The sequence below is a fragment of the Pseudomonas sp. BGI-2 genome (assembly GCF_004310295.1).
Lineage (GTDB): Bacteria > Pseudomonadota > Gammaproteobacteria > Pseudomonadales > Pseudomonadaceae > Aquipseudomonas.
Window position 1 is genome coordinate 1 of the sequence record NZ_SISB01000028.1, and the last position, 55,882, is coordinate 55,882.

The following is a 55,882-nucleotide window of genomic DNA, read 5'->3' on the forward strand; positions in this document are numbered from 1 at the left end:
AGATCGGATTGAGTTTGGTAACTTCTTGAAGGGCGTTTTGTAGGGACATGAAGCGGGCTCATAAAAACATAAGCCCGTTTCTATTACTGCTGGGCGGGCAAGTCAATTTCTTAACTGACTGGCATTAGGGCAAGCCTCGCTCCTACACGGTAAAGGCAAACAGACGGGCGGTGTCGTTTGTGGCTTGTACTTTGATGCATCAAGGCATATGCCTGTAAGTACCTTGGCTCGACACCGTATGAGGTGCCTTTCATGAACTTCGTTGAGTTGCGTGCTTATGCCATCGCCGGGAAAATCGATGAGCTGAACCTGATCTCCATGGAAGGCGGGATCTATCTGCTGGAGGCACGCATGCATGGCGCGGCGTATCCCTTGAGTGATGCCCGCGGGGAAATGTTTCACCTGCGCTCGGTCGAGCATGCGCGTGAAGTGCTTCACGATTTCCCCTCCTTGTCTTTTAACCTTGTACACACTTCTGTTCATGATGAGATGTGCGGGCTGGTTTCCGGTGTAGAAGAAAGTCTGAAGGTGCCGATTGCCTTCCGTTCTGCCTGGCACCACTGACACCTCTCATCAGCGCAACGACATCTGTGCTAGTCTGCTGGCCCTTTTGGTTCCGGGCGCTCCGGAACGCGCTGTGCACGCACGGCAAGTTCCAGGGCCGTCCGCACAGCGGAGCAGTGTCATGTCCGAAGTAAATCTGTCCACCGACGAAACCCGCGTCAGCTACGGTATTGGCCGTCAGCTGGGCGACCAACTGCGCGACAACCCGCCACCGGGCGTTAACCTGGACGCGATCCTGGCGGGTCTGACCGACGCATTCGCCGGCAAGGAAAGCCGTGTGGGTCAGGAAGAAATGTCCGCAAGCTTCAAGGTGATCCGCGAAATCATGCAAGCTGAAGCAGCAGCCAAAGCTGAAGCAGCTGCTGGCGAAGGCCTGGCATTCCTGGCTGAAAACGCCAAGCGTGACGGCATCACCACCTTGGCTTCCGGCCTGCAATTCGAAGTGCTGACCTCCGGTGAAGGCGCCAAGCCAACCCGTGAAGATCAAGTGCGTACTCACTACCACGGCACCCTGATCGACGGCACTGTATTCGATAGCTCCTACGATCGTGGTCAGCCTGCAGAATTCCCGGTCGGCGGCGTGATCGCTGGCTGGACCGAAGCCCTGCAACTGATGAACGCCGGTAGCAAATGGCGTCTGTACGTGCCGAGCGAACTGGCTTACGGCGCTCAAGGCGTTGGCAGCATTCCACCGCACAGCGTACTGGTATTCGACGTCGAGCTGCTCGACGTTCTGTAAGACCTTGATCTTGTAGGAGCGAACGGTGCGGCGATCCGACTTGCTCGCGAAGGCGGTGTGTCAGTCAACGATGATGTTGAATGTTATGGCCTCTTCGCGGGCAAGCCTCGCTCCTACAGGGTTTTGCGTCATCTTCATATTTCGATCTTGTGGTTCAGATCGCTTGTCGGGCGCAACGCCCGGGCATAGCAAAACAGAAACAGATTGCGCACCAGTTCCTTGAGCACTACCGGCTCGCTGGAACTCAAGCCGTTGACGTCCAGATCACCCTGATCCTGCAGCTCGTTCAAGGCTTCTTCTTCAAGCACCGCACAGACTTCCCCGGTTTCCCGATGCAGGATTCTGAGGTACGGGTGTGGGCGGTCCAGCCAGGCATCGATCAAATAAGTCATGGGTCTCATCTCCATTGATGGGTTTCAATGAGAATAATTCTTATTCATCAAATAGCAAGGGCCTATTGGCAGTTTGTGATTTTTTCGGGGTAAAGATTGCGTAAGGTCAAAACGACTGGCGTTTAGCTACTGCGAGGGATGGCTGGGCGACGCGGGGGAGGGTGAAGCACCATCCCACGCGCGGCGCGGGATGGAAGACAACCGATTCAAACTTTTCTGACGAACTCGGATTTGAGCTTCATGGGGCCGATGCCGTCGATCTTGCAGTCGATGTCGTGATCGCCATCGCACAGGCGGATGTTCTTGACCTTGGTGCCGACCTTGACCACCAGCGACGTGCCTTTGACCTTCAGGTCCTTGATCACGGTGATGGTGTCGCCGTCCTGCAGGACGTTGCCGACCGAATCCTTTTTCACGGTGTCATCGGAAGCCGCTTCGGCTTCGCCACTGGCGGACCACTCGTGGGCGCACTCAGGGCAGATCAGCTGCGCGCCGTCTTCATAGGTGTATTCGGAATTGCATTTTGGGCAGGGTGGCAACGTGCTCACTAAAGCTCCTTGGATTCAGGATCGCTAAAAGTCGCACATTGTATAGGGTTTATACGGGGCAGGGGCGGCACATGATTTTGTAGGAGCGAGGCTTGCCCGCGAATGCGGTGTGTCAGTCCACATCGATATCGCCTGACACGCCGCTTTCGCGAGCAAGCTTCGCTCCTACAGGGCCGCGGGTTAATGCGTGCGGGCGACCGCGAATTCACTCAATTCAACCAATGCATCGCGATACTCACTGGCTGGCAGCGCATCGAGGCATTTGATCGCGCGGGCCACGTAATCACGGGCCAGTTGCGCGGTGTAATCCAGCGAACCGGACGCTTCCACTGCTTCGCGGATGCTTTCCAGGTCTTCGATCCCGCCTTTCTGGATCGCCTTGCGCACCAGTGCAGCCTGCTCCGGTGTACCTTCGCGCATGGTGTAGATCAGGGGCAGGGTCGGCTTGCCTTCGGCCAGGTCGTCACCGACGTTCTTGCCCAGGGTTTCCGCGTCGCCACGGTAGTCCAGCAGGTCGTCGACCAGTTGGAAGGCTACACCGAGGTGATCGCCAAACGTACGCAGGGCTTCGGCCTGTTGCGGCGTCGCTTCGCACAGGGCCGCCGCACTGTGGGTCGAGGCTTCGAAGAGCATCGCGGTTTTACCGCGGATGACTTCCATGTAGGTTTCTTCGGTGGTGCTGGCGTCACGAACCTTCGACAGCTGCAACACTTCGCCTTCGGCGATGATGCGAGTGGCTTGCGAAAGAATTTTCATCACTGGCATGGAGCCCAGTTCGACCATCATCTCGAAGGAGCGTGAATACAGGAAGTCGCCCACCAGCACGCTCGGAGCGTTGCCCCACATGGCGTTGGCAGTCGAGCGGCCACGGCGCATGCCGGACATGTCGACCACGTCGTCGTGCAGCAGGGTGGCGGTGTGCAGGAACTCGATGGTTGCGGCCAGCAGACGCAGGTCATCGCCTTCGCGACCCAGGGCCTTGCCACACAGCAACACTAGTAGAGGACGCAGGCGTTTACCGCCAGCCGAGGTAATGTAATCGCCGATTTTCGATACCAGCGGCACTCGGGAAGTCAGCTGCTTCTTGATGATGCCGTCGACGGCGCTAAAATCGTCCGCCACCGCGCGGTAGAAAGCTTGGGGTTGCATCAGCGACAGTTGCTCCAGAAGGGTTGCGCGGCATGCTAGGACCCACGTCGGCGGGTGTCAAGGCACGATGGACGGCCTCTTGCATCGCCCCGGCAGCTTGCGTACAATCGCGCACCCTGAACTTCCTGGGCAGCACCTGCCTTACGCAATTGCAAACAGGCCTTCCAGCCTTATGCAGCCATGCCAGCCAATACCTCTTCTTATAAAGAGCTGGGTGAGCAGGATTATCGGAGAAATACCATGTCGTACGCAGTAATTGTTACTGGTGGCAAGCAATACAAGGTCGCCCCAGGTGAATACCTGAAGATCGAAAAACTGGAAATCGCTACCGGCGAATCCGTTACTTTTGATCGCGTTCTGTTGGTCGCCAATGGCGATGACGTGAACATCGGCGCTCCAGTTGTTGCCGGCGCTACCGTTGTGGCTGAAGTGATCTCCCAAGGTCGTCACGATAAAGTCCGCATCATCAAGTTCCGTCGTCGTAAGCACCACATGAAGCGTATGGGCCACCGCCAGTGGTACACCGAGATCAAAATCACCGGTATTCAGGCTTAATTTCAGCCTAATTCCTCACTAGGAGAATTGACTCATGGCACACAAAAAAGCTGGTGGTAGTACCCGTAACGGTCGCGACTCAGAAGCCAAACGCCTTGGCGTGAAGATGTATGGCGGCCAGGTTATCATTCCGGGCAACATCATCGTGCGTCAGCGCGGCACCCAATTCCACGCCGGTTACGGTGTTGGCATGGGTAAAGATCACACTCTGTTCGCTAAAATCGACGGCGTGATCAAGTTCGAAGTAAAAGGCGCTTTCAACCGCCGTTACGTGAGCATTGTCCCGAAGACTGAAGTCGTCGCGGCATAATTACGTAGTTGCTGGAAAAGCCCTGTCTCGCGACGGGGCTTTTTCGTTTGTGGGGTGAGTCTCTTGCAAAGCTGTTTGTGATGGGCTCCAGCGCTGGATTTTCGGTCGTTGATTGAGGTCGCTGCGCTCATTTTTGCAAGAGTCTTATGTCTGGATTTTTTCGGCTCGTCCGTATGACGAGAGGCGTTTTGTTATGAAGTTTGTTGATGAAGTATCGATTCGAGTAAAGGCCGGCGACGGCGGCAACGGTTGCATGAGCTTCCGTCGCGAGAAATTCATTGAAAACGGCGGCCCGAACGGCGGTGATGGTGGTGATGGCGGCTCGGTCTACATGATCGCCGACGAAAACCTCAACACCCTGGTCGACTACCGTTACACCCGGCACTTCGATGCCGAGCGCGGTTCCAACGGCGGCAGCACCGACTGCACCGGCAAGAAAGGTGAAGAGCTGGTGCTGCGTGTTCCGGTGGGCACCACTGTCATCGATTCTGCCACTCAGGAAATCATCGGCGACCTGACCAAGGCCGGTCAGAAGCTGTTGGTTGCACATGGCGGCTGGCACGGTCTGGGTAATACCCGTTTCAAATCCAGTACCAACCGTGCTCCGCGTCAGACCACTCCGGGTAAGCCGGGTGAGGCGCGTGACCTGAAACTGGAAATGAAAGTGTTGGCTGATGTCGGCCTGCTGGGCTTGCCGAACGCCGGTAAAAGTACCTTCATTCGCTCGGTATCGGCCGCCAAGCCGAAAGTCGCCGACTACCCGTTCACCACGCTGGTGCCGAACCTGGGCGTGGTCAGCGTCGATCGTTGGAAGAGCTTCGTGGTCGCGGACATTCCGGGTCTGATCGAAGGCGCTTCCGATGGCGCGGGCCTGGGGATTCGCTTCCTCAAGCACTTGTCGCGTACCCGTTTGCTGCTACACCTCGTCGACATGGCGCCGTTGGATGACGCCAGCGCCCCGGATGCCGCTGAAGTGATCGTCAGCGAGCTGACCAAGTTCAGCCCGTCCCTGGCTGAGCGTGATCGCTGGTTGGTGCTGAACAAGTGCGACCAGATCCTTGAAGAAGAGCATGACGCTCGCGTCAAGGAGATCGTTGATCGCCTGGAATGGACCGGTCCGGTTTACGTGATCTCGGCCATTTCCAAGCTCGGTACCGAGCGTCTGTGTCACGACATCATGCGTTACATGGAGGATCGTGCTGACCGTCTGGCTAACGATCCGGCCTACAAAGAAGAGTTGGCCGAGCTCGATCAGCGCATCGAAGACGAAGCTCGTGCCCAGTTGCAGGCCTTGGATGACCAGCGTGCCCTGCGTCGCAGCGGCGTGAAGTCGGTCCATGACATCGGCGACGATGATTGGGAGGAAGAAGATGTGGATGACGAAGACGGTCCGGAAATCATTTACGTGCGTGACTGATCCGTTGCGATAAACTTGAACGCCGCTCAATCGAGCGGCGTTTTAGTATCTGGAAATCGATCGTTGGTCAGTAATAGCCACGATTAACGTCACGGGCAGTGCCAGGTCGCGCTGTCCTCAAGCTAAGGTTGAAGATGATGCGGAGCAAGGTGACAGGTGCGCAGCGTTGGGTCGTGAAGATCGGCAGCGCTTTGCTGACGGCGGACGGCAAGGGCCTGGATCGCGCGGCAATGGGTGTCTGGGTCGAGCAGATGGTGGCTTTGCATGAAGCTGGCGTCGAACTGGTGCTGGTGTCCTCCGGGGCGGTGGCGGCGGGGATGAGCCGTTTGGGCTGGACCGTACGACCCAGTGCGATGCACGAGCTGCAGGCTGCTGCCGCCATCGGTCAAATGGGTTTGGTGCAGGCCTGGGAGTCGAGCTTTGCCGAGCATGGCCGGCATACCGCGCAGATTCTCCTGACTCACGACGACTTGTCTGATCGCAAGCGCTACCTGAACGCCCGTAGCACCTTGCGTGCGCTGGTCGAGCTGAAAGTGATCCCGGTGATCAACGAAAACGACACCGTGGTCACCGACGAGATCCGTTTCGGCGACAACGACACCCTGGCGGCGCTGGTGGCCAACCTGGTCGAGGCGGATTTGCTGGTGATCCTCACCGATCGCGACGGCATGTTCGACGCTGATCCGCGCAACAACCCCAACGCAAACCTGATTTACGAAGCGCGCGCGGATGATCCGGCGCTGGATGCTGTTGCTGGCGGTACCGGTGGCGCATTGGGTCGTGGCGGTATGCAGACCAAATTGCGTGCTGCGCGCCTGGCGGCGCGCTCCGGTGCGCATACCATCATCGTCGGCGGGCGCATTGAGCGCGTGCTGGATCGTCTGAAGGCCGGTGAGCGCATCGGCACCCTGTTGTCGCCTGAGCGCGGCATGCTGGCGGCGCGCAAGCAATGGCTCGCCGGTCACCTGCAAACCCGTGGCACGCTGGTGTTGGACGCGGGCGCAGTGACGGCGCTGTCCCAGGGCAACAAAAGTTTGTTGCCGGTTGGCGTCAAGCTGGTCCAGGGCAGCTTCCGTCGCGGCGAAATGGTGGTGTGCGTGGCGCCGGACGGTCGTGAGATCGCCCGGGGCCTGGCCAACTACAGCGCGCTGGAAGCACAAAAAATCATCGGTCAGTCGTCTGAGGCGATTGTCGGTCTGTTGGGTTACATGGCGGAGCCGGAACTGGTTCACCGCGATAACCTGATTCTGGTCTGAAGGAATATTTGAATGCGTGTGGCAAAAGGATTGTTGGGCCTGCTGTTGGCAATGCCGCTGCTGGCCTCGGCCGAAGAGATTGGCCAGGTGTCGACGGTGTTTAAATTCGTCGGCCCGAACGACCGAATCGTCGTCGAGGCGTTTGATGACCCGAAGGTCGAGGGTGTGACTTGTTACCTGTCGCGAGCCAAGACGGGCGGTGTGAAAGGGGGGTTGGGATTGGCGGAAGATCGCGCAGAAGCGTCTATCGCATGCCGCCAGGTTGGTCCGATCAGCTTCAAGGGCGAGCTGAAGGATGGTGACGAGGTGTTCAAGGAGCGCACGTCGCTGGTGTTCAAGACCATGCAGGTGGTGCGCTTCCTCGACAAGAAGCGCAATACGCTGGTGTACCTGGTCTATAGCGATCGCTTGATCGAAGGCAGCCCGCAGAATGCGGTAACGGCGATTCCGATTTTGCCGTGGACACACGCTCAATAAGTTAACAAAGATCAAAACTGTGGGAGTGAGCCTGCTCGCGATAGCGGTATAACAGTCGACATTAGTGTTGAATGTTAAACAGCTATCGCGAGCAGGCTCACTCCCACATTTTTTTGTGTGTGTCTGCCAAATCACAGGCAATAAAAAACCGACCCTGGGGTCGGTTTTTTAACAAGCTTATCGCTTATGCGGCAACAGCAAGGTTCAGAGCCTTGACGTGACCGTTCAGGCGGCTCTTATGACGAGCTGCCTTGTTCTTGTGGATGATGCCTTTATCGGCCATACGGTCGATAACTGGCACAGCCAGAACGTAAGCTGCTTGAGCTTTTTCAGCGTCTTTTGCGTCGATGGCCTTAACTACATTCTTGATGTAGGTACGAACCATGGAACGCAGGCTGGCGTTGTGGCTGCGACGCTTCTCAGCCTGTTTTGCACGTTTTTTGGCGGAAGGTGTGTTGGCCACCGTCGAGCTCCTCGAAAGACTTTTTAGGAAATAGCAAACAAAATAGGCCGCGAATCATGCCGATGAGTTGATGTCTTGTCAAGGGCGGTTGAGACGTTCCGCTAAGTGGTAGGTATAAAGAGGCGGGATATTTATTTCCGGCGCTTGACCTGTAAACTCGCGAGCTTTGGCTCTGTGCTGCTGCGGCGCGGAGTATCGCATAAGTAGGCGCTTTGTTCGCCTGCTGTTTATCGACAGGCACAAACTCTTTCAATGAATCTGCTCAAATCGTTGGCCGCCGTCAGCTCTATCACGATGCTTTCCCGGGTTCTGGGGTTCGTTCGTGACACCCTTATCGCGCGCACATTTGGCGCCGGGATGGCGACTGACGCCTTCTTCATCGCCTTCAAACTGCCCAATCTGTTGCGACGAATCTTCGCCGAAGGGGCTTTTTCCCAGGCGTTCGTGCCGATTCTTGCCGAATATAAAAGCCAAAAGGGCGAAGAGGCGACGCGAACCTTCATTGCTTACGTTTCCGGCCTGCTGACGCTGGTGCTGGCCCTGGTCACCGCGCTGGGCATGCTCGCCGCGCCGTGGGTCATCTGGGCGACAGCGCCGGGTTTCACCGATACCCCGGAAAAATTTGAGCTGACCTCGAACCTGTTGCGGGTGACCTTCCCCTATATATTGCTGATCTCCCTGTCTTCGTTGGCCGGTGCGATCCTCAATACGTACAACCGCTTTTCGGTGCCGGCCTTCGTGCCGACCTTGCTCAACGTCAGCATGATCATCTTTTCGGTGTTCCTGACACCGTACTTCGATCCTCCCGTCATGGCCTTGGGCTGGGCGGTGCTGGTGGGTGGTCTGGCGCAATTGCTCTATCAGCTGCCGCACCTGAAAAAGATCGGCATGCTGGTGCTGCCACGACTTAACCTGCGTGACAGCGGCGTCTGGCGGGTCCTGAAGCAGATGTTGCCAGCGATTCTCGGCGTGTCCGTAAGCCAGATTTCCCTGATCATCAACACCATTTTCGCCTCGTTCCTGGTCGCCGGCTCTGTGTCGTGGATGTATTACGCCGACCGCCTGATGGAGTTGCCATCCGGGGTGCTGGGCGTGGCATTGGGCACGATTCTGCTGCCAACCTTGGCCAAGACCTACGCCAGCAAGGATCGCCAAGAGTACTCGCGCATCCTCGATTGGGGCCTGCGCCTGTGCTTCGTGCTGGTGTTGCCGTGTTCGCTGGCGTTGGGGATTCTCGCCGAGCCGTTGACCGTTTCACTGTTTCAGTACGGCCAGTTCAGCGCGTTTGACGCCTCCATGACTCAACGGGCGCTAATCGCTTATTCGGTCGGTTTGCTCGGGATTATCGTGATCAAAGTGCTGGCGCCGGGCTTTTATGCGCAACAAAACATCCGCACGCCGGTAAAAATCGCGATTTTCACCCTGATCGTTACCCAATTGTTCAACCTGGTGCTGATCGGCCCGCTGGCCCACGCCGGTCTGGCCTTGGCCATCAGTGTCGGTGCCTGCATCAACGCCGGGCTATTGTTCTATCAACTGCGCAAGCAGCAGATGTATCAGCCGCAACCGGGTTGGGCGAAATTCGGCCTGAAGCTTGTGATTGCGGTGTTGGTGATGTCTGCTGTACTGCTGGCCGGCATGCATTTCATGCCGGCCTGGGATCAGGGGCATATGCTGGAGCGATTCCTGCGTCTGGGCGCATTGGTCGCTGCCGGTGTGGTCACTTATTTCGGCATGCTGCTGTTGATGGGCTTCCGTTTGCGCGACTTCAATCGCAAGGCGTTGAGCTGAGGCTTTGGCTTCGATAAACATGGGCGAACCGGCGGTTTTGTCGGCTCGATTACTTTGGGTTACGGTGTTGCCTGTCGTCGGCCGCCGGGTGTGGTTATAATCGACCACTTTATGAGCAAGAAGCGCGTTATGCAGCTGGTTCGAGGCCTCCACAACCTGCGCCCCCAGCATCGGGGCTGTGTCGCCACTATTGGCAACTTTGACGGTGTTCACCGTGGTCACCAGGCTATCCTGGCGAGGCTGCGTGAGCGCGCTATCGAGTTGGGCGTGCCCAGCTGCGTGGTGATTTTCGAGCCGCAGCCGCGAGAATTCTTCGCCCCGGACACGGCCCCGGCCCGTCTGGCCCGGCTGCGGGACAAACTGCAGCTGCTGGCCGACGAAGGTGTCGATCGGGTCTTGTGCCTGGCCTTCAACCAGCGTCTGAGCAAGCTCAGCGCCAGTGAGTTCGTCGATACCATCCTGGTCGACGGCCTCGGCGTCCAGCACCTGGAGGTTGGTGATGACTTCCGGTTCGGCTGTGACCGGGTAGGGGATTTCGATTTCCTGCAACAGGCCGGCATCGTTCAGGGCTTTACCGTTGAAGCGGCGCAAACCGTCGAGCTGGATGGCATTCGTGTCAGCAGCACCCAGGTCCGCAACGCCTTGGCCGCTGCCGATTTTGCCTTGGCCGAGCGGCTGCTCGGGCGTCCGTTCCAGATCACCGGGCGGGTCCTGCATGGCCAGAAGCTGGCGCGCCAACTGGGTACGCCAACCGCCAACATTCAACTCAAGCGTCGTCGCGTGCCACTGACCGGGGTTTACCTGGTCGACGTCGACATCGACGGCAAGACCTGGCCGGGCGTCGCCAACATTGGCGTGCGGCCCACGGTACAAGGTGATGGCAAAGCCCACCTCGAAGTACACCTTTTAGATTTTGCCGGCGATCTGTATGACCGGCGTTTGACGGTGGTTTTCCACCACAAGCTGCGTGAAGAGCAGCGTTTCGCCTCTCTGGAGGCGCTTAAGACGGCGATCAATGCGGATGTTGCCTCCGCCCGTGCCCTGTCGCACCTAGCGCCAATCGCTAATGAAGAGCCTTAAATGACCGACTATAAAGCCACGCTAAACCTTCCGGACACCGCCTTCCCAATGAAGGCCGGCCTGCCTCAGCGCGAACCGCAGATTCTGCAGCGCTGGGACAGCATTGGCCTGTACGGTAAGTTGCGCGAGATTGGCAAGGATCGTCCGAAGTTCGTACTTCACGACGGTCCTCCGTACGCCAACGGCACGATTCACATCGGTCATGCGCTGAACAAGATTCTCAAGGACATGATCATCCGATCGAAAACCCTGTCGGGTTTCGACGCGCCTTATGTTCCGGGCTGGGACTGCCACGGTCTGCCGATCGAGCACAAAGTCGAAGTGACCCACGGCAAAAACCTGGGCGCGGACAAAACCCGCGAACTGTGCCGTGCCTACGCCACCGAGCAGATCGAAGGCCAGAAATCCGAATTCATCCGTCTGGGCGTGTTGGGCGACTTCGCCAACCCTTACAAGACCATGGACTTCAAAAACGAGGCCGGTGAAATCCGTGCTCTCGCCGAAATCGTCAAGAGCGGTTTCGTGTTCAAGGGCCTCAAGCCTGTGAACTGGTGCTTTGACTGCGGTTCGGCCCTGGCTGAAGCGGAAGTCGAGTACGAGAACAAAAAGTCCTCGACCATCGACGTGGCCTTCCCGATTGCCGACGAAGCCAAACTGGCTGCCGCTTTCGGTCTGCCGTCGCTGGGCAAGCCGGCTTCGATCGTGATCTGGACCACCACCCCGTGGACCATCCCGGCCAACCAGGCGCTGAACGTTCACCCGGAATTCAACTACGCCCTGGTCGACGTCGGCGACAAACTGCTGGTGCTGGCTGAAGAGCTGGTCGAGTCGTGCCTGGCCCGTTACAGCCTGCAAGGTTCGGTCATCGCGACCACCACCGGTAAAGAGCTGGAGCTGATCAACTTCCGTCACCCGTTCTACGATCGCCTGTCGCCGGTTTACCTGGCCGATTACGTTGAACTGGGCGCTGGCACCGGCGTGGTTCACTCCGCTCCGGCCTACGGCGTGGACGACTTCGTGACCTGCAAGAAATACGGCATGGTCAACGACGACATTCTTAACCCGGTACAGAGCAACGGCGTTTACGTGACGTCGCTGGAGTTCTTCGGCGGCCAGTTCATCTGGAAAGCCAACCCGGCCATCGTCGACAAGCTGACCGAAGTTGGCGCACTGCTGCACACCACCATCATCGAACACAGCTACATGCACTGCTGGCGCCACAAGACCCCGCTGATCTACCGCGCCACCGCGCAGTGGTTCATCGGCATGGACAAAGAGCCTGTCAGCGGCGACACCCTGCGCAAGCGCGCGCTCAAAGCCATCGAAGAAACTCAGTTCGTCCCGGCCTGGGGCCAGGCGCGCCTGCACTCGATGATCGCCAACCGTCCGGACTGGTGCATCTCCCGTCAGCGCAACTGGGGCGTGCCGATCCCGTTCTTCCTGAACAAGGAAAGCGGCGAGCTGCACCCGCGTACCGCCGAACTGATGGAAGAAGTCGCCAAGCGCGTCGAAGTCGAAGGTATCGAAGCCTGGTTCAAGATGGACGCCGCCGAGCTGCTCGGTGACGAAGCGCCGCTGTACGACAAGATCAGCGACACCCTGGACGTCTGGTTCGATTCGGGGACCACGCACTGGCATGTCCTGCGCGGTTCGCACGCGATGGGCCACGAGACCGGCCCGCGTGCCGACCTGTACCTGGAAGGCTCGGACCAACACCGTGGCTGGTTCCACTCGTCGCTGCTGACCGGTTGCGCCATCGACAACCACGCGCCGTACCGCGAGCTGCTGACCCACGGCTTCACCGTCGACGAGTCCGGTCGCAAGATGTCCAAGTCCTTGGGCAACGTGATCGCGCCACAAAAGGTCAATGACACCCTGGGCGCCGATATCATGCGTCTGTGGGTCGCTTCCACCGATTACTCCGGTGAAATGGCTGTTTCCGAGCAGATCCTGCAACGCAGTGCGGACGCCTACCGGCGTATCCGTAACACCGCGCGCTTCCTGCTCTCCAACCTGACCGGTTTCAACCCGGCAACCGACATCCTCCCAGCCGAAGAAATGCTCGCGCTGGACCGTTGGGCTGTGGACCGCACCCTGCTGCTGCAACGCGAGTTGCAAGAGCACTACGGTGAATACCGGTTCTGGAACGTCTACTCCAAGATCCACAACTTCTGCGTGCAGGAGCTGGGCGGTTTCTACCTCGACATCATCAAGGACCGTCAGTACACCACTGGCGCCAACAGCAAGGCCCGCCGTTCGGCGCAAACCGCGCTGTACCACATCTCCGAGGCGCTGGTGCGCTGGATCGCGCCGATCCTCGCGTTCACCGCCGACGAACTGTGGGAATACCTGCCGGGTGAGCGTAACGAATCGGTGATGCTCAACACCTGGTACGAAGGCCTGACCGAACTGCCGGAAAACGTCGAACTGGGCCGCGCCTACTGGGAGCGGATCATGGCGGTGAAGGTCGCTGTGAACAAGGAAATGGAAATCCAGCGCGCGGCCAAGGCCGTCGGTGGCAACCTACAAGCCGAAGTGACGCTGTTCGCCGAAGACGCGCTGAGCGCCGACCTGGCCAAGCTGAGCAACGAGTTGCGCTTCGTTCTGATCACCTCGACTGCCAGCGTTGCGCCTTTTGTTCAGGCACCAGCGGACGCGGTAGTGACCGAAGTCAGCGGCCTGAAGCTGAAAATCGTCAAGTCGGCCTTCGCCAAGTGCGCCCGTTGCTGGCACTGCCGTGAAGACGTCGGTGTGAACCCGGAGCATCCGGAAATCTGCGGTCGTTGCGTCGACAACATCAGCGGCGCGGGCGAGGTTCGTCATTATGCCTAATGCTGCTGGCCGTTTCGGACGGCTGAGCTGGCTCTGGTTGAGCTTGCTGGTCCTGGTCATCGACCAGGCCAGCAAGTTTTACTTCGAAGGCTCGCTGAAGATGTACCAGCAAATCGTGGTGATCCCCGATTACTTCAGCTGGACCCTGGCCTACAACACCGGCGCGGCGTTCAGCTTCCTGGCCGACAGCTCCGGCTGGCAGCGCTGGTTGTTTGCCCTGATCGCTGTGGTGGTCAGTGCCGTGCTGGTGGTCTGGCTCAAGCGCCTGGGGCGCAATGAAACCTGGCTGGCCGTTGCGCTGGCCCTGGTGCTCGGCGGCGCGCTAGGCAATCTGTATGACCGCATTGCCTATGGCCATGTGATCGATTTCATCCTGGTGCATTGGCAGAACCGCTGGTATTTCCCGGCGTTCAACTTTGCTGACAGCGCAATTACTGTCGGTGCCGTGATGCTTGCGCTGGATATGTTCAAAAGTAAAAAAACCGGAGAAGCCGTTCATGACTGAACAGGTATTGGCTGAGCAACGCATCCGCCAGAACACGGAAGTCACCTTGCACTTTGCATTGCGCCTGGAGAACGGCGACACCGTCGACAGCACCTTCGACAAAGCCCCGGCGACCTTCAAGGTCGGTGACGGCAACCTATTGCCAGGTTTCGAAGCGGCGCTGTTCGGCTTCAAGGCGGGCGACAAGCGCACGCTGACGATTCAACCGGAAAACGCGTTCGGTCAGCCGAACCCGCAGAACGTACAGATCATCCCGCGCTCGCAGTTCAAGGACATGGACCTGTCGCCTGGCTTGCTGGTGATCTTTAACGATGCGGCCAATACTGAGCTGCCTGGCGTGGTGAAGGAATTCGATGACGAGCAAGTGACCATCGACTTCAACCACCCGCTGGCCGGCAAGACATTGACCTTTGACGTCGAGATCATCAGCGTCGTGGGTCTTTAACTTGTAGGAGCGAAGCTTGCTCGCGAAGGCGTCATCACATTCAACGTTGATGTCGAATGAGATACCGCCTTCGCGAGCAAGCTTCGCTCCTACAGGGATGTAATGTTCTAACTTCTTGCGCGCAAGACACGAGGCACAGCATGCAAATCAAACTCGCCAACCCCCGTGGCTTCTGCGCCGGTGTGGACCGGGCGATCGAAATCGTCAACCGCGCCCTGGAAGTCTTCGGGCCGCCGATCTATGTGCGCCACGAAGTGGTTCACAACAAATTCGTCGTCGAAGACCTGCGTGCTCGCGGGGCGATCTTCGTCGAAGAACTGGATCAGGTGCCGGACGACGTCATCGTGATCTTCAGTGCCCACGGCGTTTCCCAGGCTGTGCGTACCGAAGCCGCTGGCCGTGGCCTGAAAGTGTTCGACGCGACCTGCCCGCTGGTGACCAAGGTGCACATCGAAGTCGCGCGCTACAGCCGCGACGGTCGTGAATGCATCCTCATTGGCCACGCCGGTCACCCGGAAGTCGAAGGCACCATGGGCCAGTACGACGGCAGCAATGGTGGCGCGATCTATCTGGTTGAAGACGAGAAAGACGTTGCCTCGTTGCAGGTGGTCAATCCAGACAAACTGGCGTTCGTGACCCAGACCACCCTGTCCATGGACGACACCAGCCGCGTGATCGACGCCCTGCGTGCACGTTTCCCGGCGATCGGTGGTCCGCGCAAGGACGACATCTGCTACGCCACGCAAAACCGTCAGGACGCCGTGAAGCAACTGGCCGACGAATGCGACGTGGTACTGGTGGTCGGCAGCCCGAACAGCTCCAACTCCAACCGCTTACGTGAACTCGCCGAACGCATGGCCACCCCGGCTTACCTGATCGACGGCGCCGAAGACCTGCAAAAGAGCTGGTTCGACGGTGTCGAGCGTATCGGTATCACCGCTGGCGCCTCTGCTCCGGAAGTGTTGGTGCGGGGTGTGATCCAGCAGTTGCAGGCCTGGGGTGCTACCGGAGCCGATGAATTGGCCGGTCGCGAGGAGAACATCACATTCTCCATGCCTAAAGAGTTGCGCGTGCGCTCCCTGCTTTAACTTTTTTCCCTCCCGGGCACAGCGCCTGCTCAGCCTTCTCGCTGCGCAGGCTGACGCGACCGGTCGCGGCCAGCACCACCTGGAGCTGGCTGACCGGTTCGTGGGCTGCGCAAATGTGCAGCGTCCCCGCTTGAAAGGCCCGGCCAGGCATCTGTGGTTCGCCGATACGGCTGAAACGAACGTATTGCCTGACCGGCCAATTGCCGACAACGGGCACCCCGGCGCTACTCGCGTGTTCAACAAGCAGCGGATTGCTGCTGTCCTCCGGCCCTTTGCCGCTGATATCCAGAATGATTCGCCAGCCCTGACCCCAGTCGTCGTTGATGCCATGAATGACGACGGTCTGATTACGCGCGAGTGCCTCGCTTCTGGCACTGCGAATACCACTGGCAAGCGACTTCGCCGCCTCCTCGCGATGATTCGATTCTGTCAGTGATGCGAACGCCGGACTGACCAACAGCAGAACAATCCCCGCAATTGTCAGTCCCATGAGCAGTTCGATCAGGCTGAAACCTCGCTGATGCATGTCATCTCCCTCCATGGAGTGGTGCGGCCCGCGCAATCCGTGCGCGAGTAATGGCAAATCAACCGTACGCCGCTCGGTCGAATGTTCTAGCGTGTAGAAGCAGGTATAGCCGACGGCAACGGAGGGCAACGATGGATCATCGTACAAAAGGTTTCACGCTGATCGAGCTGCTGGTCTCGCTCGCGGTATTTTTGATCCTGATCACCCTGGCCGTGCCTGCGTTTACCCGGTCGGTGCAAGGCACCAAGGCCGACACCGAAATCGGCGACCTGCAACGTGGGCTCAATTTCGCACGACTTGAGGCCATCGACCGGGGCGTCGCCACTCGGGTTCGTCCGACGGCGGGTGGCAGCGTCTGGACCGGTGAATTGGCGGTTTATGACGGTACTGGCAATCTGGCCAATGTATTGCGGGTTGTTCCAGCGATGAGCAGCGGTGCGACTCTGACGCTAACCTCAGGAGTGACCGCCATCGATTTCAACAATCTCGGCGGTTTATCGGCGCCGTCCACACCCGTGGTGATCAGCTACGTGCTGGGGGCGCGAAGCAGGACGCTGAATGTGTGTTTGAACGGACGAATTCTATTGGGTGGAAGTTGCGGATGAGGGAACGGAGTAAACATGCACAGGAGGGCATGACGCTGATCGAAGTCCTGGTCGCGTTGGTGATTCTGACCGTAGGGCTGTTGGGGGCGGCGGCGATTCAGCTCAATGCGCTGAAGTACACGGACAGCTCGCGGATGACCAGCCAGGCGAGTTTTATCGCCTACGACATGATGGACCGCATCCGCGCCAACTCCGGCGCTGACTACACCGTGACGCCACCGACGTCCGGCAATCTGAACGTCGCTCGCGATCAGGACCTCTACGATTTCACCACCAACATCGTCAATTTCGGCGGCGCGACGGCCACCGGCACCGTTACGCTGAGCCAGCGGGTTTACACCATCACCATCACCTGGGATGACTCGCGCGCCGCCAATACCGCCAATTCACGCCGCAGCTTTGTCATGACCAGCCGTGCCGCCGTCGACCCGGTGGCAACGCCATGAGGCGGTCCAACAGCGGTTTCGGGCTGATCGAATTGTTGATCGCCCTCGCGTTGAGCCTGGTTGTCGTGCTGGGCGTGGCGCAGATTTTCATCGCCGCCAAGAACACCTACGTCAGCCAGAACACCGCCGCCGCCATGCAGGAAGATGCTCGATTCGTGCTGAGCAAGATGATTCAGGAAATCCGTATGGTCGGCATGTTTGGCTGCCTGGGGACGATCACCGACTCAAGCACTGCCGGCGATTTCAACGCCAGCCAGATAACGCCCGTCAGTTGGGATAACGCCAACCTCAAATTGACGCTGGTAACCGCCGATGTCGGAGGCAGTGGCGGGGTGCCGGCCTGGACGGTGATTTCCGACTGTAGAAACACGGCGACGGCCTACACTGGCGCGCGAGTACCGGCCTCGGGCTTTTTGGCGTTTCCAATCCGGCGGCTGATCTACAGCTTCAGCAATAACAAAATCATGATGGGCTCCGGTGCCGGTACGCCGGCCCAGTTCGTACTGGTCGATAACGTCAGTGCTTTCAGCGTGAGCTTCGGCCTCGCCAGCTCCGCCACCGATGTAGCCGCTACCAGTTACAGCCCTAATCCGTCCGACCCCGCACGAATTCGCAGCGTACGCCTGAGCCTGACCCTCACCGACCCTAACAACCGGGTGCGCAATCAAACCTTCAACGTGGTTGCCGCCTTGCGCAACAGGTTGCCATGAGGAAGGCCTCCCTGACTGTTCACACCCAGCGGGGCATGGCGCTGCTGGTCAGCCTGGTGTTCCTGCTGTTGCTGACCTTGATCGGCCTTTCATCGATGCAGAACGCCACCCTGCAGGAAAAAATGGCCGGCAGCGTAAGTTTGCGCAACCAGTCGTTCCAGGGCGCCGAAGCGGCTTTGCGTGTGGGAGAAAGCGCGGTGCAGCTGGACAGCTATTCATTGCCGGTCTGCAGCCAGTGCGCACCACCGGCCGACGCGTCGACGATCACCGCCGCCGGCGCCGGCGCCAGTTCCACCTCCGGGGTGACCTGGATCGCCTCTGGCAGGGGTTTTTACGGGGTGCAGAACATCGGCACCACGGTCAATGCCGTGAATGTGCCGAGCAACACCTCGGCGACGCTTTACCGGGTGACCGCTGTCGGCATCGCGGGCAACTCACGCAGCGTCGTGGAGAGTATTTATGCGAAATACTGAAAGGCGTGTTGGCGTGTGGCAGCTGATTTGCGGCGTGATACTGGGGCTTTACCTGACGGCTCCGACCTACGCCTTCACGCCCTCGGACTCTCCGCTGTTGAGCGCTGCGGCCGTCGCCCCGAACGTCATGCTGCTGATCGACGACTCGGGGAGCATGAACAACATCATCTGGGCGCCGGATTTCGATCCGACTGTCAGCCGCGCGCAAATTGCGAACTGCAATTCAGACGGCTCATGTTTGAACGGACAGAACCTGGACATGGAAGATAACAATATCGCCTTATCGAGCCTTAAACGCGGCAACTGCTCCAACAACGGCAACTGGTACGGTTTTTATCGGGGGTTTTTGGGATTGTCATCGATATGCCTGAAACTACCCGACCCTGTGGGTAATGAAAATACGCGTTATACGGCTAACTATCTGTCTTATCTGGTGAGCCTGGCCAATGGTTCGAACAGGGATTTCACCACGGGCACCGATGCCATCCCAAACGATTACCGCATGAACGTAGCAAAGGATGTTTCTACGAATCTGGTCACCAGTAATCGCGAGCTGCGTATCGGGCTTGCGACATTCAACCCGCCCGCGGGCAATAATTCCGGCCCCGGCGGGTTTATCCCTCGCGCTGTCAGTGATCTATCTGCTGGCGGGAGCATCACCCAGGGTCAGGCGCAAACCAACTTCAACAACCTGATTTCATCGATCAATGGTTTGAGTGCAATCGCCAATACCCCGTTGGCGGAAACCTATTACGAGATCTCGCGGTACATGCGCGGCATGGCGCCGTACTACAACTCGACGCCAACCAGTTACACCAGTCCGATTCAGTATCGCTGTCAGAAAAACTATGGCGTCGTGATCACCGATGGGTTACCGACCTATGATCGGACTTTCCCGACTACCGATCCCCTGGGCGGTACTCGCTTGCCCAACTGGGATGGTGTGAATAACGATGGCGATAACCTGAGCGGTGATGGCGAAGGCGACACGCTGTATCTGGACGATATCGCCAAGTTTTCCTTCGACATCGACATGCGCTCCACAGGTAACGATCTGGCCGGAAAAAGCTGGAATGCGGCGGATTTTCCCAAGCAGAACATGAACACCTACACCGTGGGTTTTACCGCCGCGAACCAGATGTTGTCGGATGCGGCCGGCTACGGACAGGGCAAGTACTATCAGGCGACCGATAGCGCTGGACTCAACAGTGCGCTGTCCTCGGCGCTAAGCGACATCACCTCGAAGGCCGGTTCCGGTGGTAGCGGTGTCACCAGCGGCACCACCCTGGCCAGCAACTCAAGTTACTTCCAGACCAGTTACGACCCGAAGGACTGGCGCGGCACGATCAAATCCTTTGGCTTCACATCGGCGGGCATCGTGAACACCGCCGCAGCGCTGTGGACCACCGACACCACCATCGTTCCCGGTGCTACAGCGCCGACTTACCAGTCCTGGAACACTTTGACCAACGCCGCCGTCACTTTGGCGTATGCCAGTTTCTCCCCGGCGCAGCAGACCTCACTCAGCCAAAGCCTGCCCACCGGCATCACCGGCAGCGATCTGGTGGAGTGGAGCAAGGGCACCAACAAAACCGGGCTCAAGGTGCGCAGCGTGCTGCTTGGCGACATCATCAACTCGCCCCTCGTACTGGCTTCGCCCACGGATAAAACCGCGTCCGACTTGGTGGGTGACACCACCTACAGCACCTACCTGACCACCAAATCCACCACCATGAGTCCCAGCCTGGTGGTGAATGCCAACGACGGGTTCGTGAATGTCATCAACTCGGCCAATGGCGTCCGGCGTTATGCCTACATGCCTTCCAGCGTGTTGCCATCGCTGCGCTACATCGCCGACCCGACCTACATCAACGGTGTGAGCCACAAGTTTCTGGTCGACGGTCAGGTCGGGGTGTTCGACGCCCAGTTCAGTGGTGCCTGGAAAACCCTGGCCATTGGCGGAACCGGGGCGGGCGGCAGGACTTTTTATGCATTGCAGTTGTTCGATACGTCAGCGGGTAACGTGTTCAAGGCACTGTGGGAGATCAGCGCGCCGGCCACGGCCAGTACCGCGAACGTTTTCAATGATCTGGGTAATGCCTATGCACGACCTGAAGTGGCACGCTTGGCCGACGGTCAATGGGCCGCGTTCATTTCCAACGGTTATGGCAGCAACTCCGGGGTGGCTGCGTTGTACGTGGTAGACATTCGTGACGGCTCGTTGATCAAGAAAATCGTGGTCGACAGCACCGACACCACCAATGGCCTGTCGTCGGTGAAGCTCAGGGTCAACTCGCAGAATGTGGTGCAGGCCGCCTATGGTGGCGACTTGAAAGGGCGGTTATGGAAGTTCGATTTAAGCGCTACCGCGCCCGACACCTGGGGCGTGGCATTTTCCGGCAAGCCGCTGTTTACCACCGCGGGTGGCGCCACCCAGCCCATTACCGTGCAGCCATTGCTGGCGGACAATTCACTGGGCGGCAAGGAAGTATTTTTCGGCACCGGCAAATTCAACGAGACTGCCGACAAGACCACCAAGGATTTGCAGGCGTTCTACGCCGTGTGGGATGCGGAAGGCGGAGCCGGTCAGATCACCGTGTCCAGTTTGCAGGCGCAAGCGGTGACCGGTGTGTTCTCGGGCAGCACCGGGCAATTCATCACCACCAGCCAGAACGACGTGACCTATCCGGCGGAGAAGGGCTGGTACTTGCCACTGGTGTACAACAACGTGCTCACGGGGGAGCGGGTGATCAATCAGGCCAATCTGGTGCTGGGGCGGATCGTCTTTACCACGGCGAGTGTGGACACCACCGACCCGTGTGCCAGCTTCGGTACCGGCAAACTGGTCGAACTGGATGCGTTCAGCGGTAAGATGCTCAACTACGCGGTGCTCGACACCAACAACGATGGGACGGTCGACAGCACTGACACGGTGTCCAGCGGAGTGATTTTCACCGGTGGCATCCCGACCCTGAACGCCATCGTCAACGGCGCGAGCCGCAAGATCGTAAACGATTCCAGTGGCGGCATCAGCACCCTGGTGGAAAAATCCGGCGGCGGCAGCCGTCGCATCATGTGGCGACAAATACAGTAAGTGAGAGTTAAGGAATGCACAGATCCAACCGAGGTTTCACCCTGATCGAAATCATGATCGTGATTGCGATCATCGGGATCGTCATGACTATTGCCGCCCCGAGCCTCACCGAGTATGTGAAAAAGGGCCGCCGCACCGAAGTGGCCGGGCTGCTTTCCGAACAGGCGCAGATCCTTGAGCGGTTCTACTCGAAGAACAATGTCTATACCGCTACCACCGGACTGAGCGCCGGCAATGACTTTTACACCATCACCCCGACCCTGACCGACCAGACCTTCCTGCTGACGGCCGCGCGCAAGACCGGCGCAGCGATGGCGACCGACAAGTGCGGGGATTTCACCCTCACCAACACCGGCGTCAGAAGCATGGTCAATGCGACGTCCGGGCTTGCCACTAAAGATTGCTGGGGTCGCTGAGTTCCTTTTTCGGGCGCCTTTTTGCGCCCTCTGTCTATTTATCGGTTGGATCAGAACATGAGCAGGCAACAGCAAGTGGTGATTGTCGGCGGCGGCGTGATTGGGCTGCTGACGGCATTCAATCTCGCGTCCGAAGTGCAAAGTGTTGTGTTGCTGGATCGCTCGAGCGTCGGTCAGGAATCGTCATGGGCCGGTGGCGGGATTGTTTCGCCGCTCTATCCGTGGCGCTACAGCCCGGCAGTCACCGCGCTGGCGCATTGGTCCCAGGATTTTTATCCACAGCTTGGTGAGCGACTGTTCGCCGCGACCGGGGTTGATCCTGAAGTGCACACCACCGGCCTGTATTGGCTGGATCTGGATGACGAGGCCGAGGCGCTGGCCTGGGCCGAACGGGAACACCGTCCACTGCGGGCTGTGGATATCTCGGCGGCACACGACGCCGTCCCCGTGCTGGGTGCCGGGTTTTCTCGGGCGATCTACATGGCCGACGTGGCTAACGTGCGCAATCCGCGGCTGGTGAAGTCCCTCAAGGCTGCGTTGCTGGCGCTGCCGAACGTGACGATTCATGAGCAGTGCGAAGTCAGCGGGTTCATTCGTGAAGGCGATACGGTCGTCGGCGTGCAGACCCCGGCGGGCCCCGTTCACGCTGATCAGGTAGTCCTGACGGCTGGCGCCTGGAGTGGTGACTTGCTGAAGAGTCTGGATCTGGAACTGCCGGTTGAGCCGGTCAAAGGGCAGATGATTTTGTACAAGTGCGCGGCGGACTTCCTGCCGAGTATGGTGCTTGCCAAGGGACGCTATGCGATTCCCCGGCGCGACGGGCACATTCTGATTGGCAGCACGCTGGAGCATGAAGGCTACGACAAGACGCCCACTGACTCGGCGCTGGAGAGCTTGAAGGCGTCGGCAGTTGAGCTGATTCCTGCGCTGGCGGATGCCGAAGTGGTGGGGCATTGGGCTGGATTACGCCCGGGTTCGCCGGAGGGGATTCCCTATATTGGCAAAGTGCCGGGGTTCGACGGGCTATGGCTCAATTGCGGGCATTACCGTAATGGGCTGGTGCTGGCGCCGGCGTCGTGTCAGTTGTTTGTGGATGTGATGCTGGGGCGGGCGCCGATTATTGATCCTGCGCCGTATGCTCCGACCGGGCGGATCTGACAGCACGATTTTTATCGCCTGCCAGATCGCCTTCGCGGGCAAGTCGGAGCGAGCGGTGCGGCGATCCGACTTGCCCGCGAAGGGGCCCTCAATCCAACCCCAATTTCTTCAGTCGATAACGCATCGACCTGAACGACAAATTCAACCGCTGAGCCGCCGCCGTGCGGTTCCATCGGGTTTCCTCCAGCGCCTGGAGGATTAGTTTGCGTTCGACGTTTTCCAGATAGTCTTCCAGATTGTCGATCTGTGTCAGGTCCGCCACGCCGTTCTCTACCGTGCAGTTACTTTCGGCCAGCCGCAGGTCGCTGGCTTCGATCTGTTTGTTCTCGCACAGGGTGTAGGCCCGTTCCAGCACGTTCTCCAGTTCCCGCACGTTGCCCGGAAAGCGGTAGCTTTTGAGCGTATCAAGGGCGAGTGGGTGGAGTTTTGCGGCGGGTTGTCCGCTACCGGCTGCCAGACGCTTGAGTACATGACTGGCCAGCGGTTCGATGTCGTCGCGCCGCTCGCGCAAAGGGGGAACGCGTAGCTCGATCACGTTCAACCGGTAGTACAAATCCTGACGAAAGCGTTCGGCGGTGACTTCGGCGTCGAGGTCTTTGTGGGTGGCGCAAAGGATGCGGACGTCGACCACCATTTCTTGCTGCCCGCCGACGCTGCGAACGGCTTTTTCCTGAATGGCCCGGAGCAGTTTGACCTGCATCGCCAAGGGTAAATCGGCCACTTCGTCGAGAAACAATGTGCCGCCATGGGCGGCCTGGAACAGCCCGGGTTTGTCTTCGATGGCGCCGCTGAAACTGCCTTTGCGATGACCGAAGAACTCGCTTTCCATCAACTCCGACGGAATCGCCCCGCAGTTGACCGGCACGAACGACTGATTGGCCCGCGGGCCCTGCTCGTGAATCAGCCGGGCGACCAATTCCTTGCCGCTACCGGATTCGCCGCTGATGTACACCGGGGCCTGGCTGCGAGCGAGTTTGTCGATTTGTTTGCGCAGGTTGCGCATGGGCAGTGAGTCGCCCAGCAACCGGCGATCAATGGCGGTACTGGCGCCGCCCGGTGCCGGCAAGCGCAGGGCGCTGGTGACCAGTTCGCGCAGGCGTGTCAGGTCGACCGGTTTGGTCAGGAAGTCGAAGGCGCCTGCCTTGAGGGCGTTGATGGCCGTTTCGAGGTTGCCGTAAGCGGTGATCATCGCCACCGGCACTTGTGGGTAACGCTGCTGGATGTACTGCACCAGCTCAAGGCCGGTGCCGTCGGGCAGGCGCATGTCGGTCAGGCACAGGTCGAATGTCTCCCGCGTCAACAAGGCCTGGGCTTCGCCGAGGTTGCGGGCACTGAAGGTATCGAGTTTCATCCGTCCCAGGGTGATTTCCAGGAGTTCGCGGATATCCGGTTCGTCGTCGACGATCAGGACTTTGGGCCGTAGGCTCGTGTTCAACTTTGTTTCCGTCCGTGAGCAAAAGTGATGCGAAAGCAGGCGCCGCCTTGGCGTGGTTTGAAGTCTAGGCGGGCCTGGTTGCTTTCGCACAGCTCACGGGACAGATAAAGCCCCAGGCCTGTGCCCTGGCTACAGGTGGTGAAGAAGGGTTCGAATAGATGCGTCTGTTGGTCAAGCGCCACGCCGGGGCCGTTGTCCAGGACTTCGAGCGTCGGCAACAGGCTGTCGGGGTCGACAAACAACTCGAGCCAGACCTGCGCCAAGTCGTGATTCAGGGCGCTATGGCGCCAGGCATTGCGCAGCAGGTTGTCGAGAATCTGGGTCAGCTGATTCGGATCCATCAGGGTTTTGAAGTCGCCCAAGCCGATGCGCAGGTGAATCAGTTGGCGCTCGGTTGCCCCTTCACGGGCTTCGGCGACGAAGTGCTCCAGCCACGGCTTCAGATCGAGCCTTTGCGGCACGGTTTGCTGACGGCGGGACAGTTGCAGGACGTTTTCGATAACCCGATTCATTCGCTGAGAGTGGTCTTGGATAATCTGGGTCAGACGCCGATCCGCGCCGTTCAGTTCCTCGGATTCCTGTAATAGCTGCGCGGCATGACTAATGGCGCCCAGTGGATTGCGGATTTCATGGGCGATACCGGCCGTCAGGCGACCGAGTGCGGCGAGTTTCAGTTGCTGCGCTTGTTGAGCGATCTGGGCCAGGTCTTCGAGAAACACCAGGGTCTGATGATTCGGGCTTTGGTCCAGCGCAATGAAGCTGGGTTGCAGTTCCAGGCCACTGCTGGCGATTTTCAGGCTTTGCGGGCGCAACGACGGATTGTTGAACCACAGTTGAAGGCGTTCGACCAATGTCGGCGAATAATCGTCGATCAACCGACCGTCGAGGTTTTTCTGCCCCAGCAAAATCAAGGCGCTGTGGTTGGCCAGTTGCACCCGCCGCTGATCGTCCAACACCAGAATGCCCGTGCGCATGCGATGCAGGATCAACGCGTTGAGCGCTTCCAGGCCAACCACTTCACTGGCCCGCAGTTCGGCTAGGCTTTCGCTGTCTTCCAGGCGCCTGATCAGCCCTTGCACCAGTAACGCCGCGGCAAAACACAGCGCGCCGAGGGTGCCGACTTGCAGGTATTCGCTGGGACTGATCGGGTGACTGAAGCTCAGGAGAAAACTGAAGCCGACGATACCAAGGGCGGCGACTGCCGCTATCAGCAGGCCGATACGCCCGCGCAATAAGGTATTAGTGATGGCCACCGACACGATCAGCAGGTTGCCGATGGCGCTGGCCAATCCGCCAGCGGCGTAGAACAGGCCGCACAGCAGCAGGACGTCGATCAATGCTAGGCTGAAAAGCTGTGCCGGCCGTCGGGTGTTCTCCCAAAAGACCACCAGCAAGAGATTCAGCACCAGGTACAACCAACTGCCGCTGCGCAGCAGGTCGTCCTTGGCGAAGGCCAGCAACTGATTGTCCATGTTGCTGGAAATCAACAGCACCAGGGTGATGCCGACGCTCAAACGGTAGAGATGATAAAGGCGCAGCAGACGCAGGGCCTGTTTGCCGCCGGGACTGGACGTCTCAGCGATCACTTGAGCCTGGGCCTTGCTCAAGGTGAGCCTGGCTGCAATACCACTGTTGTTGAAGGCTCAGCGCGCGGTCGCGGGGCAGGTGAACGCCGCAATGAGCGCAGCGGACCATGGGCGCCGCATCCAGCTCGGCGGAGGATTTTGGAGCGGAAGTCGAAGCCTTGTACTTGCGCCAGAACCATACCGCAGCGGCAATCAGGGCAATCCAGAACAATAAACGAAGCATGGCGAGCGGCTTTATCAGCTAATGATCAGGCAGTTTAGCCAAGGACATGACCCGCGCACAGCGTTATAGCGCTGCGTAACCTTGTAGGAGCGAGGCTCGCCCGCGAAGAACGATTACGCGGTGATTCAGGAACACCGCATTGGCTTCTTCGCGGGCAAGCCTCGCTCCTACAGAGTCTCCGTTTATCAGTCGAACACGCCGAAGGTCATGTAGCTGAACCACGAACGGCCTTCGTTGTTAGCTTCGGATTCGTGTTCCTCTTCTTCGATCACGTCGCCATCTGCATCTTTAGGCTTGAGATCGCTTGGAATCGCGTCCTTGGCATCCTGGAACTGCTTTTGGACGTCCTGGTTGGCGCGGGTTTCGCCCGGCGGCAGCGGCGGACGGGATTCGATCAGGCCCAAAGTAGCCTTGCTCAGCCACGAACGGTTGTCGGCTTCGTCGACCGAAGGCTTGAACTGACCGTCCACCAGGGTTGGGTGGGTCGGGTAGTTGAGCTTCAGGGTTTCGAGGCTGGTGGCTGCCAGGTCGTCCAGGTGCAGACGCTGGTAGGCTTCGGTCATCACCGCCAGGCCGTCACCGACCGAAGGGGTTTCCTGGAAGTTTTCCACCACATAACGGCCACGGTTCGCGGCGGCGACATAGGCCTGACGGGTCAGGTAATAGTCGGCAACGTGAATCTCGTAGGCCGCCAGCAGGTTGCGCAGATAAATCATGCGCTGCTTGGCGTCCGGCGAGTAGCGGCTGTTCGGGAAGCGGCTGGTCAGCTGGGCGAACTCGTTATAGGAGTCGCGGGCAGCGCCCGGGTCACGCTTGGTCATGTCCAGCGGCAGGAAACGCGACAACAGGCCGACGTCCTGGTCAAAGGAAGTCAGACCTTTGAGGTAATACGCGTAATCCACGTTCGGATGCTGTGGGTGCAAACGAATGAAACGCTCTGCGGCAGACTTGGCAGCCTCAGGCTCGGCGTTCTTGTAGTTGGCGTAGATCAACTCGAGTTGAGCCTGATCGGCGTAGCGCCCGAACGGATAACGCGACTCCAGCGCCTTCAGCTTGGCTGTGGCGGCGGTGTAGCTATTGTTGTCCAGGTCGGTCTGAGCCTGCTGGTACAGCTCGACTTCGCTAAGGTTTTCGTCTACGACTTCCTTCGATGAGCAAGCAGCGGTCAATGCGAGGATGGCGATCAGCAGCAGGTGTTTCACTTGCATGGCGGCTTGCGTCCCTATGACGGCCGCTGTCTTGGGCGGGGCCGTCCTGTTATGATGAGCGCCCCGTTGAATAGCCTCGGGGCAAAAGACGCCGTATTTAACCACAAGCGCGCAGCCGAAACCAAAGGCTGTGCCGACGCCTAGTCTGAGCATGTCCGATAAAATTGAACTTCGCGCAGAGGTGCCGTCCGAATTGGGCGGCCAACGCCTCGATCAAGTCGCCGCACAATTATTCGCTGAGCACTCGCGCTCGCGCCTTTCCGCCTGGATCAAAGACGGCCGCCTGACTGTGGATGGGGCGGTTATCCGCCCGCGAGACATCGTTCATGGTGGCGCCATTCTTGAGTTGACTGCCGAGCAGGAAGCTCAGGGCGAATGGATCGCTCAAGACATCGAGCTGGACATCGTCTATGAAGACAACGACATCCTGGTGATCAACAAACCTGCGGGCCTGGTGGTGCATCCTGCCGCCGGTCACGCGGATGGCACCTTGCTCAACGCCTTGCTGCACCACGTGCCGGACATTATCAATGTGCCCCGCGCCGGTATCGTGCATCGCCTGGACAAGGACACCACCGGTCTGATGGTGGTGGCCAAGACCATTCAGGCGCAGACACAGCTTGTCACGCAATTGCAGAGCCGCAGCGTAAGCCGGATCTACGAATGCATAGTGATCGGTGTGGTGACGGCCGGCGGCAAGATCAACGCGCCGATCGGTCGTCACGGCCAGCAACGCCAGCGTATGGCTGTGATGGAAGGTGGCAAGCAAGCCGTCAGCCATTACCGCGTGCTCGAGCGTTTCCGCTCCCACACTCACGTGCGGGTGAAGCTGGAAACCGGTCGTACGCACCAGATTCGTGTGCACATGGCTCACATCAACTACCCGCTGGTCGGAGATCCTGCCTACGGCGGTCGTTTCCGCATTCCGCCGGCAGCCAGTGTGACCATGGTCGAATCGTTGAAGGCGTTCCCGCGTCAGGCCCTGCATGCGCGGTTCCTGGAGCTGGATCACCCGACCACTGGTAAGCGGATGAGCTGGGAATCGCCACTGCCGGACGATTTCGTCTGGTTGCTGACGCTGCTCAAGCAAGACCGCGAGGCGTTCATCGGATGAGTGACTGGCTGATTCCCGACTGGCCTGCGCCTGCCGGGGTGAAAGCCTGCGTGACCACCCGTGCGGGCGGCGTCAGTCTGGCGCCGTTCGACAGCCTCAACCTCGGCGATCACGTCGACGACAGCCCCGAAGCTGTTGCCGAAAACCGCCGCCGCCTCACCGATCACTTCTCTATTCAACCGGCCTGGTTAAAGCAGGTTCACGGCATTGCCGTGGCTCATGCCGACCCAAGTCTGGTCGCTACCGCTGACGCCAGCTGGACTGCAACGCCCGGGATTGCCTGCGCGGCAATGACCGCCGATTGCCTGCCGGCCTTGTTTTGCGATCGCGCCGGCACACGCGTTGCGGCGGCCCATGCCGGATGGCGTGGATTGGCGGCGGGTGTACTCGAAGCCACCCTCGATAGTCTCGATGTGCCACCAGAAGAAGTGCTGGTATGGCTCGGCCCGGCCATTGGCCCGCAAGCCTTTGAAGTCGGCCCCGAAGTGCGCGAGACCTTCGTCCAGCAACTGCCCGAAGCGGCCAAAGCCTTCGTGCCCAGCCAAAACGCTGGCAAGTTCATGGCCGACATTTACGAGCTGGCGCGTTTGCGTCTGGCAGTTCGTGGTGTCACCGCTGTCTATGGTGGCGGTTTCTGCACCGTAACCGATCCTCGCTTCTTTTCTTACCGCCGCAGTCCACAAACGGGTCGGTTTGCCTCCCTGATCTGGCTGTAGTGCCCTGTCTCACGAATACTGTTCCTTTTTGACGGTGTCTGTTGCCGTCATGCTGCGTTGCCGCTCCTCGCCATAGCGCGCTATGACTCGTCGCGGCGCCTTGCCTGACGTCAACAGCCACTCTTCAAAAGAGGAACGTATCCGTGAGACAGGGCACGAACGCTAGACTTGCCTGACCTGCATCAACGTCACGACGCTTGAAACTCCCAGAATCGACCACATCTAATGAGGTATCTGGCAGGTTTCTTCATTCAGGATGTTTTATAGGTCCGGCCTGCTCAAAAGGAAGGTGACCCATGCGTATAGATCGTTTAACCAGCAAATTGCAGTTAGCTCTATCCGACGCCCAATCTCTGGCCGTCGGCCTTGACCACCCCGGCATTGAGCCGGCGCATTTGATGCAAGCCATGCTTGAACAGCAGGGTGGTTCGATCAAACCCCTGCTGATGCAGGTCGGTTTCGACGTCAACAGCTTGCGTAAAGAGCTGACCAAAGAGCTCGACCAACTACCGAAAATCCAGAACCCGACCGGCGACGTGAACATGTCGCAGGACTTGGCGCGCCTGCTCAACCAGGCCGATCGCCTGGCCCAGCAAAAGGGTGATCAGTTCATCTCCAGCGAATTGGTGCTGCTCGCCGCGATGGACGAGAACAGCAAACTCGGCAAGTTGCTGCTCGACCAGGGCGTCAGCAAAAAAGCTTTGGAAAATGCGATCAACAACCTGCGCGGCGGTGAGGCTGTCAACGATGCCAACCACGAAGAATCGCGCCAGGCGCTGGATAAGTACACCGTCGACCTGACCAAGCGTGCCGAAGAAGGCAAGCTCGATCCGGTGATCGGCCGTGACGACGAAATTCGCCGGACCATTCAGGTCCTGCAACGGCGCACCAAGAACAACCCGGTGCTGATCGGCGAACCTGGCGTGGGTAAAACCGCCATCGCCGAAGGCCTGGCCCAGCGCATCATCAACGGTGAAGTGCCGGATGGTCTCAAGGGCAAGCGCCTGTTGTCCCTGGACATGGGGTCGCTGATTGCCGGCGCCAAGTACCGCGGCGAGTTCGAAGAGCGCCTCAAATCTCTGCTCAATGAGCTGTCGAAGCAGGAAGGGCAGATCATTCTGTTCATCGACGAACTGCACACCATGGTTGGCGCCGGTAAAGGCGAAGGCTCGATGGACGCGGGCAACATGCTCAAGCCTGCGTTGGCTCGCGGCGAACTGCACTGCGTCGGCGCGACCACGCTCAACGAGTACCGCCAATATATAGAGAAGGATGCGGCCCTTGAGCGGCGCTTCCAGAAAGTCTTGGTGGACGAGCCGAGCGAAGAGGACACCATCGCGATTCTGCGTGGCCTCAAAGAACGTTATGAGGTCCACCACAAAGTGGCGATCACCGACGGCGCCATCATCGCCGCGGCCAAACTCAGCCATCGCTACATCACGGACCGTCAATTGCCGGACAAGGCCATCGACCTGATCGACGAAGCCGCCAGCCGTATCCGCATGGAGATCGATTCCAAGCCGGAAGTACTGGATCGTCTGGAGCGCCGTCTGATTCAGCTGAAGGTGGAATCCCAGGCGCTGAAAAAAGAAAGTGACGAAGCGGCGATCAAGCGCCTGGAAAAACTCCAGGAGGAAATCGTTCGTCTTGAGCGTGAATATTCGGACCTCGAAGAAATCTGGAACTCGGAAAAAGCCGAAGTTCAGGGTTCTGCGCAGATCCAGCAAAAAATCGAACAGTCCCGTCAGGAACTGGAAGCCGCACGCCGTAAAGGCGACCTGAACCGCATGGCCGAGTTGCAATACGGGGTCATCCCGGACCTGGAGCGCAGCCTGCAAATGGTCGATCAGCATGGCAAAAGCGAAAACCAGTTACTGCGCAGCAAGGTGACTGAGGAAGAAATCGCAGAAGTCGTCTCGAAGTGGACCGGCATACCGGTGTCGAAAATGCTCGAAGGCGAGCGCGACAAACTGATGAAGATGGAAAGCCTGTTGCACCAGCGCGTGATCGGTCAGGACGAAGCGGTGATCGCGGTTTCCAACGCGGTGCGGCGCTCGCGAGCCGGGTTGTCCGACCCGAATCGCCCGAGCGGTTCGTTCATGTTCCTCGGCCCGACCGGGGTGGGTAAAACCGAGCTGTGCAAGGCGCTGGCCGAATTCCTCTTTGATACTGAAGAGGCGATGGTACGGATCGACATGTCCGAGTTCATGGAGAAACATTCCGTGGCCCGACTGATCGGCGCGCCACCGGGCTACGTGGGCTATGAAGAGGGCGGTTACCTGACCGAGGCGGTGCGTCGCAAGCCTTACTCGGTGATCCTCCTGGACGAGGTCGAGAAGGCCCACCCGGATGTCTTCAACATCTTGCTGCAAGTGCTGGAAGATGGCCGCCTGACCGACAGCCATGGCCGCACGGTGGATTTCAAGAACACCGTGATCGTCATGACGTCCAACCTGGGTTCGGTGCAGATCCAGGAACTGGTCGGCGATCGTGAAGCGCAGCGTGCGGCGGTAATGGATGCGATTTCCACGCACTTCCGGCCGGAGTTCATCAACCGGGTTGACGAAGTGGTGATCTTCGAGCCATTGGCGCGGGATCAGATCGCGGGCATTACCGAGATCCAGTTGGGTCGTCTGCGCAGTCGCCTGACTGAGCGCGAGCTGAAACTGGAGCTGAGTCCAGAGGCCATGGACAAGCTGATCGCGGTGGGTTACGACCCGGTGTACGGCGCACGGCCGCTCAAGCGAGCGATTCAGCGCTGGATCGAGAACCCGTTGGCGCAGCTGATTCTGTCCGGTCGTTTCATGCCCGGCGATACGGCTATCGGTACGGTGGAAAACGACGAAATCGTATTTGCCTGACCCGCAACAGCAGTGAAATAAACAAGGCCTCGCATCGCGAGGCCTTTTTTTCGTCAGGTTGTTGAACTGAAAGGAAAAGGCTTGTAAAGTGCGCCCCGCAGTAAGTCACCCGGAAGGGTTTCTGCTCCCCAAGCAGGAATCTGAAATAAGTTGCAAATCATTAACTTGAATGCAATTTAAGGGGTTGACAGAGGTGCTTAAGATTGTAGAATAGCGCGCCTCAGACACACGAACGCAGCGATGCGAACGGGTCGAAGAGGTGAAGCAAGCTTCACAGTTGTAAATTGAAATGTGTAGTTCCGTGATAGCTCAGTCGGTAGAGCAAATGACTGTTAATCATTGGGTCCCAGGTTCGAGTCCTGGTCACGGAGCCAATTTCAAACCGGGGTATAGCGCAGTCCGGTAGCGCGCCTGCTTTGGGAGCAGGATGTCAGGAGTTCGAATCCCCTTACCCCGACCATTTTTGGGTCGTTAGCTCAGTTGGTAGAGCAGTTGGCTTTTAACCAATTGGTCGTAGGTTCGAATCCCACACGACCCACCATTTTTGAAACCAGTTAACGCTGGGATCAGATCTTAAGATCAGAGGCCAAAAGCCCTGATCGAAGAAGGCGACTTGTGAAGGTCGCCTTTTTTTTACCGGGGTATAGCGCAGTCCGGTAGCGCGCCTGCTTTGGGAGCAGGATGTCAGGAGTTCGAATCCCCTTACCCCGACCATACTAAAAATCCTCGTATCGAAAGATACGGGGATTTTTTTGTCTGCGAAAAAACAACACTTCAGTCATCGTATAACTTAACGTTCGCGACAGCGAGATGGCTGTGGAGACGCAATGGCTGCCGAGTATTCGCGGCGGTGATGAGATCCGCGAGATCATGCTGCGCATCCTCACCATTTCTCTGCGCATGGCCCTGGATCAGGATCAGAAGAGCATTCCTGTGTATCGCGGCCAGATGGATACCCGCGACAAAGAACTGAGCGAGAAGATTGCGGCCTACGACAAGTTGGTCAACCGTCGAAGGCAAGGCGTTGTATGACCAGCTCAAAACCACGTTTGCGGCATACCGCGCTGGCATTTCCCAATCGTTCTCCCTGGCCGAACAGGGACGCCGTGACGAACTGACCAAACTGCTGCTGATAGACATGAAAACCGTGGTCGATGGCTCCGGTAAACAGCTCAATGACCTGGCGGACCTGTTCGCCAAACAAGTCGCCGCCGAAAGCCAGAAATCCGAGGCGCACTACGAAGCATCGCGAATGATCGTCAGCGAGGCGTTGCAGACCATCACTGAGTCGGTTCACCAGATCCACGAACGTAACCTGGTAATCGCCAGCGCCGCTGAAGAACAGGCGCAAGTGGCGCGGGAAGTCGATCGCAACCTGGTGAACATCCGCGACCTGTCGGTGCGCTCCGCTGCCGGTGCGGATCAGACCAGTGCCTCAAGCCATGAGCTTTCACAGCTGGCCAATTCGTTGCGCACCATGGTGCAGCGCTTCCAGGTGTAAAACCGCCAGACAAAAAAAACCGCGCGTCCCGAAGGAAAAGCGCGGTTTTGTTTTTGGAAGCTTAGGCGCCGTCTTGGTCTTTCAAGTGTTCGAACAGGCCTTTTGGCATTTTCTTGCCGTTGGCTTCGTAGTTGGCTTTCACGTTATCGAATGCTTCTTGCTCGTCGATGAAGCCGTCATGGTTGGTGTCGATCTTGTCGAAGTTGGACTTCGGCGCGACTTTCTGGAATTCGGCGCGGGATACCTTGCCGTCGCCATCCGTATCGGTCTTCGCCATCGACGCATCGCCACACTTGCCTTCGCCGCATTTGCCCTCAGGGGTTTTCACCACTTGTTCAGCCGAGGCCAGCAGGTAGCCCTGAGTCAATGGCTGCGAAGCGAATACGGCACCGGACAACATCATGCCACCCGCCAGAACAGCGCCGAGTAGGCCAATAGTGTTTTTGGTAGTACGGGACATTTCAATACTCCTGGGTTGCACGACACAACCGTTCGATAAAGGACGCCACGTGAGTGCGGCGATAACCGTAGCGGGCGAGTTGCCTTGCTCGGATGTGGCCATTTAAAGGGCGGTGTGTATCGCTACTGTGTCGCGCAAGGGAGGCGTTTGTAAGCGAAGGGGGGAAATCGCGGGGGAGATACAGTGAGACACACAGATGCCAGATAGTGGGACCGAGGTGCCTCATTCGCGGGCAAGCCTCGCTCCTACAGGTCGGTGGTGACCTTGTAGGAGCGGGGCTTGCCCGCGAAGAGGCCCTAATGAACGCTGAAGATCTTAATGTAGCTTCAACCGCGGCTCAGTCCCGCGCCCGATCTTGCTGCCCAGCATCAGCATCGCCGTGCGAAACGCGCCATACAGCGCCACCTGGTGCATGCGATACAGCGACACGTAAAACATCCGCGCCAGCCAGCCCTCAAGCATCACGCTACCCGTCAGGTTGCCCATCAAGTTACCCACAGCCGAAAAACGCGACAGCGAGATCAGCGAGCCGTAGTCGGTGTATTTGTACTCCGGCAAGGTCTTGCCTTCGATCCGCAGTTTCAGCGATTTGGCCAGCAATGAAGCCTGCTGATGCGCCGCCTGCGCACGCGGCGGTACGTTGCGATCGGTGCCCGGTTGCGGGCAGGCCGCGCAGTCACCGAAGGCGAAGATGTTCTCGTCGCGGGTGGTTTGCAGGGTCGGCAGCACTTGCAGCTGGTTGATGCGGCTGGTTTCCAGGCCATCGATGTCCTTGAGGAAACCCGGTGCACGAATGCCGGCGGCCCAGACTTTCAGGCTCGCGTTGATCACTTTGCCGTCGGCGGTGATCAAGCTGTCGGCGGTCACTTCGCTGACCGCTGCATTGGTCATCACATTGACCCCGAGTTTCTCCAGGGTTTTATGCACAGGCCCGCCGATGCGTTCCGGCAGGGCTGGCAGCACCCGTGGTCCGGCTTCGATCAGGGTGATGTGCATGTTCTCCGGTTTGATCCGGTCAAGACCATAGGCCGCCAGCTCGTGTGCGGCGTTGTGCAGCTCTGCGGCCAGCTCAACCCCGGTGGCACCCGCGCCAACGATGGCGACGCTGATCTGCTCGACCTTGTCGGTCTGTCCGGCATGGGCGCGCAAGTAGTGATTGAGCAGTTGCTGATGGAAACGCTCAGCCTGCTTGCGCGTGTCGAGGAACAGGCAATGCTGCGCCGCGCCTTGAGTGCCGAAATCATTGGTGGTGCTGCCGACGGCAATCACCAGCGAGTCGTAAGCCACTTCACGCGCCGGGACCAGTTCCAGGCCGGCTTCGTCGTAGGTGGCGGCCAGCTGGATTTTCTTCTGTGTGCGATCGAGCCCGCTCATGCGCCCCAGCTGGAACTCGAAGTGGTTCCATTTCGCCTGGGCAACATAATTGAGTTCGTCTTCGGAAGAGTTCAGCGACCCGGCCGCCACTTCGTGCAACAACGGCTTCCAGATATGGGTCAGGTTCGCGTCGACCAGCATCACACTGGCTGTGCCACGTTTGCCCAGAGTCTTACCCAGACGGGTAGCCAACTCCAGACCGCCGGCGCCGCCGCCAACGATGACAATACGATGAGTCATAGGGATATCTCGCAAGGCTAAAAGAAATCGGTGCAATTACCCGAGCGAGCGCGATGCAGCTCATAGCGTCAGGTAACTGATAAAGCGGCTCAACAGGCCTAAACCAATGGTCACTGCCAACACCACCACCAGGAGCATCCACGGCCGGAAAGGCCGGCGCTCGACTCGGTGCTGGGACAGGTGCAGGTACTCTTCGACATGCTTCTGGTCGTCGGGGTTCAGGCGGCTGGTCATATTGGGCCTCGTCAGGTAGACGTTGCTGAATGTGTAGAAGCTACAGGCTGATTTAACGAACGTTGAACGGAGCATAGCCGCTGGCTGGAACAGGCTCGACGCTCACCGGATCGTCCAGGCGAATGATTCCACCTTGTAACACTCGTGCAGTGATTCCGCCATGTCCGCGAACGGCCTGAAACGTCCCGGCGCCGAGGTTCTTCTGAAGGCGTGCGCACGGCTGGCACCAGCCGGTGGTTTCGAAAATCGCCTGGCCGATGCGGAAACGACGACCCTTGAGGCTGAACAGGTTGATACCGCTGATAACGAGGTTGCGCCGCAAATCATTAGGCAAGACCGGTTTGTCGTCGGCACGGCCCATCAGTGAACTGATCACCGCTAGATGCTCCCACTGAATCAACGTCACCTGCCGCGCATTACGTACACCGGGGCGGGCTCGATCGCCGGTCAGGCCGGCTTCAAGTCGCGCCTCCACGGCGTCAAGTTCGATCATCGGCACGTGAGGTTCCGGGCGCACGCCGATCCAGCGCACGCGGCCCATTTGCGGAACTTCGGCGATTAATTCTTGCAACGGGCTCACAGGCTGATCCCGACGTCGAAGACGATGCTGCGGCCGAGGTTATTGCGCAGGAAATCCGGGGCGTCCGGGTGGGCGAACAGCACACGGGCGAACGTCGGGCCGACCAGCGACAGCGAACGCCAGCCCTGGCGCAGGTATTCGGTCGGCGGTGGGAAATGGCTGTTGAGGTCCAGCACTTCGCGCTTGAGGCTGGCGAAGGCGATGATGTCCAGCTCCCCCAGGTCCATGCCGCGTTCTTTGTAGTTGTGGGCTTTTTTGCGCAAGGTCGGCGCCAGTCTCAGCAGAAACTCATTGGCCGGAATGCGCCGGGGCTTGGCCTCGCGACGCACGAGCTGGCTCAGGGAAAACGCGCTGCGCCGGCGTTGCAGCTCATCGCGCCATTCGTCGTTGAGGCGCCGGCCTTCGTCGAGGACGAAGAACACCTCGAAACTGGCGTCCCGAAACAGCACGTCCGGCGGTTCCCCGGCGGGGGCGAATTCGTCGGCGCGATAGGGAATGTTCAGGCCTTGCAGCAGGCGCTGGCAGACCCAACGCTCACGCTCCCATTTGCGGGCATTGGACAGGAACGCGTTGGCTTGCTCGGCCGCGATGGTCAGCAGGCGTAAATAATCTGAGTCATCCATAGGCCCAAGCTTAGCGTTCAAATGCGATCGCAAAGAAGTCAGTTTATCGGAGAAGGTCAGATCTGCCGGATCTGCGGTGCGTTATCACCGCGACAATCCTCATCCCTCGCCCGGTTCAGGGCAACGCACAAAACGGATAGCGATCTGCGCAAAGCGGATATTGCCCCGTGCCTGGCGCCTCTACCCTCGGCTGTACGGACGTTCGCCGCATTACCGACGTTCTAGAAAAACAACAACAAGAGATAAATGCCATGCGCAAGATTGACGTACATGAGGTTATCGACAACGCACGATTCAACCGCTTCCACTGGAGGGTGCTGTTCTGGTGTGCCCTGATCATCATCTTCGACGGTTACGATTTGGTGATCTACGGCGTGGTGTTGCCGATGCTGATGAAAGAGTGGGGGCTCAGTCCCTTGCAAGCGGGCGCACTGGGCAGTTATGCACTGTTCGGCATGATGTTCGGGGCGCTGTTTTTCGGTCCGTTGTCGGACAAGATCGGCCGCAAAAAAGCCATCACGATCTGCGTGATGCTGTTCAGCGGTTTCACCGTGCTCAATGGTTTTGCCCGTAACCCCACCGAGTTTGGCCTCTGCCGGTTCATTGCCGGTCTTGGCATTGGCGGGGTGATGCCTAATGTCGTGGCGCTGATGAACGAGTACGCACCGAAGAAAATCCGCAGCACGCTGGTGGCGATCATGTTCAGCGGCTACTCGGTGGGCGGCATGCTCTCGGCGGGGCTCGGTATCGTGCTGATCCCGAGTTTTGGCTGGCAATCGGTGTTTTATGTGGCGGTGCTGCCGTTGCTGTTGTTGCCGTTGATCATGTACTTCCTGCCCGAGTCGGTGGGTTTCATGCTGCGTCAGGGACGCAATGAAGAGGCGCGCAACATTCTGGAACGGATTGATCCGGCTTACGTCGCACACGCCAGCGATCAGTTGCACATGAGCGAAGTGAAGGGCACTGGCACCCCGGTGCTGCAACTGTTCCGCGAGGGGCGTGCGCTGCGCACGCTGATGCTGTGGCTGGCGTTCTTCTGCTGCCTGCTGATGGTCTACGCCTTGAGTTCCTGGCTGCCAAAACTGATGGCCAACGCCGGTTACAGCCTGGGCTCGAGTTTGTCGTTCCTGCTGGTGCTCAACTTCGGTGCCATTTTCGGCGCAGTCGGCGGCGGTGTGCTGGGGGACAAACTCAATCTGCCGCGGGTGTTGGCGGTGTTCTTCGCCGGTGCCGCCGTATCGATCACCTTGCTGGGGTTCAACAGCCCGATGCCGCTGTTGTACCTGCTGATCGCCATTGCCGGGGCCACCACCATCGGCTCGCAGATCCTGTTGTACGCCTGCGCCGCGCAGTTCTACTCCATGACCATTCGCTCCACCGGTTTGGGCTGGGCGTCGGGCATCGGGCGCAACGGCGCCATTGTCGGTCCGCTGCTGGGTGGTGCGTTGCTGGGGATCAGCCTGCCGCTGCAACTTAATTTCATGGCGTTTGCCTTGCCCGGTGCGGTGGCCGCGATTGCCATGACCGTGTTCGCCATCAGCAGTCGGCGCAGTGCAAAACATAAATTACCGGGCTTGCACGGATCGCCTGGCGGGGCTGTCGGCGACATTTCATGAAAACGTTATTCCAGGACTTTTCCCTGTCTGCGGCAGTCGCCGGATTTATCGCCACGGTGATTTCCTACGCAGGCCCATTGGTAATCATCTTTCAGGCCGCCGAGACCGCGCACCTCTCGCGGGAGGTGTTGTCGTCCTGGGTCTGGGCGATCTCCATCGGCAGCGCTGTGCTCGGCATCGGTCTGAGCCTGCGTTACCGCGTCCCGGTGATCATCGCTTGGTCTGCGCCGGGTTCGGCGTTGCTGGTGGCGCTGTTTCCGGGAATCTCCATGCCGGAGGCGGTGGGTGCTTATCTGGTCAGCAGCCTGATTATCTTTCTGATCGGGGTATCGGGGGCCTTTGACCGGATCATCAGCAAACTGCCCGCGGCCATTGCGGCGGCGATGCTGGCGGGAATTCTGTTCAGCTTCGGCACCGGGTTATTCGTCTCGTTGCAGGGCAAGCCGCTGCTGGTGCTGGCGATGTTCGCCACGTACCTGATCTGCAAGCGGCTGATGCCGCGTTATGCGGTGCTGATGGTGTTGCTGGTGGGCTGCTCCATCGCCTTTCTCACCGGTGATTTGCACCGCGAAGCGCTGGTGATCGGCTTGGCCACGCCGGTGTGGATCACACCCGTGTTCAGCTTGAGCGCGACACTGAACATCGCCTTGCCGCTGGTGATGGTGGCGCTGACCGGCCAGTTTGTTCCCGGCATGGCGGTGCTGCGTGCCAGCGGATATCAAACGCCGGCCAGCCCGATCATCGCCAGCAGCGCATTGGGCACGGCGCTGTTGGCTCCGTTTGGTTGTCACGGGCTGAACCTGGCGGCAATCACCGCGGCGATTTGTACCGGGTGCGAAGACCATGAAGATTCCGGCAAACGCTATGTGGGCGGGGTGGTGGGCGGGCTGTGTTACCTGGTGCTGGGGATCTTCGGCGCCACCCCGGTTTCACTGTTTTCGGCGTTCCCTAAAGAACTGATTGCCGCCCTGGCCGGGCTGGCGCTGTTCGCCGCGATTGCCGGGGCGTTAGCCGGCGCAATGGCTGTGCCGAGTGATCGCGAAGCCGCGTTGGTGACCTTTCTGGCCACCGCATCGGGCATGTCGTTGTTTGGTTTGTCCGCCGCTTTTTGGGGGCTGATTTTCGGCATGGTCACCCACGTGTTGTTAAACGCCCGTCGTCCCGTTCCTCGCAGCGAATCCGCTGCGGCTGAAGCACTTCAACCTGTCGATCAATAAAAACAAGAGAAAACACGATGAAACAGATTCTTCCAACAACCGGTTCAGTGTTGTCCATGGCTGTCGTCTCGAGTTTCTCCGCCGGTGTGATAGCGGCCGAGGGCGGCTTCATCGAAGACACCACGGCTACTTTGCAAGCGCGCAATTACTACTTCAGCCGGGACTTTTCCGACATCGTCGGCGCTAACAAACAGTCGAAGGCTGAAGAGTGGGCACAGGGCTTCATTCTCAACGTCAAATCCGGTTACACCCAAGGGCCCGTCGGTTTTGGCGTGGATGTCATCGGCCTGCTCGGCCTCAAACTCGACAGCAGCCCGGACCGGGTCAATACCGGATTGCTGCCGGTGCAGGATGACGGGCGCGCGGCGAATGATTACAGCCGACTGGAGGGCGCGTTGAAGGTGCGTTACTCCAAAACCGAACTGAAGGTGGGTGAGCTGCAACCCAATCTGCCGGTACTGGCTTTCAGCGATATCCGGCTGCTGCCGCCCAGCTATCAGGGCGCAAGCGTCAGCTCGAACGAGATCAATGGCCTGACGGTGCAGGGCGGTCACTTGAGTTCGACCAGCCTGCGCAACGAGGCCGGCGACGAAAAGATGCAAGCGATGCTCGGTCATGTGCCGCAGCGTCAGGTCAGCAGTGATGGCTTCAACTTTGCCGGCGCCGATTACGCGTTCAACGCTAAACGCAGCTCGGTCAGCGCCTGGTTCGGGCAACTGGAAGATATCTACAACCAACGCTTTCTCGGCCTCAAGCACAGCCAGCCGCTGGGCAACTGGACCCTGGGCGCCAACCTTGGTTATTACGATTCGCGCGAAGACGGCAAAAAGTTGCTGGGCAACATCGACAACCAGGCGTTCTTCTCCTTGCTGTCGGCCAAGCGCGGCGGCCACACGTTTTATCTCGGCTATCAGGGCATGTTCGGCGACAGCGCCTTCCCGCGAGTCTTTGCCAACATCTCACCGCTGGGCAACGAGGTGCCGACCTACGAGTTTGCCTACACCGACGAGCGTTCCTGGCAGGCCCGTTACGACTACGATTTCGCCGCCCTCGGCCTGCCGGGACTGACCAGCACCGTGCGCTACATCAGCGGGAGCAATGTCGACACCGGCCAAGGGTTCGAGGGCAAGGACCGCGAGCGTGATCTCGATCTCGGCTATGTGCTGCAGAGTGGCAGCCTCAAAGGCCTCGGGATTCGCGTGCGCAACGTGATGGCGCGCTCCAACTACCGCAGCGATATCGACGAGAACCGTCTGATCCTCAGCTATACGTGGACGCTGCTATGAAGTGCAGATCACAGGCTGCTGACGCAGTTACCCATCACTTGATACGTCACGCGGTGAGTCTGGCCCTGATGATCGATGTAGACCATGGTCGCTGGCACGACGTCGCAGGCGGTGGCGGTGTCTGTCACTGAAACCACTTCGGCGATGTCCAGCGGCTGTGCCGGGTTGTAGCGGGTGGCCGCTGGCTCGTTGTCGGCGGCCATGGCCGAGGTGGCGACAACGGTCAGAAACAGGCTGATCAAGGTTCTCATTTTTGTGGGCTCGGTGTTGATTCTGATGTTTTGAAGTTTAGTCTTTGCCCGCGCCCGATAAAGAGGCCAGCTCCTGATTCAGCCTTACGAAAAACGTAGCAATCGCCGCCTCTTTTTGATCGGGGGGCATATCCGTTTCAGCGGTAACGGCCGCTTAGGGTTCCGCCCTGACGGCGGGTCACTTGGAAATACGGAATGCCGCCCAACCCCAAGTAACCAAGGGCTCTTGCCCCTTTCGTTCGGCCCTGAGCCTAGGCGAGGCACCGAATGGAGGGGCAGAAGCGCTTTGGTTACTTTACCGCCAGCAGCCGTTACCGCAGAAATGGATATGTACCCAACCAGGGAGCCCCCCCCGAAGTCGAAGCGCATCCAAAGCCCGGTGTAGACTGAGAACTTGTCCTCTTTCGACCAAGACAAAGGAGTGCGCCTCACCATGATCGGCGCCGAGTTACTGTCACCTGAAACCCTCACGGCGGGCTGGTTGATCTACGTCCCGGTGCTGATCTGGGCGGTTGCGCGAGCACCGTGGGTCGAACTGTTCAGCGACAGGCGCCGCCAGCATCTGCTGTTCGGCACGGTGTTCGCGCTGTTCATGCTCTGGCTGGTGCGACGCGACTTCGATACCGGCGTGTCCTACCACTTTATCGGCATGACCGCCGTGACCCTGTTGCTCGACTGGCCGCTGGCAATTGTCGGCGGGCTGGTCGCGCAAGCGGGATTGGTAGCGCTCGGGCGCCAGGATCTGCTGGCGATGGGGGTCAACGGCGCGCTGTTCATTCTGCTGCCGGTGCTGGTCACCGAGTGCTGCGCGATCCTGGTGGAGCGAGCGCAGCCGCGTAATCCCTTCGTGTACATCTTTGTTTCCGGTTTCTTTGCCGCTGCCCTCTCGGCGTTGTTCTGCCTGGTGTTGGCGCTGACGTTGCTCTGGTTTGACGAACGTTTTGCCATGCCCTATTGGCTTGAGGATTTTGTCGGTTATCTGTGGCTGATCATTTTTCCGGAGGCTTTCATCAACGGAATGATTGTCAGCGCGCTGGTGGTGTTCAGTCCGGAATGGCTGGAGACCTTTAATCGCACACGCTACCTTTCAGCGCCCTGGAAAGACGACGATCCCAACTCTTGATCCACGTCAAATGCAAAAGCCGCTCACGAATCCATGCTCCGCAAAACCTTCAGGAGCATCGAGATGAGTGTCTACGAATGGGCAAGGCAGGAGTTGCGTCAGAGTCTGGATGGCGCGCAGGAAGTGGGGTTTGATCCGGGATTGAGCTTGCGCGCCTTGCTCAGTGCAGTGGTGCAGCAGAGCAAGGCCGTGCGCAGTGCCGAAGACCTGGCCGACGAGTTGCGTTTTCTTGCGGAAAACCTCGATGAAGGCCAGGACTACGGCTTTATGCGGCCCTGAGGGTCAGTGGCGCGGTTCGAAGTCTTCGCTGAACAGGTCGTCTTCGGCATCCGGGCTGACCGGGATCTTGTGTTCTTCCGACGCCCAGGCGCCCAGGTCAATGAGTTTGCAACGGTCCGAACAGAATGGCCGGAACGTGCTCTCGGCGCTCCATTCAACAGGGGCGCCGCAAGTTGGGCATTCGACGGTTGGGGTTTGGCTCATGACTGGCCTCCACGCAAAGTAAGGTAAAAGTGATGCAGGCGTTCGACCTCGCTGTGCAGCCAGGCGAGGTCGCGGTCGTTGACCACCACATCGTCGGCGTGGCTCACACGGTCCTGGCGGCTGGATTGCGCCTTGAGGATCGCCTGGACCTGTTGCTCGCTGGTTTGGTCACGCTGCAAGGTGCGTTCGATCTGTAGCTGTTCCGGGGCATCGATCACCAGGACCCGTTGGGTCATGGCGTACTGCCCGGACTCGATCAACAGCGGCGAAACCAGAATCGCGTAAGGCGATTGTGCCTTGGCCAGATGATCGGTGATTTCCTTGGCGATCAGCGGATGCAGCAACGCTTCGAGCCAGCGGCGCTCCTCCGGCACTTCGAAGATCAGCTTGCGTAGCGCTGCGCGATCCAGTTGCCCGTCGGCTTGCAGCACGCCGGGGCCGAAATGTTCGGCGATCGTTGCCAGTGCCGGGCGACCCGGTTCCACCACCCAGCGCGCCGCATGATCGGCGTCCACTGCGTGCACACCCAGGTCGATGAAGTGCTGGGCCGCCGCGCTTTTGCCGCTGCCGATGCCGCCGGTCAGGCCGAGAATCCAGGGTTTTTCCACAGGGGTATTCATTTCAAACCGACAAACTGCCAATAGAAGCCGGTTATTTGACCACCCCAGAGCAAGGCAATCCAGCCGGCAATCGCCAGAAAGGGTCCAAAGGGGATCGGTGTCGAGGTTTTTGCGTTGCGCAGGCGCAGCAAAATCACCCCGATGATGGCCCCCACGAGCGATGACAAGAGGAGGGTCAGCGGCAACATCTGCCAGCCGCCCCAGGCCCCGAGCATGGCCAGCAGCTTGAAATCGCCGTGGCCGATGCCGTCCTTGCCGGTGAGCAGCTTGAACAGCCAGAACACTGACCACAACGTCATGTAACCGGCCACCGCGCCCCACAGTGCGTCATGCAATGACACGAACAGCCCGAAACTGTTGACGATCAACCCCAGCCACAGCAGCGGCAGCACCAGCACATCCGGCAGCAGCTGGTGCTCGGCGTCGATCAGACTCATCGCCAGCAAACCCCAGGTCAGCACCAGCACCATGCAGGCTTGCCAGCCGAAACCGAAATGCCAGGCGATAAACGCCGAGAGCAGACCACAGGCCAGTTCGGTCAGCGGATAGCGCTTGCTGATCGGCACGGCGCAGTTCGAGCACCGACCGCGTAAAAACAGATAGCTGAGCAGCGGAATGTTTTCCCAGGCGCGGATTCGATGGTCGCAATGCGGGCACTGGGAATGAGGCAGCATCAGGTTGTAGGCCGGGCCCGGCGCTTCGGGCGGTACGCCCAATACGTCATGGGCTTGCAGCCGCCATTCGCGGTGGAGCATTTTCGGCAGGCGCCAGACCACCACGTTGAGAAAACTGCCCATCAGCAGGCCGAGCGCGAATGCGATGACCACGAAGACCAGCGGATAGAGGGTCAGGATGTCGTTCAAGGGCATGTCAGATCGCTGCGCCGAGTTGGAAGATGGGCAGGTACATCGCAACAACGAGGCCACCGACAATAACACCCAGCACCACCATGATGAACGGCTCCATCAGGCTGGTGAGGTTGTCGACCATATTGTCCACTTCATCCTCGTAGAAGCTCGCGACCTTATCGAGCATGTCGTCCAGTGCACCGGATTCTTCGCCAATGGCCGTCAGCTGGATCGCCATGCTGGGAAAGATGCCGGAGGTGCGCATTGAGAAGTTCAGCTGCATACCGGTCGACACGTCCTGCTTGATGCGCAGCACCGCACGCTTGAACACGATGTTGCCGGTTGCGCCAGCCACCGATTCCAGGGCCTCGACCAGTGGCACGCCGGCGGCGAACGTGGTCGACAGGGTACGGGCGTAACGGGCCACGGCAGACTTGTACATCAACGTGCCGATCAGCGGCAGCTTCAGCAGCCAGGTGTCCATCCGGTCCCGAAAGGCCTGGGATGTTTTGATGGCGTGGCGCATGCCGAAGATGGCGGCGATCAACACGCCAAGCATCATCCACCACCATGCCTGCATGAACTCCGACAAGCCGATGACCATCACGGTGAAGGCCGGCAATTCGGCGCCAAAGCCCTTGAACACCGACTCGAACTGCGGCACCACCTTGACCAGCAGAATCCCGGTCACAATGATCGCCACGAAGACCACTGCCAACGGGTAAGTCATGGCTTTCTTGATCTTGGCCTTGAGGCTTTCGCTCTTTTCCTTATAGGTCGCCACCCGTTCGAGCAGGGTGTCCAGAGCGCCGGCCTGCTCACCCGCGTCCACCAGGTTGCAGTACAACTCATCGAAATACTGCGGCTTTTTGCGCAAGGACGCGGCGAAGCTGTTGCCCGCCGCGACTTCCTGTTTCACCTCGTCCACCAGCTTGCGCATGGCCGGGTTATCGAAGCCTTCGCCGATGATGTCGAACGACTGTAGCAGTGGCACACCGGCTTTCATCATGGTCGCCATCTGCCGGGTAAACAGGGCAATTTCCTGAGTTTTGATGCGTTTGCCGAAGCTGAAAATCGACACGGACTTCTTGCGCACCTTGCCTGGGTTGATCCCCTGCTTGCGCAATTGAGCCTTGATCAGCGCCGGGTTGAGTCCGCTCAACTCGCCGGCCATTGCAGAGCCTTTCCTGTCCGTGCCTTCCCAGGTGTAGACGCTGATTTTTGCTGCTTTGACCGCCATGTTCAGTCCTTGGTAACCCGGTTGATTTCTTCAAGGCTGGTGACGCCTTGCATGGCCTTGATCAAGCCCGAGGTGCGCAAGTCATTAAAATTGTCTTTGCGCATCTGGATGTCGATTTCCAGTGAGTTGCCTTCGGCCATGATCAGCCGCTGCAGGTCCGGCGTGTTCTTCACCACTTCATAAATCCCCAGTCGCCCTTTGTAACCGCCGTTGCACTGATCGCAACCGACCGGCTCATAGATTGTGAAAGAACCGATGCGTTCCTCGGGGAAGCCTTCCTTGATCAGCGCTTCGCGGGGAATATCGATGGGTGTCTTGCAGTGGTTGCACAGTTTGCGCGCCAGGCGCTGGGCAATGATCAAGGTGACCGACGTCGCAATGTTGAAGCCCTGAATGCCCATGTTGTGCAAGCGGGTCAGGGTTTGCGCGGCGCTGTTGGTGTGCAGGGTGGAAAGCACCATGTGCCCGGTCTGGGCAGCCTTGATGGCGATCTCGGCGGTTTCGAGGTCGCGGATTTCACCGACCATGATCACGTCCGGGTCCTGACGCAAAAACGAGCGCAACGCCTGGGCGAAATCCAGCCCTTGCTTGGGATTGACGTTAACCTGGTTGATGCCTTCCATGTTGATTTCCACCGGGTCTTCGGCGGTGGAGATGTTGATGTCCACGGTGTTGAGGATATTCAGCCCGGTGTAGAGCGACACGGTCTTGCCCGAACCGGTCGGCCCGGTGACCAGGATCATGCCCTGTGGCTGCTTCAGTGCGGCCATGTACAAGGCTTTCTGTTCAGGCTCGTAGCCGAGGGCGTCGATGCCCATTTGCGCGCTGGACGGGTCGAGGATCCGGATCACCACTTTCTCGCCCCACAGGGTCGGCAGGGTGTTGACCCGGAAGTCGATGGACTTGGTCTTGGACAAGCGCATCTTGATCCGCCCGTCCTGGGGTTTGCGCCGCTCGGAGATGTCGAGGCTGGCCATGACTTTCAGTCGCGCCGCAATGCGGTTGGCCAGTTGGCTCGGCGGCTTGGCGACTTCGCGCAGCATGCCGTCGGTGCGCATCCGCACCCGGTAGGTTTTTTCGTAAGGCTCGAAATGCAGGTCGGAGGAACCGCTCTTGATCGCATCGAGCAACATCTTGTGGACGAAGCGCACCACCGGCGCGTCATCGGCATCCTGGCCGGCAATGGCGTCCTTTTTGTTGTCATCGACCGACTCGATGTCCAGCCCATCAAGGTCAACATCAGCCATGTCTTCCAGGCCGGTGGATTGGCTGTCGAAGAATTTATCGATGGCATCGCTGAGTTTATCGTCCTCCACCAGAATGGCTTCGGTGCTCAGCCCGGTGCTGAACTGGATGTCGTTGATGGCTTGATGATTGGTCGGGTCGGAAACGCCCACGAACAGCTTGTTTCCGCGTCGCCAGAGGGGCAGGGCGTAGTGCTGACGAATCAGTTTCTCGCTGACCAGCCCTCGGGGTTGGGTTTCCTTGTCCAGGCAATTGAGGTCAAGCAGCGCCATGCCGAAATGCTCCGAGGCAATCTCGGCAACCTGTCGGCTCTTTACCAGTTTGTTCTGCACCAGGTAACTGACCAGGGAGATTTTGCTGCGTTGGGCTTGCTGATACGCCTGTAGCGCGCTTTGTTCAGTGAGCAGTTCGGCCAGGACCAATTGCTTGGCCAGACCGCTAAGGGCGATGTCATTCATTGGGATACCGGACGCAGACAGTTCATGACTTATAGCCTAGTCAAGGAGCTGAGCCAAACCAGCGGCCGCCAGGTGACAAATAGTGTCAGATAGTGCGGATCCGGGGGGTAGGAAAGGTCTGTGCCTTGGCTTCGCGCCCGGCCAACAGGGGGTGGGGCGCTTGGCACGGGCTGTGCTGAAGCTCATTCAGATCATGAGATTTCGACTCATGCATGGAGCCTGTCTATGAATACTCAAAAAGGTTTTACCCTGATCGAACTGCTGATCGTCGTGGCGATCATCGGGATCCTGGCGACGTTTGCGTTGCCGATGTACTCCAAATATCAAGCGAAGGCCAAAGTCACGGCGGGACTGGCCGAGATTTCTGCGTTGAAAGTGCCATTTGAAGAACTCATGAATAACGGGACAAGCCCGGCGAATGTGGCGGCAATTGGTGGGGTTAGCCCAACGTCAAACTGCACGCTGACAGCGTCCGGTACAGCCGCTGATGGCGCAGGGACCATTGTTTGTACGATCGTTAACGCGCCTGCACCGGTTTTAGGCAAGACGATCACGCTGACACGCTCGACGACGGGCTGGGCTTGCACCAGCACTGCTCAGCAAGACTTCTTGCCTAAAGGCTGCACTGGTGCGGCATAACGCTCAACAAATCTCTTGAAAGCCAAAGCCCTGCCCTAAAAAGCGTAATGCTGTTCACTTAAGCGCGGGCACTCATTTGTGGCGAGGGGATTCAGCGAAACGTCGCACCGCCCCGTTCGGCTGCGAAGCAGTCGTAAATCCACACAACTCGGTCTGTCTGAACGGGCGCAGGGGGCCGCTTCGCAGCCGAACGGGGCGGTGCGACGTTTCGATGAATCCCCTCGCCACAGGTTCTCGCTCGACTGATGATTGTCTTAAGTGAACAGCATTAGCCCTAAAAAGCGGGGCTTTTTGTTGGAATGACACCCTCAATTTCGAAAAGCAAAAAAACCCCGACAATTCATGGCCTTAGGCCTGCGACAAAACCTGCAAGTTGCATGTAGAGAAACTCGAAGTCTTGCATTTTGCATGATTCCGAAAATCGACATTTTTACTAAGATACTGATTTATAACGATTTATTATCTGTCTCAAAGTTGGCACAGCGTTCGCAATATCTCTGGTAACCCTGCTGACAAGACACGCAGCAGACTTTCTAGAAAAACAGGAGTTACTCGTATGAAGAAGTTCGCTATCGCTGCCGCTACTGCTACCGCGCTGACCCTGACCATGGCCAACGCTGCATTTGCCCAGACCCAGGCGACCCAGGCTCCAATGGTCCTGGCTGCCGGTGAAGTGACCCAAGCCAAAGAAGCTACCTCCGACACTTGGATCACCACCAAAGTCAAAGCAGACCTGGTCACTGAAAAAGGCATTCCTGGTACCGACATCAAGGTTGAAACCAACAAAGGGGTTGTTTCCCTGTCGTCCACTACTGCCGTGACTGATTCCCAGAAAGACGTCGCAGTAGCGATCGCCAAGAAGATCAAAGGCGTCAAAGCGGTCTCCGCTGACGGCCTGAAAGCCGAGTAAGGCAAGACTTCTCGCCTGGACTGGGAGAAGGCGCGGCAGACGGGCTGAGCAATACGCCTGCCGTCTCTGGAGAGTTCATGCGAAAGGCCACAAGGATGTGGCCATTACAGGCCTCTGACATTCGTGTCGGGGGCCTGTTCTATTGTGGGCGCCGCAAAACCAATGTGGGAGTGAGCCTGCTCGCGATGAGGGCATAACATTCAACATCTTTGTTGACTGTTACACCGCTATCGCGAGCAGGCTCACTCCCACATTGAAATGTGCCCACATAAGATTTAAGTGGGTTCAGTTACCGCGTTTGCTGGTGATCTGTTTCAGCCGGTTACCTTCAAACCGCAGGTATTGATACATCCCGCCATTGGGCCCGTAGGTCCATTCCTCGACCTGAAACTCTTCTCGCCGGTTGGCACTGCGCTTGTAGCCCAACAGATCGCGGCTGACCGGTTCACCGCATTTCTGCAGCACTTCGCTGGACCGGTCGCCAACGCTGACCAATTGACTGCCGCAGCGCAGGGTATCGGCCGCCGAGGCCTGACTGGCCGCGAGTGCCAGGGTCAGGCTTATCAGCAATCGTCTGATCATCACTCGGCATCCAGGTGCATCGGTGTTACCACCCGACCGTCACTTTGCGCCTCGCCCAGTTGGGCGTCGATGAAGTAGATGCGGTCGTCGGCCATCTGCGCCTTGTCCACCAGGTAGTCCTTGATGCTGCTGGCGCGTTCCTGGCCGAGCTGGCGCAGCAGCACATCGCTGGAACTCCAGAATTTGATCACGTCTGCGCGCATTTTTGCGGTGCGTTCTTCCTTGCCCAGGTCCTTCCATTCAGCGGGTGGCTGGTTCTTCAGGCGCGTGCGGTAGATCCCTTCCAGCAGCGGACCTTTCTCGCCGTCCGGCACTTGCAGCAATGACGCCTGGGCCGGAACCTTGTCACCGCGCCGCTGGAGCATTTTGTAGTAGTTGTACTGGTATTCGCGTTCAAGCCGTTGCTCGGCAATCAGCGGGCCGTCGCTGCTGGCGGCCACCGTGCCTTCGATTTCCAGGCGCAGGGCCGGACGTTCCTTGAGGGCCTGGGACAGTTTGACCAACGAACCCTCGGCGTCTTTGCTCAGCTCGCTTGAACCCGGTGCAAACGAGACGGTGCCCAAATCTTGCGAACTACCGCCACTGACCAGCCCGCCAATCATTTTGAACGGGGCGGCAGCGGCCTTGACGATCAGGTTGCGCAGGGTCTGCCAGACAATGGGCATGACGCTGAACTGCGGGTTGTTCAAGTCGCCGGTCACTGGCAGCTCGATGGAAATCTTGCCGTCGACGTCCTTGAGCAAGGCGATCGCCAGTTTCAGCGGCAGGCTTACCGCGTCCGGGCTGTCGACTTTTTCACCCAGTTGCAGTTGCTCGACCACCACTTTGTTTTCGGCCTTGAGCTGGCCCTTGGTGATGATGTAATGCAGGTCGAGATTGAGTCGGCCCTTGCGGATGCGGTAACCGGCGAACTTGCCGGAGTAGGGCGTCAGCGTGGTCAATTCCACGCGTTTGAAACTGGTGGCGATGTCGAGGCTGGCCATCGGGTCGAACGGGTTGACCGAACCCTTGATGGTCACTGGCGCGTAGCGGTCGACCTTGCCTTTGATGTCGACAGTGGCCGGTTTCGCCTGGCGGCTGTCGATGGTGCCGATCTGCCCGTTGAGCTGTTGCGCGGCCGTGGCGAAGTTCGGGGTCAGGCTGAAGTCGGCGAAATTCGCCGAACCGTCATTGATGGCAATGCCGCCAACGTGGATGCCCAGCGGTTTTTCCTTGCTGGCGGGTTTGGCCGCCGCCGTCGTCTTGGTGCCAGAGTCGGCCGGTTGCGGGATCAGCAGGTCATCGATGTTGGTGGTGCGGTCATCGTTGATCATGAAGCGCACGTAAGGCTGGAACAGGTTGACCTTGTCGATCGACAGGCTGTCGCCGTGTTGATAGTTCAGGCCTTCGAGCACCAATTGCTGCCACTTGAGAAAGTCACGGGTCTTGAGGGTGTCGAGGGTATGCAACTGATCAACCTGCGCTTTACCGGTGACGCTGAACGCCAATGGCTCGGTGCTTTTCAGATCGACCGCCAGATCACTGCCGAGCATGCCGCTACGCAGTTCCAGGCGAATGAACGGGCTGATGTAGGACTGGGCGACACGCAGGTCGATGTCCTTGGTCTGCACGTTCAATTTGGCGCTGACCGGTGCCAGATTGACCACGCCGTCCGCCATGAGCTTGCCCTGTTTGCCCACACCGGTATCGAGTTTGAGGTTGAAAGGCGAGCCGTTGAGGCTGTCGAAATTCTGCAGATCGAGGTTCAGCGGGCCAATGTCCAACGCGACGGCGGGTTGCGCTTTGCGATCGGCCAGATGCACCTGGTAATCGCGCAGTTGCACATCTTTGAGCAACACTTGCCAAGGTTTACTTGGCGGCACAGGTTCAGCTTTCGGTGAGTCGGCGGCTGCCGGTGTGCTGGTCGGTTCGGCATCAGCCTTCACGGCTGCCTTGGACGGTTGGCTGGCGAACAGCTTTTGCCAGTCGAGTTGCCCATCGGCTTCGAGGGCGGCCCAGGTTTCGAGTTTCTGGCTGCGGATCTTGCCGACCACCACTTGCTGCTTGGCCAGATCCACGGTGGTTTCACTGACGTCCAGGCGCGCAAGCTTCGCCAGCGGTCGCCCGTCCGGTGCCTTGATATTGAACGGGGCAATGCTGAGGGCGACGTTGCTCAGCAGCAGTTCGGTTTCTTTGGACAGGTTCAGTTTGTAATCGGTGCTCAGGTTCAGCTTGCCGTTTTCCAGGTCCAGCGGCACCGAGTCACGCACGTACGGCCACCAGACTTTCATGTTGGCATCGGTGACTTTCAACTTACCTTCAGAGGCGATCGGGATCAGGCTGAAATTGCCGGTCCAGTCGATCTGCCCGCCCGACGGGCCGACCGCCACCAGGGTCATGTCGGCGTTATCTTCCGGCAGCGTGCTGAGGTTCTTCAGCTCGAAGTCGAGTTTGTCGTAGAGAAATTCGATGGGCTCGCTGGGCCGTGCGTCCTGGAAGTGCACATAGCCGTCAGCCAGTTTGATCCGCTCGATGCGTAACGGAAACGGCTTGGCGTCCGGGTCGGCCGGGGTCGGTTCACTGGGGGGGATCTTGAACAGGCCAAGCAGGTTGAGTTTGCCGTCCTTGCCAAACAGGATTTCGGTCTTGGGTTTGTCGATTTCGATATCGGACAGGTGCAGTGCCTTGGTCCACAGGCTGTCGATCTGCAAGTTGGCGTACAGGCGTTCAAAGCCGACCTGTTCTTTACCCGGCTCGCCGATGATCAGGCCCCAGAGGGTCACTTCCAGGCTGAATGGGTTGAGTTCAATCCGCGAAATCGTGGCGGGCATCGTGGCGTAATTGGCCAATTGCTGGTTGGCGACCCGCAACGCGATGCCCGGCAAAATCAGAAACCCCAGCAGGCTGTAAAGGGCCAGAGCAGTCAACAATGCGCCAATAGCGCGAATCAATCCTTTGGGCATGTGTGGCTTCATCTGTCTGAATCGGAGTGCGTTGGAGTATGGCACGCGTTTCCGGTTCCGAAGTGATCGCACTGTTCTGCTTTTTCAGAAAACAGCACCGGAAATTTCCTGCGTGATCAGAGTTGCAGAATCAACGTTTTCAGCGGCGGCTGTTGATCCATCGACGGGAAATCGCCGCCCGGTTTCATCACGGTCCACTCACGCACCGGACGCCCGGCCTTCTCCGCGCAACGCAAAACCTGTTCGCGCCAATCGTCCATGCTGACCTTTGCCAGGTTGTTGCAGCAGATCAGCACGCCGTTGTCGGCGGTGGTCAGCAGCGCGGGTTTGAGCAGGCTCTGGTAGTCGCGCAGCAGGTCGACCGTGCCAAACGCGCTCTTGGCCCAGGCCGGCGGATCGAGCAGCACCAGGTCGTACTGACGCTGTTCAAGGCGTGGGTAACTCGGCAGTTTCTGCCCGCGCCGCTGACTGATCGGCAGCCCCGCCAGTTGGCGGATGGCCGGGAAGTAGTCGGACTGGATGAATTCCATGGCTGGCAACTGCGGGTTGAGCAGGCCGTTTTCACGGCCGACCGCCAGATTGCCCTCGGCGAAATCCAGGTTGCACACCTCGCTTGCCCCGCCGGCTGCAGCACTCAGGCCGACACCACAGGTGTAGGCGAACAGGTTGAGCACGCTTTTGTTTTTGCTGTGTTCCTTGACCCAGCCGCGCGTGTTACGCAGGTCGAGGAACAGCAGCGGATCCTGACCGGCGTGACGCCCGCGAACCCTGTAGTTAAGGCCCCATTCGTGGCCAACCAGATCCTGCAGGGCCGCCTCGTCGGCGCGGTAAACGGTGTCTTCGCGATCGATGCGCGAGTTGCCCCGGGAGCGGTCGTTATAGACCAGCAGAGTTTCGAGGCCCAGGTGTTGATTGATGGTTTCGTGCAGTTGCAACAGCGCGTCACGCTCCAGCGACTGGTGGAAGCTTTGCACCAGCAGTTGCGGGCCGTAGCGGTCAATGGTCAGGCCACCGGCGCCTTCCTGGCTGCCGTGGAACAGGCGATAGCAATCGGTACCTTGCTGATGCAGCTCGGCGAGCAGGTCCTGGCGATGATCGAGGGCGGCGCGCAGCGCCTGATTCAAGGAAGACATGCTGGGCGCCTTGCAGGAGGGAATTTGGCGCGGGAGTTTAACAGCATTGCACCTGATCCCGAGCCCCTGATCGTTCCCACGCTCTGCGTGGGAATGCCTCAAATGGACGCTCCGCGTCCGCTATTGGGACGCAGAGCGTCCCGGGCTGCATTCCCACGCGGAGCGTGGGAACGATCAAAAGCGTCAGGTCAACAACCCCATCCGCCGCCTGGCCCGCTGTACCGAGCCATTACGCATTGCCCAGCGCAGCATTGGCGCACTGCGCTTGACGCTGGCGCGGATCAGTTGGCGTTGCAACGGGTTCTGATTGACGCCGAGCATGTCACTGGCCCAGTCCGGGAGCAGATCGATCCCGGCCTGCATCATCAAGCCGCCAAACGGTTTGGCCAAGCGACTGGGGGCGGGCGCATTCAACAGCAGTCGCAGCACCTCGCGACTGCGTTGGTCGCACAACAATTGCGGGCGGATTCGTTCAAGGTAATCAGCGATTTCCTTGCGGCTGCGCGGCACATCGCGGGCGCCCAAGCGTTCGGCAACCCGTGCGATTTCGCCGTAGTAACGGTCCTGATCAATCAATGAAAGGTGCGGATTGCGATAACGCAGATGCGCGGCGAGGAAGTTGCTGACCTCGGCCACGTGCACCCACGTCAGCAAGTCGGGATCGCTGGCGGCGTAAGGCCGGCCGTCTGGTGCAATGCCGACCACTTGCAGGTGAATGGTGCGAACCTTCTCGATCAGCCAGTCGGCGTCCTTGCTCGAACCGAACGTCGTCCCGGAGATGAACTGACTGGTGCGGCGCAACCGGCCGATCATGTCTTCGCGAAAATTCGAGTGATCCCAAACCCCGGCCAGGGCCAGTGGATGTAGAGCTTGCAGCATCAGCGCGCTAATGCCGCCGATGAGCATGCTGCTGAAATCACCATGGACTTGCCAACTCACCGAATCGGGACCGAACAGGCCGGGATCGCCCTTGGGATTTTCCAGGTCGAGCTTGCCCAATGACAGACCGGTCAGGCTCATGAGCTGGCTTTCGATGCGGGTACGGATGAATTCCATGGCAACTCAGTGGCGAAAATAAAACGCGGCCATTACTGGCCGCGCGGGGCTTATTGGTTCAGGCGTTTGTCGACCAACTCCTGGACGACACTCGGGTCGGCCAGGGTGGAAGTATCCCCCAGACTGTCCAGTTCGTTGCAGGCGATCTTGCGCAGAATACGCCGCATGATCTTGCCCGAACGGGTTTTTGGCAAGGCCGGGGCCCACTGGATCAAGTCCGGTTTGGCGAAGCTGCCGATTTCCTTGCTGACGTGGGCCAGCAGTTCTTTCTTCAGTTCGTCATTGGGCTCGGTGCCGTTCATGGGCGTGACGAAGGCGTAGATGCCTTGGCCCTTGAGGTCGTGGGGATAACCGACCACCGCCGCTTCGGCAATGCTGTCGTGCAACACCAGTGCGCTTTCTACTTCCGCAGTACCGATGCGGTGCCCGGAGACGTTGATCACGTCGTCAATGCGACCTGTGATCCAGTAATCGCCATCCTCGTCGCGCCGCGCGCCGTCACCGGTGAAGTAGTAGCCGGGGTAGGGCTTGAAGTAGGTGTCGACCATGCGTTGCGGGTCGCCATAGACGCTGCGGATCTGCGCCGGCCAGCTGGATTTGATCGCCAGCACACCACTGCCGGCGCCTGTTATTTCCTTGCCCGTTTCATCCAACAACACCGGTTGCACGCCGAACATCGGTTGTGTAGCGCAGCCGGGTTTGATCCGTTGAGCGCTGACCAGCGGGCTGAGCATGATGCCGCCGGTTTCGGTCTGCCACCAAGTATCGACGATCGGGCAACGCTGCTCGCCGACGACGTTGAAGTACCAGTCCCACGCTTCCGGGTTGATCGGCTCACCGACACTGCCGAGTAATCTGAGGCTCTGGCGAGACGTTTCCTTCAACGGTTCCGGGCCTTCACGCATCAGCGAGCGCAGCGCAGTCGGGGCGGTGTAGAAGATGTTGACGTGGTGTTTGTCGATCACCTGCCAGAAGCGCGAACTGCTCGGGTAGCTCGGCACGCCTTCGAAGATCAGCGTGGTCGCACCGTTGGCCAGCG

55 protein-coding genes, 4 tRNA genes and 1 pseudogene (1 of these 60 cut by a window edge) are annotated in these 55,882 nt (G+C 59.0%); 35 read left to right on the top strand and 25 right to left on the bottom strand.

Annotated features, from left to right (window positions below):
* The first annotated feature begins 252 nt into the window (after positions 1-252).
* Together EYC95_RS18950 and EYC95_RS18955 are read left to right on the top strand one after the other, a co-directional pair.
* Positions 253-564 (top strand): DUF6482 family protein, encoded by a 312-nt coding sequence (locus tag EYC95_RS18950; RefSeq protein WP_131061732.1) that lies wholly within the window; start codon positions 253-255, stop codon positions 562-564.
* A 121-nt stretch (positions 565-685) separates the two neighbouring features.
* A complete protein-coding gene (locus EYC95_RS18955; protein ID WP_131061733.1) occupies positions 686-1,303 on the top strand; it encodes an FKBP-type peptidyl-prolyl cis-trans isomerase in 618 nt (205 codons plus the stop codon).
* Between the two features lie 134 nt (positions 1,304-1,437).
* Here EYC95_RS18955 and EYC95_RS18965 read toward each other — a convergent pair whose 3' ends face one another.
* From EYC95_RS18965 to EYC95_RS18975, 3 genes are all read right to left on the bottom strand, one after another.
* Complete coding sequence (locus EYC95_RS18965; RefSeq protein ID WP_128874481.1) at positions 1,438-1,695, bottom strand: hypothetical protein; 258 nt, start codon at positions 1,693-1,695, stop codon at positions 1,438-1,440.
* A gap of 206 nt (positions 1,696-1,901) precedes the next feature.
* Positions 1,902-2,243, bottom strand: a complete 342-nt coding sequence (locus tag EYC95_RS18970; RefSeq protein WP_010467527.1) for a zinc ribbon domain-containing protein YjdM — start codon at positions 2,241-2,243, stop codon at positions 1,902-1,904.
* A 180-nt stretch (positions 2,244-2,423) separates the two neighbouring features.
* Positions 2,424-3,392 (bottom strand): polyprenyl synthetase family protein, encoded by a 969-nt coding sequence (locus tag EYC95_RS18975; RefSeq protein WP_131061734.1) that lies wholly within the window; start codon positions 3,390-3,392, stop codon positions 2,424-2,426.
* Positions 3,393-3,632: 240 nt separating this feature from the next.
* On the opposite strand from EYC95_RS18975, the gene rplU reads away from it, so the two are divergent.
* From rplU to EYC95_RS19000, 5 genes are all read left to right on the top strand, one after another.
* Complete coding sequence (gene rplU, locus EYC95_RS18980; RefSeq protein WP_003176051.1) at positions 3,633-3,947, top strand: 50S ribosomal protein L21; 315 nt, start codon at positions 3,633-3,635, stop codon at positions 3,945-3,947.
* Positions 3,948-3,981: 34 nt separating this feature from the next.
* A complete protein-coding gene (rpmA, locus tag EYC95_RS18985) occupies positions 3,982-4,257 on the top strand; it encodes a 50S ribosomal protein L27 (RefSeq protein ID WP_003215862.1) in 276 nt (91 codons plus the stop codon).
* A 193-nt stretch (positions 4,258-4,450) separates the two neighbouring features.
* On the top strand, positions 4,451-5,674 hold the full coding sequence (cgtA, locus tag EYC95_RS18990; RefSeq protein ID WP_131061735.1) for an Obg family GTPase CgtA: 1,224 nt from the start codon (positions 4,451-4,453) through the stop codon (positions 5,672-5,674).
* A 137-nt stretch (positions 5,675-5,811) separates the two neighbouring features.
* The gene (proB, locus tag EYC95_RS18995) at positions 5,812-6,930 is read left to right on the top strand and encodes a glutamate 5-kinase (RefSeq protein WP_131061798.1); all 1,119 of its coding nucleotides are present in this window, start codon (positions 5,812-5,814) and stop codon (positions 6,928-6,930) included.
* A 12-nt stretch (positions 6,931-6,942) separates the two neighbouring features.
* On the top strand, positions 6,943-7,407 hold the full coding sequence (locus tag EYC95_RS19000; protein WP_010467533.1) for a CreA family protein: 465 nt from the start codon (positions 6,943-6,945) through the stop codon (positions 7,405-7,407).
* Between the two features lie 184 nt (positions 7,408-7,591).
* Here EYC95_RS19000 and rpsT read toward each other — a convergent pair whose 3' ends face one another.
* Complete coding sequence (gene rpsT / locus EYC95_RS19005) at positions 7,592-7,870, bottom strand: 30S ribosomal protein S20 (RefSeq protein ID WP_008154937.1); 279 nt, start codon at positions 7,868-7,870, stop codon at positions 7,592-7,594.
* Positions 7,871-8,122: 252 nt separating this feature from the next.
* Between rpsT and murJ the strand changes: the two genes are divergently transcribed.
* The 6 genes from murJ to ispH all read left to right on the top strand — a co-directional run bounded on the left by murJ (position 8,123) and on the right by ispH (position 15,611).
* Positions 8,123-9,661, top strand: a complete 1,539-nt coding sequence (murJ, locus tag EYC95_RS19015; protein ID WP_131061736.1) for a murein biosynthesis integral membrane protein MurJ — start codon at positions 8,123-8,125, stop codon at positions 9,659-9,661.
* A gap of 129 nt (positions 9,662-9,790) precedes the next feature.
* Positions 9,791-10,741, top strand: a complete 951-nt coding sequence (ribF, locus tag EYC95_RS19020) for a bifunctional riboflavin kinase/FAD synthetase (protein ID WP_131061737.1) — start codon at positions 9,791-9,793, stop codon at positions 10,739-10,741.
* Positions 10,742-13,573 (top strand): isoleucine--tRNA ligase, encoded by a 2,832-nt coding sequence (gene ileS / locus EYC95_RS19025; RefSeq protein WP_131061738.1) that lies wholly within the window; start codon positions 10,742-10,744, stop codon positions 13,571-13,573. It abuts the gene before it with no gap.
* Entirely contained in the window at positions 13,566-14,078 is a 513-nt protein-coding gene (gene lspA, locus EYC95_RS19030) for a signal peptidase II (RefSeq protein ID WP_131061739.1), read from the top strand. Before ileS ends, lspA begins: the two co-directional genes overlap by 8 nt.
* A 7-nt stretch (positions 14,079-14,085) precedes the next feature.
* Entirely contained in the window at positions 14,086-14,523 is a 438-nt protein-coding gene (fkpB, locus tag EYC95_RS19035; RefSeq protein ID WP_178083844.1) for an FKBP-type peptidyl-prolyl cis-trans isomerase, read from the top strand.
* A gap of 140 nt (positions 14,524-14,663) precedes the next feature.
* The gene (ispH, locus tag EYC95_RS19040; RefSeq protein ID WP_109634961.1) at positions 14,664-15,611 is read left to right on the top strand and encodes a 4-hydroxy-3-methylbut-2-enyl diphosphate reductase; all 948 of its coding nucleotides are present in this window, start codon (positions 14,664-14,666) and stop codon (positions 15,609-15,611) included.
* Here the strand turns inward: ispH and EYC95_RS19045 are convergent.
* Entirely contained in the window at positions 15,580-16,137 is a 558-nt protein-coding gene (locus EYC95_RS19045) for a GspH/FimT family protein (RefSeq protein ID WP_131061799.1), read from the bottom strand. The two genes, ispH and EYC95_RS19045, sit on opposite strands and share 32 nt — an antisense overlap.
* Positions 16,138-16,268: 131 nt before the next feature.
* Between EYC95_RS19045 and EYC95_RS19050 the strand changes: the two genes are divergently transcribed.
* Genes EYC95_RS19050 through thiO form a run of 7 tightly spaced genes read left to right on the top strand, consistent with a single transcriptional unit; the run spans position 16,269 to position 23,039 of the window.
* Positions 16,269-16,742: a GspH/FimT family pseudopilin gene (locus EYC95_RS19050; protein WP_131061741.1), complete on the top strand. Its 474-nt coding sequence runs from the start codon at positions 16,269-16,271 to the stop codon at positions 16,740-16,742.
* Entirely contained in the window at positions 16,739-17,188 is a 450-nt protein-coding gene (gene pilV, locus EYC95_RS19055; RefSeq protein WP_131061742.1) for a type IV pilus modification protein PilV, read from the top strand. Before EYC95_RS19050 ends, pilV begins: the two co-directional genes overlap by 4 nt.
* Complete coding sequence (locus EYC95_RS19060; protein WP_131061743.1) at positions 17,185-17,898, top strand: PilW family protein; 714 nt, start codon at positions 17,185-17,187, stop codon at positions 17,896-17,898. The genes pilV and EYC95_RS19060 overlap by 4 nt, the downstream gene beginning before the upstream one ends.
* Entirely contained in the window at positions 17,895-18,371 is a 477-nt protein-coding gene (locus EYC95_RS19065) for a PilX N-terminal domain-containing pilus assembly protein (RefSeq protein ID WP_131061744.1), read from the top strand. Before EYC95_RS19060 ends, EYC95_RS19065 begins: the two co-directional genes overlap by 4 nt.
* Entirely contained in the window at positions 18,358-21,465 is a 3,108-nt protein-coding gene (locus EYC95_RS19070) for a pilus assembly protein (protein WP_131061745.1), read from the top strand. Before EYC95_RS19065 ends, EYC95_RS19070 begins: the two co-directional genes overlap by 14 nt.
* Before the next feature lie 14 nt (positions 21,466-21,479).
* Positions 21,480-21,881, top strand: a complete 402-nt coding sequence (locus EYC95_RS19075; RefSeq protein WP_131061746.1) for a type IV pilin protein — start codon at positions 21,480-21,482, stop codon at positions 21,879-21,881.
* Between the two features lie 57 nt (positions 21,882-21,938).
* Complete coding sequence (gene thiO, locus EYC95_RS19080; RefSeq protein WP_131061747.1) at positions 21,939-23,039, top strand: glycine oxidase ThiO; 1,101 nt, start codon at positions 21,939-21,941, stop codon at positions 23,037-23,039.
* Positions 23,040-23,127: 88 nt separating this feature from the next.
* Here thiO and EYC95_RS19085 read toward each other — a convergent pair whose 3' ends face one another.
* From EYC95_RS19085 to EYC95_RS19105, 4 genes are all read right to left on the bottom strand, one after another.
* Positions 23,128-24,474, bottom strand: coding sequence for a sigma-54 dependent transcriptional regulator (locus tag EYC95_RS19085; protein ID WP_131061748.1), 1,347 nt, complete (start codon positions 24,472-24,474; stop codon positions 23,128-23,130).
* Positions 24,471-26,060 carry a PAS domain-containing sensor histidine kinase gene (locus tag EYC95_RS19090; RefSeq protein ID WP_131061800.1) on the bottom strand — a complete coding sequence of 530 codons (1,590 nt, stop codon included), beginning with the start codon at positions 26,058-26,060 and terminating at the stop codon, positions 24,471-24,473. Before EYC95_RS19090 ends, EYC95_RS19085 begins: the two co-directional genes overlap by 4 nt.
* Complete coding sequence (locus tag EYC95_RS19095; protein ID WP_131061749.1) at positions 26,050-26,283, bottom strand: PP0621 family protein; 234 nt, start codon at positions 26,281-26,283, stop codon at positions 26,050-26,052. Before EYC95_RS19095 ends, EYC95_RS19090 begins: the two co-directional genes overlap by 11 nt.
* Before the next feature lie 185 nt (positions 26,284-26,468).
* Complete coding sequence (locus tag EYC95_RS19105) at positions 26,469-27,491, bottom strand: outer membrane protein assembly factor BamD (protein ID WP_131061750.1); 1,023 nt, start codon at positions 27,489-27,491, stop codon at positions 26,469-26,471.
* Between the two features lie 151 nt (positions 27,492-27,642).
* Here EYC95_RS19105 and rluD point away from each other — a divergent pair, with 151 nt between their 5' ends.
* The 8 genes and pseudogenes from rluD to EYC95_RS19145 all read left to right on the top strand — a co-directional run.
* Complete coding sequence (gene rluD / locus EYC95_RS19110) at positions 27,643-28,605, top strand: 23S rRNA pseudouridine(1911/1915/1917) synthase RluD (protein WP_131061751.1); 963 nt, start codon at positions 27,643-27,645, stop codon at positions 28,603-28,605.
* Positions 28,602-29,321: a peptidoglycan editing factor PgeF gene (gene pgeF / locus EYC95_RS19115; protein WP_131061752.1), complete on the top strand. Its 720-nt coding sequence runs from the start codon at positions 28,602-28,604 to the stop codon at positions 29,319-29,321. Before rluD ends, pgeF begins: the two co-directional genes overlap by 4 nt.
* A 296-nt stretch (positions 29,322-29,617) precedes the next feature.
* Complete coding sequence (clpB, locus tag EYC95_RS19120) at positions 29,618-32,182, top strand: ATP-dependent chaperone ClpB (protein WP_131061753.1); 2,565 nt, start codon at positions 29,618-29,620, stop codon at positions 32,180-32,182.
* 298 nt (positions 32,183-32,480) lie between these two features.
* Positions 32,481-32,556, top strand: a tRNA-Asn gene (locus EYC95_RS19125).
* Positions 32,557-32,565: 9 nt separating this feature from the next.
* Positions 32,566-32,642: transfer RNA gene (locus EYC95_RS19130), tRNA-Pro, on the top strand.
* Positions 32,643-32,647: 5 nt separating this feature from the next.
* A tRNA-Lys gene (locus EYC95_RS19135) sits at positions 32,648-32,723 on the top strand.
* Positions 32,724-32,819: 96 nt separating this feature from the next.
* Positions 32,820-32,896 (top strand) — tRNA-Pro (locus tag EYC95_RS19140).
* 78 nt (positions 32,897-32,974) lie between these two features.
* Positions 32,975-33,683 (top strand): annotated as a pseudogene (locus EYC95_RS19145) (MCP four helix bundle domain-containing protein); the annotation flags it as partial.
* Positions 33,684-33,744: 61 nt separating this feature from the next.
* Here EYC95_RS19145 and EYC95_RS19150 read toward each other — a convergent pair.
* The 5 genes from EYC95_RS19150 to EYC95_RS19170 all read right to left on the bottom strand — a co-directional run bounded on the left by EYC95_RS19150 (position 33,745) and on the right by EYC95_RS19170 (position 37,194).
* Positions 33,745-34,143: an EF-hand domain-containing protein gene (locus tag EYC95_RS19150; protein WP_123367792.1), complete on the bottom strand. Its 399-nt coding sequence runs from the start codon at positions 34,141-34,143 to the stop codon at positions 33,745-33,747.
* Positions 34,144-34,458: 315 nt separating this feature from the next.
* Entirely contained in the window at positions 34,459-35,757 is a 1,299-nt protein-coding gene (locus EYC95_RS19155) for an NAD(P)/FAD-dependent oxidoreductase (protein WP_131061754.1), read from the bottom strand.
* A 60-nt stretch (positions 35,758-35,817) separates the two neighbouring features.
* Positions 35,818-35,991, bottom strand: a complete 174-nt coding sequence (locus EYC95_RS19160) for a DUF3094 domain-containing protein (RefSeq protein WP_008028730.1) — start codon at positions 35,989-35,991, stop codon at positions 35,818-35,820.
* A 52-nt stretch (positions 35,992-36,043) separates the two neighbouring features.
* The gene (locus EYC95_RS19165; RefSeq protein ID WP_131061755.1) at positions 36,044-36,571 is read right to left on the bottom strand and encodes an MOSC domain-containing protein; all 528 of its coding nucleotides are present in this window, start codon (positions 36,569-36,571) and stop codon (positions 36,044-36,046) included.
* Entirely contained in the window at positions 36,568-37,194 is a 627-nt protein-coding gene (locus EYC95_RS19170) for a DUF1780 domain-containing protein (protein WP_109634930.1), read from the bottom strand. Before EYC95_RS19170 ends, EYC95_RS19165 begins: the two co-directional genes overlap by 4 nt.
* Before the next feature lie 251 nt (positions 37,195-37,445).
* Here EYC95_RS19170 and EYC95_RS19175 point away from each other — a divergent pair, with 251 nt between their 5' ends.
* The 3 genes from EYC95_RS19175 to EYC95_RS19185 are packed head-to-tail and all read left to right on the top strand — an operon-like array spanning position 37,446 to position 41,313.
* The gene (locus EYC95_RS19175) at positions 37,446-38,810 is read left to right on the top strand and encodes an aromatic acid/H+ symport family MFS transporter (protein ID WP_131061756.1); all 1,365 of its coding nucleotides are present in this window, start codon (positions 37,446-37,448) and stop codon (positions 38,808-38,810) included.
* Positions 38,807-40,027 (top strand): benzoate/H(+) symporter BenE family transporter, encoded by a 1,221-nt coding sequence (locus EYC95_RS19180; RefSeq protein WP_131061757.1) that lies wholly within the window; start codon positions 38,807-38,809, stop codon positions 40,025-40,027. The genes EYC95_RS19175 and EYC95_RS19180 overlap by 4 nt, the downstream gene beginning before the upstream one ends.
* A 17-nt stretch (positions 40,028-40,044) precedes the next feature.
* Positions 40,045-41,313 (top strand): OprD family porin, encoded by a 1,269-nt coding sequence (locus EYC95_RS19185; RefSeq protein ID WP_131061758.1) that lies wholly within the window; start codon positions 40,045-40,047, stop codon positions 41,311-41,313.
* Positions 41,314-41,321: 8 nt separating this feature from the next.
* On the opposite strand, the gene EYC95_RS19190 is transcribed toward EYC95_RS19185, so the two are convergent.
* Complete coding sequence (locus EYC95_RS19190) at positions 41,322-41,564, bottom strand: DUF2790 domain-containing protein (protein WP_131061759.1); 243 nt, start codon at positions 41,562-41,564, stop codon at positions 41,322-41,324.
* Positions 41,565-41,997: 433 nt separating this feature from the next.
* On the opposite strand from EYC95_RS19190, the gene EYC95_RS19195 reads away from it, so the two are divergent.
* Both EYC95_RS19195 and EYC95_RS19200 read left to right on the top strand, forming a co-directional pair.
* Positions 41,998-42,687 (top strand): energy-coupling factor ABC transporter permease, encoded by a 690-nt coding sequence (locus EYC95_RS19195; RefSeq protein ID WP_131061801.1) that lies wholly within the window; start codon positions 41,998-42,000, stop codon positions 42,685-42,687.
* A gap of 63 nt (positions 42,688-42,750) precedes the next feature.
* Complete coding sequence (locus EYC95_RS19200) at positions 42,751-42,966, top strand: hypothetical protein (RefSeq protein ID WP_131061760.1); 216 nt, start codon at positions 42,751-42,753, stop codon at positions 42,964-42,966.
* A 3-nt stretch (positions 42,967-42,969) separates the two neighbouring features.
* Here the strand turns inward: EYC95_RS19200 and yacG are convergent, their stop codons facing one another.
* Genes yacG through pilB form a run of 5 tightly spaced genes read right to left on the bottom strand, consistent with a single transcriptional unit; the run spans position 42,970 to position 47,581 of the window.
* Positions 42,970-43,170 carry a DNA gyrase inhibitor YacG gene (gene yacG / locus EYC95_RS19205; RefSeq protein ID WP_131061761.1) on the bottom strand — a complete coding sequence of 67 codons (201 nt, stop codon included), beginning with the start codon at positions 43,168-43,170 and terminating at the stop codon, positions 42,970-42,972.
* Positions 43,167-43,790 (bottom strand): dephospho-CoA kinase, encoded by a 624-nt coding sequence (gene coaE, locus EYC95_RS19210; RefSeq protein ID WP_131061762.1) that lies wholly within the window; start codon positions 43,788-43,790, stop codon positions 43,167-43,169. The genes yacG and coaE overlap by 4 nt, the downstream gene beginning before the upstream one ends.
* The gene (locus EYC95_RS19215; RefSeq protein WP_131061763.1) at positions 43,787-44,659 is read right to left on the bottom strand and encodes an A24 family peptidase; all 873 of its coding nucleotides are present in this window, start codon (positions 44,657-44,659) and stop codon (positions 43,787-43,789) included. Before EYC95_RS19215 ends, coaE begins: the two co-directional genes overlap by 4 nt.
* Before the next feature lies 1 nt (position 44,660).
* The gene (locus EYC95_RS19220) at positions 44,661-45,878 is read right to left on the bottom strand and encodes a type II secretion system F family protein (protein WP_131061764.1); all 1,218 of its coding nucleotides are present in this window, start codon (positions 45,876-45,878) and stop codon (positions 44,661-44,663) included.
* A gap of 2 nt (positions 45,879-45,880) precedes the next feature.
* The gene (gene pilB / locus EYC95_RS19225; RefSeq protein ID WP_131061765.1) at positions 45,881-47,581 is read right to left on the bottom strand and encodes a type IV-A pilus assembly ATPase PilB; all 1,701 of its coding nucleotides are present in this window, start codon (positions 47,579-47,581) and stop codon (positions 45,881-45,883) included.
* Positions 47,582-47,806: 225 nt separating this feature from the next.
* On the opposite strand from pilB, the gene EYC95_RS19230 reads away from it, so the two are divergent.
* Positions 47,807-48,220, top strand: a complete 414-nt coding sequence (locus EYC95_RS19230; RefSeq protein ID WP_131061766.1) for a pilin — start codon at positions 47,807-47,809, stop codon at positions 48,218-48,220.
* 556 nt (positions 48,221-48,776) lie between these two features.
* Positions 48,777-49,130, top strand: a complete 354-nt coding sequence (locus EYC95_RS19235) for a BON domain-containing protein (RefSeq protein ID WP_131061767.1) — start codon at positions 48,777-48,779, stop codon at positions 49,128-49,130.
* Positions 49,131-49,415: 285 nt separating this feature from the next.
* Here EYC95_RS19235 and EYC95_RS19245 read toward each other — a convergent pair whose 3' ends face one another.
* The 5 genes from EYC95_RS19245 to acs form a co-directional block, all read right to left on the bottom strand.
* A complete protein-coding gene (locus EYC95_RS19245) occupies positions 49,416-49,712 on the bottom strand; it encodes a DUF2845 domain-containing protein (RefSeq protein WP_131061769.1) in 297 nt (98 codons plus the stop codon).
* Positions 49,712-52,654: a DUF748 domain-containing protein gene (locus tag EYC95_RS19250; RefSeq protein WP_131061770.1), complete on the bottom strand. Its 2,943-nt coding sequence runs from the start codon at positions 52,652-52,654 to the stop codon at positions 49,712-49,714. The genes EYC95_RS19245 and EYC95_RS19250 overlap by 1 nt, the downstream gene beginning before the upstream one ends.
* Positions 52,655-52,770: 116 nt before the next feature.
* Positions 52,771-53,787 (bottom strand): class I SAM-dependent rRNA methyltransferase, encoded by a 1,017-nt coding sequence (locus tag EYC95_RS19255; protein WP_131061771.1) that lies wholly within the window; start codon positions 53,785-53,787, stop codon positions 52,771-52,773.
* A gap of 183 nt (positions 53,788-53,970) precedes the next feature.
* A complete protein-coding gene (locus EYC95_RS19260) occupies positions 53,971-54,843 on the bottom strand; it encodes an oxygenase MpaB family protein (RefSeq protein WP_131061772.1) in 873 nt (290 codons plus the stop codon).
* Positions 54,844-54,893: 50 nt separating this feature from the next.
* Positions 54,894-55,882: the 3' portion of an acetate--CoA ligase gene (gene acs, locus EYC95_RS19265; protein WP_131061773.1), read on the bottom strand. 949 nt of this gene lie beyond the right edge of the window; 989 of the gene's 1,938 nt are visible here — the last part of the coding sequence; its start codon lies off the right edge, out of view; the stop codon is at positions 54,894-54,896.

What these genes read in the sequence shown, in the direction of transcription:
- murJ (WP_131061736.1), top strand. Translation starts at nt 8,123, where the DNA reads ATGAATCTGCTCAAATCGTTGGCCGCCGTCAGCTCTATCACGATGCTT.
- EYC95_RS19105 (WP_131061750.1), bottom strand. Translation starts at nt 27,491, where the DNA reads ATGCAAGTGAAACACCTGCTGCTGATCGCCATCCTCGCATTGACCGCT.
- EYC95_RS19245 (WP_131061769.1), bottom strand. Translation starts at nt 49,712, where the DNA reads ATGATCAGACGATTGCTGATAAGCCTGACCCTGGCACTCGCGGCCAGT.
- EYC95_RS19220 (WP_131061764.1), bottom strand. Translation starts at nt 45,878, where the DNA reads ATGGCGGTCAAAGCAGCAAAAATCAGCGTCTACACCTGGGAAGGCACG.
- EYC95_RS19065 (WP_131061744.1), top strand. Translation starts at nt 17,895, where the DNA reads ATGAGGAAGGCCTCCCTGACTGTTCACACCCAGCGGGGCATGGCGCTG.
- EYC95_RS19150 (WP_123367792.1), bottom strand. Translation starts at nt 34,143, where the DNA reads ATGTCCCGTACTACCAAAAACACTATTGGCCTACTCGGCGCTGTTCTG.
- EYC95_RS19215 (WP_131061763.1), bottom strand. Translation starts at nt 44,659, where the DNA reads ATGCCCTTGAACGACATCCTGACCCTCTATCCGCTGGTCTTCGTGGTC.
- ribF (WP_131061737.1), top strand. Translation starts at nt 9,791, where the DNA reads ATGCAGCTGGTTCGAGGCCTCCACAACCTGCGCCCCCAGCATCGGGGC.
- pgeF (WP_131061752.1), top strand. Translation starts at nt 28,602, where the DNA reads ATGAGTGACTGGCTGATTCCCGACTGGCCTGCGCCTGCCGGGGTGAAA.
- EYC95_RS19095 (WP_131061749.1), bottom strand. Translation starts at nt 26,283, where the DNA reads ATGCTTCGTTTATTGTTCTGGATTGCCCTGATTGCCGCTGCGGTATGG.
- EYC95_RS19050 (WP_131061741.1), top strand. Translation starts at nt 16,269, where the DNA reads ATGGATCATCGTACAAAAGGTTTCACGCTGATCGAGCTGCTGGTCTCG.
- ileS (WP_131061738.1), top strand. Translation starts at nt 10,742, where the DNA reads ATGACCGACTATAAAGCCACGCTAAACCTTCCGGACACCGCCTTCCCA.
- EYC95_RS18950 (WP_131061732.1), top strand. Translation starts at nt 253, where the DNA reads ATGAACTTCGTTGAGTTGCGTGCTTATGCCATCGCCGGGAAAATCGAT.
- rplU (WP_003176051.1), top strand. Translation starts at nt 3,633, where the DNA reads ATGTCGTACGCAGTAATTGTTACTGGTGGCAAGCAATACAAGGTCGCC.
- EYC95_RS19195 (WP_131061801.1), top strand. Translation starts at nt 41,998, where the DNA reads ATGATCGGCGCCGAGTTACTGTCACCTGAAACCCTCACGGCGGGCTGG.
- ispH (WP_109634961.1), top strand. Translation starts at nt 14,664, where the DNA reads ATGCAAATCAAACTCGCCAACCCCCGTGGCTTCTGCGCCGGTGTGGAC.
- EYC95_RS19170 (WP_109634930.1), bottom strand. Translation starts at nt 37,194, where the DNA reads ATGGATGACTCAGATTATTTACGCCTGCTGACCATCGCGGCCGAGCAA.
- rluD (WP_131061751.1), top strand. Translation starts at nt 27,643, where the DNA reads ATGTCCGATAAAATTGAACTTCGCGCAGAGGTGCCGTCCGAATTGGGC.
- EYC95_RS19160 (WP_008028730.1), bottom strand. Translation starts at nt 35,991, where the DNA reads ATGACCAGCCGCCTGAACCCCGACGACCAGAAGCATGTCGAAGAGTAC.
- EYC95_RS19070 (WP_131061745.1), top strand. Translation starts at nt 18,358, where the DNA reads ATGCGAAATACTGAAAGGCGTGTTGGCGTGTGGCAGCTGATTTGCGGC.
- EYC95_RS19180 (WP_131061757.1), top strand. Translation starts at nt 38,807, where the DNA reads ATGAAAACGTTATTCCAGGACTTTTCCCTGTCTGCGGCAGTCGCCGGA.
- EYC95_RS19200 (WP_131061760.1), top strand. Translation starts at nt 42,751, where the DNA reads ATGAGTGTCTACGAATGGGCAAGGCAGGAGTTGCGTCAGAGTCTGGAT.
- thiO (WP_131061747.1), top strand. Translation starts at nt 21,939, where the DNA reads ATGAGCAGGCAACAGCAAGTGGTGATTGTCGGCGGCGGCGTGATTGGG.
- rpmA (WP_003215862.1), top strand. Translation starts at nt 3,982, where the DNA reads ATGGCACACAAAAAAGCTGGTGGTAGTACCCGTAACGGTCGCGACTCA.
- EYC95_RS19230 (WP_131061766.1), top strand. Translation starts at nt 47,807, where the DNA reads ATGAATACTCAAAAAGGTTTTACCCTGATCGAACTGCTGATCGTCGTG.
- EYC95_RS18965 (WP_128874481.1), bottom strand. Translation starts at nt 1,695, where the DNA reads ATGACTTATTTGATCGATGCCTGGCTGGACCGCCCACACCCGTACCTC.
- cgtA (WP_131061735.1), top strand. Translation starts at nt 4,451, where the DNA reads ATGAAGTTTGTTGATGAAGTATCGATTCGAGTAAAGGCCGGCGACGGC.
- pilV (WP_131061742.1), top strand. Translation starts at nt 16,739, where the DNA reads ATGAGGGAACGGAGTAAACATGCACAGGAGGGCATGACGCTGATCGAA.
- EYC95_RS19185 (WP_131061758.1), top strand. Translation starts at nt 40,045, where the DNA reads ATGAAACAGATTCTTCCAACAACCGGTTCAGTGTTGTCCATGGCTGTC.
- EYC95_RS18955 (WP_131061733.1), top strand. Translation starts at nt 686, where the DNA reads ATGTCCGAAGTAAATCTGTCCACCGACGAAACCCGCGTCAGCTACGGT.
- pilB (WP_131061765.1), bottom strand. Translation starts at nt 47,581, where the DNA reads ATGAATGACATCGCCCTTAGCGGTCTGGCCAAGCAATTGGTCCTGGCC.
- EYC95_RS19060 (WP_131061743.1), top strand. Translation starts at nt 17,185, where the DNA reads ATGAGGCGGTCCAACAGCGGTTTCGGGCTGATCGAATTGTTGATCGCC.
- coaE (WP_131061762.1), bottom strand. Translation starts at nt 43,790, where the DNA reads ATGAATACCCCTGTGGAAAAACCCTGGATTCTCGGCCTGACCGGCGGC.
- EYC95_RS19155 (WP_131061754.1), bottom strand. Translation starts at nt 35,757, where the DNA reads ATGACTCATCGTATTGTCATCGTTGGCGGCGGCGCCGGCGGTCTGGAG.
- EYC95_RS19260 (WP_131061772.1), bottom strand. Translation starts at nt 54,843, where the DNA reads ATGGAATTCATCCGTACCCGCATCGAAAGCCAGCTCATGAGCCTGACC.
- lspA (WP_131061739.1), top strand. Translation starts at nt 13,566, where the DNA reads ATGCCTAATGCTGCTGGCCGTTTCGGACGGCTGAGCTGGCTCTGGTTG.
- EYC95_RS19255 (WP_131061771.1), bottom strand. Translation starts at nt 53,787, where the DNA reads ATGTCTTCCTTGAATCAGGCGCTGCGCGCCGCCCTCGATCATCGCCAG.
- yacG (WP_131061761.1), bottom strand. Translation starts at nt 43,170, where the DNA reads ATGAGCCAAACCCCAACCGTCGAATGCCCAACTTGCGGCGCCCCTGTT.
- EYC95_RS18975 (WP_131061734.1), bottom strand. Translation starts at nt 3,392, where the DNA reads ATGCAACCCCAAGCTTTCTACCGCGCGGTGGCGGACGATTTTAGCGCC.
- proB (WP_131061798.1), top strand. Translation starts at nt 5,812, where the DNA reads ATGCGGAGCAAGGTGACAGGTGCGCAGCGTTGGGTCGTGAAGATCGGC.
- EYC95_RS19235 (WP_131061767.1), top strand. Translation starts at nt 48,777, where the DNA reads ATGAAGAAGTTCGCTATCGCTGCCGCTACTGCTACCGCGCTGACCCTG.
- clpB (WP_131061753.1), top strand. Translation starts at nt 29,618, where the DNA reads ATGCGTATAGATCGTTTAACCAGCAAATTGCAGTTAGCTCTATCCGAC.
- EYC95_RS19175 (WP_131061756.1), top strand. Translation starts at nt 37,446, where the DNA reads ATGCGCAAGATTGACGTACATGAGGTTATCGACAACGCACGATTCAAC.
- EYC95_RS19190 (WP_131061759.1), bottom strand. Translation starts at nt 41,564, where the DNA reads ATGAGAACCTTGATCAGCCTGTTTCTGACCGTTGTCGCCACCTCGGCC.
- EYC95_RS19075 (WP_131061746.1), top strand. Translation starts at nt 21,480, where the DNA reads ATGCACAGATCCAACCGAGGTTTCACCCTGATCGAAATCATGATCGTG.
- EYC95_RS19000 (WP_010467533.1), top strand. Translation starts at nt 6,943, where the DNA reads ATGCGTGTGGCAAAAGGATTGTTGGGCCTGCTGTTGGCAATGCCGCTG.
- EYC95_RS19045 (WP_131061799.1), bottom strand. Translation starts at nt 16,137, where the DNA reads ATGCATCAGCGAGGTTTCAGCCTGATCGAACTGCTCATGGGACTGACA.
- EYC95_RS19250 (WP_131061770.1), bottom strand. Translation starts at nt 52,654, where the DNA reads ATGCCCAAAGGATTGATTCGCGCTATTGGCGCATTGTTGACTGCTCTG.